We start from the raw sequence: 55,233 nt of genomic DNA on the forward strand, positions 1-55,233 counted from the left end.
CCGACCGATGCGCCGCAGACACCCTGGCAGGCCGGTCCCTTCACGATCGACGCCAGCCGCGATGCGCCAGTCGCGGCGCAGGGGCGGTTTCCCGTCGTGCTGTTTTCCCACGGCAGCGGCGGCACGCCACTGGGCCATCGCGGGCTCGCAAGCTCGCTCGCCCGCAAGGGTTTTGTCGTGGTTGCCCCCGCGCATCTCGGCGACACGGCTACGCGCGCCCGTTTCGAGAAACAGGCGCAGATCTTCACGGCGCGCCCCCGGCAAGCCCTGGAGGCGCTGCAGGCCGCATTGCAGGATGAACGTCTGGCCGGCCATGTCGATCCGGCCCGCATCGGCATGATCGGCTATTCCGCCGGTGGCTATACCGCTCTGGCACTCGCCGGCGCCCGCCTCGATGCGACCGCGGCGTCGACCTATTGCTCGGGAGCCGGCCAGGGCGATATCGGCTCCTGCGGCCCGGCACAGGACAGCGTGGTGGATGCGATCCGCCAGCTTCGTTCCGCCAGGCTGGCCACCGAACCCCGCCTGAAGGCGCTCGTGCTGATGGATCCGCTCAGCATCGTCTTCGACCGGGTGAGCCTCAAGGAAATCAGCCTGCCGATCTTCCTGCTCCGCCCTGAGGACGATGCCTATATGAACGCGTCGCACAACGCGCTGGCGCTGGCCAAAGGGCTTTCATTCCCGCCGCAGGAGACCGTGGTGCCAGGACGTCACTTCGTCTTCATCGACCCCTGCCCGCAGGAGCTGGCGGCGGAAGCACCGCTGATCTGCAACGACGAGCCCTCCGTCGACCGCGCCGCGGTTCACGAGAAGTTCGAGAGCGAGATCGCCGCTTTCCTCGAGAAGAAGCTGTGAGCCTCGGAAGGCGAGGCACGTCGTGACACGTTTTCCTGTCGCCCCCTAGACGTTTCCGTTTTGCGAAAAAACAAAGATTTAGGGTGTTTGCGCGTTTCCGTGAAAACCGGAAGCGCTCTAGGATCAGGCATGCGCGTGCTGGTGATCGAAGACGATGCGATGCTTGGCAGGGCTCTGGTCCAGGCCCTCGAAGATGCCGACATGTCGGTCGACTGGGTGCGGGATGGGCGGCTCGGGGAAGAGGCCATCGCCATCGGCGGGCACGGTTTCGTGCTGCTCGACATCGGCCTGCCCGGCCGATCCGGACTTGAGATCCTGCGTTCATTGCGAATTGCCGGCGACAAGCGGCCGATCCTGATGATCACGGCGCGCGACGACCTCGACGACCGCGTCGCCGGCCTCGATCTCGGCGCCGACGACTATCTGGTCAAGCCCTTCGAGGTGAAGGAATTGCTGGCGCGCATGCGGGCGGTGCTGCGCCGGCATGGCGGGCAGGCAGTTTCGATCCTCGGCACGAGCGAGGTGGAACTCGACCTGTCGAGCCACGAAGTGACCTATCGCGGGCACAGCGAAGTCTTGCCGGCACGCGAATTCGCATTGATGCAGGCCTTGCTCGACCGACCGGGAACCATCCTGTCGCGCACCCAGCTCGAAGAGAAACTCTACGGATGGGGCGAAGAGGTGGAGAGCAATGCCGTCGACGTGCTCATCCACTATGTGCGGCGCAAGTTCGACAAGGACATCATCCGCAACATCCGCGGCGCGGGCTGGATGGTGCCGAAATGAGTGACGCGATCTCGATCCGCCGCACCGCCTTCATCTGGCTCGCCGGGCTGATGGCGGCCATCGGCATCTGCGCGGCGGCCGGGTCCTATCTGCTTGCCCGGCGGGAAGCGGCCGACTTCCTGGACAACCAGCTGCGGCAGGTCGCGCTCTATGTCGGCGATACGCCTTCCGCACCGGGGACCGACCCGGACGGTCCCGGCACGCACGATCCGGAGGACGACTTCATCGTCCAGGTCTGGGACGCGTCCGGCAAGCCGCTGCGGCAATCACACCCCGCCATAACCATCCCCCGGCAGGCGGCGAGCGGTTTCCGGGATCTGCCGGGCGTCGGCTACGACTGGCGCGTCTACACACTGGCCACCGCGAAACGGACGGTCCAGATCTCGCTGAGGATGGACGTGCGCCAGGAGCTGGCGACCAGTGCCGCGCTTCAGGCGGCGCTGCCGATCGTCGTGCTCATCCCGCTGTCGCTGCTGATGCTGGGCTGGATCATCGACCGGATCATGGCCCGGCTCGACCGCCTGGCGGTCACGGTCGCTTCCCGCAACCCTACCGCGGACGATCCCGTGCCTATCGACGATGTGCCCAGGGAAGTCATTCCGTTCGTCAGCGCCATCAACCAGTCGCTGGCCCGGTTGCGGGCCTTGCTGGAACAGCAGCAGCGCTTCATCTCGGATGCCGCTCATGAACTGCGGACGCCGCTGTCGGCGCTGCAGATCCAGATCGACAACCTTCGGCACAACGACCGCGACGGCCGCTTCGCCCAACGTCTCACTGAAATCGAAGCCGGCATCGGCAGGGCAACAGGCCTGGTTGCAAAGCTGCTGCGCCTCGCGCGTTACGATGCCCCCTCCTCTTCCCCACCCCCGCAACCGGTCGACCTGGCGCAGCTTGCGGTCGACGTGGTCGCGCAGCTGACGCCGCTTGCCGAAAGCCGGTCGATCGATCTCGGCATCACGCGCCGGGACGAGGCCGTCGCACACGGCGTGCCTGCGGACCTGGATATCATCCTCGGCAACCTGATCGAGAATGCCCTGCACTACACGCCCCCGGGCGGCAGCGTCGATGTCGCCGTCGAGGTCGCGGGGCAAGAGGCGCGGATCGAGGTTCGCGACACCGGCCCCGGCATCCCTCAGGACGATCTCGCGCGGGTCTTCGAGAGGTTCTTCCGCGCCAGGCCGCAGGACGCCGAAGGCAGCGGGCTCGGACTGGCGATCGCCAGGGCAGCAGCCCAGAGGAACAATGCGCGGCTGTCACTCGCCAACCGCGAAGACGGAAGCGGCCTCGTCGCCAGCCTCGTCATGCAGCGGAGCGCGCGGCCCTGAACGGCTCGGCGGCGATCTTTTTCACGGCTCTAATTCTCAGCTAATCCAACCCGCTTATTGCTCGCAGCCAGGGTCAAGGCCGCGCCCTGCGGCCGCTGCCCGGTCAAACCCGAAGGGTGAAGCGATGCCCGCTCCGATTGCCTGTAACAGCGAGGTTCCCGATGAAACAGATCCTTCTCGCCATAGCACTCATCGCCGCCCCCGCGGCGGCGTTCACCGGCTTTGAGCTCTACGCAGGCGCGACGACGGCCAAGACCGCGGATCTCGGCGACCTGTCTTCGTTCAAGGCCATCATCGCCGACGTCCGGGCACTTGCCGCCAAGGGCGATCTCGCCGCCGCCGCAAAACGCATCACCGACTATGAAACGGCCTGGGATCAGGCCCAGTCGGCGATCCGCCCGCTGAATCCGAACGACTGGAACACGATCGACGCCGCCTCCGACGACGCGCTGAAGGCCCTGCGCAAATCCACGCCTTCGGCTGCCGAGGTCGACAAAACCCTCGCGGTGCTTGCTGCCGCGCTCGACAATCCAGCCCACCCCGCCCAGTGACCGCGGCGAGCGGTCCGACGTTCGGCCCACCTGCCTGATCCATTCATTCAAGGATGCCCACGATGTCCGCGACAAGCGATTCAACCAAGGTCTACAACCGCGTCCCCAGCGTGACGGCCGACTTCTGGCTCATCAAGCTCATGGCCGTCACCATGGGCGAGACTGCAGCAGACTATCTCAACGTGCAGATGGGCCTCGGGCTGACGGCAACGTCGCTGATCATGTCCGCCATCCTGCTCGGTGCCCTTGCCTGGCAGTTCGCGCAGAAGCGCTATGTCCCGGCCGCCTATTGGCTTTCCGTGGTGCTGATCAGCATCGTCGGCACCCTCATCACCGACAATCTCGTCGACAACTTCCATGTGCCGCTGCTCACCACCACCATCGCCTTCTCGATCGCGCTGGCGCTGACCTTCCTGCTGTGGTTCCGGGCCGAGCGCACCCTTTCGATCCATTCGATCTTCACCAATCGCCGCGAGGCCTTCTACTGGCTCGCCATCCTGTTCACCTTCGCGCTCGGCACGGCGGCGGGCGATCTGGTGGCCGAGCAGTTCGCGCTCGGGTACATGGCGACCGGTGTGCTGTTCGGCATGATCATCCTGTCGCTGAGCATCGGCTACTTCTTCCTCGGGCTCGATCCGATCCTCGGCTTCTGGCTGGTGTACATCCTGACCCGGCCGCTCGGCGCCTCGTTCGGCGACCTGATGTCCCAGCCGGCGCAGTATGGCGGCCTTGGCCTCGGCACCGTTGTCACCAGCAGCATCTTCCTGGTGGCGATCATCGCCATCGTCGTCTTCATGAGCCTGCGCAACGAGGGCGAGCTGTCCGAAGACCATGATGCGCAGGCTGGTGCAGGCGACAAGCTCGCCAGGCAGAAAGCATGAAAATTCGGCGGGCCGATCGGTGCCTGGCCGAGCAATACTCCAGGTCCCCGGACGGCCCCTCGATGAGCAATCCTTCGGCAGGCGGCGGACATATCCATGGATGAACGGGTCACGCGCTGGATCAATGCACCGGCAGGTGCGCATGCCCGGCTGGACGCGGCCATGCTCACCATCACCCATTACGGTGTGCCGCTGCTGATCCTGGCGGTTGTCATGCAGTGGTGGAGCCGCGGCGAGCGCCTGCATGTACGTCACGCCTGCGTCGCCGCCGGTCTGTCCTTCGCGATCGGCCTCGGGCTGAACCAGATCATCCTGCTTTTCGTGCATCGTATGCGGCCCTATGATGCCGGCGTCAGCCACCTGATCATCGAGCGCAGCGCGGACTGGTCGTTTCCATCCGACCATGCCACAGCCGCTTTCGCGATCGTGCTTGCCTTCCTTTTCCAGGGGCTGCGAGGCCGTGCGACGGCGTTTGCGGTTGCGGCGGTGGCGGTCTGCGTTTCCCGCATTTATGTCGGCACGCATTATGTGACGGACATCCTTGGCGGCGTCGCCACTGCCGCCGTGGCGGCACTTGCCGTGCGAGCGTTTTACCGGAAGGACACGCGGCTCGACCGGATGGTCACCAATATCCTCTAGCGACGGGCAGCAATGCTCGCATTCCGCAGGGGTATGGATTCCCATGCCAAGAACATCCCAAGCAGAGGATGTTTTTTCCAGCTTCGCATCATCTCGTCCGGCGCCTTTGCTTCCCGGCCGCATGCAGGTGAGCTAACCTAGACGCTTCCAATGAGGACGTTTGCTCAATGTCGCGGGTGCAGCTGAAAGCAGCGGACGGCACCGTCGTCGAATTGGATCCGGCCAATGTCGTCGAAATCCGTCAGTTCGACGGCAAGGCGCAGGTCGAACAGGTGACCAGCGATCCATCCGTCCCGAGACGCATCACGCTTGCAGAAAAACCGTGGCGCGTGGCCATGCTGCTGAACGCGGCGATCGGCGAGACACGGTTCAGCAACTGAGCCAACGGCCAGAGCCGCTAGGCCCATCCCTCGGGACAGGACGAGCCTTGCCCAGCTGCTGATAGCGCCGTCGAAAAGGCCGCCAACTGACGTCGGCATGAATTGTCCTGCATGACAGGTTACCGCTTCGCCCTGCGCTGCGTGCCGGGGCATCGGCGAAGATGGTCGGGATTCCGCTCAATCCCTTCGTTTTCCTGCACAAGCTTCATCCGAAAAGGCGGCAACCTTGCTCTGCCGCTCAAGGAGGAAACGCAATGCTCGACGACGTCGCCAGGGAAAGCCGCCGCGAGCGGCGCCGCGCCAGGGGTGGCGAAGCGGCGAGCCAGCGCAAGCCCGACTACCGCAGCCTGCGCAACCCGTTCCTGCCGCAACCGGTCTTCTCCGACGACCAGGTCGCGGCGATCCACGACACAGCGCTGCGCGTGCTGGAAGAACTCGGCATCAAGGTGCTTCTGGCGGAGGCGCGCGAACTCTACCGGCGTGCCGGCGCTATCGTCGACGACGACACGCAGATGGTGCGTATCGGCCGCGACATCGTCACGGCGGCGCTTGCCTCCGCGCCGCGGTCGATCCGCGCCCTGGGCGGAGACCGTTCCAGGGACCTCGTGCTGGAACTCGGCGCGCTCTCCCTGCTTGCCGGTTCCGGCGCTCCCAACGTGACCGACATCGAACGCGGCCGACGCCCCGGCAACCTCGCCGATTTCGAGGCCCTGGTCCGCATCGTGCAGGGCTTCGACGTGCTGCACATGCTGGGGCCTTTCATCGAAGCGCAGGACATCGACACACGCTTCCGCCACTATGCGGTCAACCGGGTGCAGCTGACCCTTTCGGACAAGCTGCCCTTCGTCTATGCGCGCGGCACGCCGCAGGTCGAGGACAGTTTCGCGATGCTTCGGCTGGCGCGAGGCCTTTCCGACGACGCCTTCCTGTCTGACGTGCATTGCTACACCGTCATCAACAGCAACTCGCCGCGCCAGCTCGACATCCCGATGGCGCAAGGCATCATCGACTTCGCGCGTGCCGGCCAGGTGTCGATCATCACGCCCTTCTGCCTCGCCGGCGCGATGGCGCCGATCACGGTCGCCGGTGCGCTGACGCTGCAGCATGCCGAGGCGCTGGCCGGGCTGGCGCTGGCCCAGATCAGCCGGGCTGGCGCGCCTGTGGTCTATGGCAGCTTCTCATCCAATGTCGACATGAAATCGGGCGCACCGGCCTTCGGCACGCCGGAGCATGTCAAGGCGACGCTCGGCGCCGGCCAGCTGGCGCGGTTCCTCGGCCTGCCCTGGCGCTCCGGCGGCGGCAGCGCCGCCAACATCTCCGATGTGCAGGCCGCGCACGAGACGCAGTTCTCGCTGTGGGGCACCGTGCTTTCGGGCGCGACCGTGTGCATCCACGCCGCCGGCTGGCTGGAGGGCGGCCTGACCGTTTCCTTCGAGAAGCTGATCACCGACATCGAGGCGCTGCAGACCATTGCCGAACTGTGCACGGCCGTGCCCGGCGATGCGGATGCGATCGGCTTCGACGCCATCGCCGAAGTGCAGCCGGGCGGGCATTTCTTCGCCGCGCAGCACACCATGGCGCGCTACCGCACCGCCTTCTACGAGCCGCTGGTCGCCGACCTTTCCAACTTCGGTTCGTGGAGCGAGGCCGGCGCGCGCACCGCGACCGAACGCGCCAACGACGTCTGGAAACGCAGGCTCGCCGAATTCGAGGCGCCCCGGTCGGCGGCCGCCTGCGGCGAGATCCTCGACGCGTTCATCGCGCGGCGGACGGAGCAAGGCGGCGCCGAACCCGTCTCATGACGGGCCCGCGAGGATTGGGCGGCCAATCCGTGCCAGCAATATCCTTTGGTATATCGGCCGTATGCCATTGCCTTTTCGCGGCGCCGCTTTTCGGCTGGATATGCTCCGATCCGCTTGCTATCCGATTGACGTTCGGAAGCCTCCGACAACCAGACAGGAAACTCGAAATGCCCAGCGACAGTAGTCGAACGCCGCAAAGGCCGTCAGGTCGGGTCTGAGCAATCGGTCTCGCCCTGACGTCCCGCGCGGCACGTCAAGGAGTGAGACATGAACATCGCAACCTTCCCCCGCAGCACGCTGGCCCGGCACCGCGATTATTTCGTGGCCGAGAGAATTGAAACCGGCCTCCAGCACGAAACCCGTCGGGAGAGATCCCGCACGCGCCCGGAGATCATCGCGATCTGGAGCCCCAATCCGGATACCGGCCGCATCGAATGCCGCTGGACAGCCGACCGGGACGAGATCGCCAGGTGGCTTTCCCGGCCCTGGATCGAGCGGGCGGGGATAATCCTCGCCGCCGCCCAGCAAGCGCGCTTCGACAAGGCAGGGCGGCTGCGCTGACCACGTCGTGGAGGGCATTGCCGTCTCGGCAGCGCTGATACCCGCGTCGCCAATCCGGTCCCGGGCGCCAATCGCCACCGCGACGGCCCCGGGGTCAATCCGGCAGATCCAGATTGACCAGCAGAACCATATAGAGAAGCCAGACGGCTGCCATGGCGCAGCCGATTGCAGCGTAGACGCGCCGCGCACGGCCGTTGCTCAGATAGGCCGCCGCAAAGAAGAACAACGCGCCGAGCGGCAACAGAAACATGATCGGCATCAGGCCTGCTCCGCACTGGTGGCGGGCATGATGGTCAAGAGCCTGAAGGCGTGAACGCTCACCGGATCAGCCTCGCTTCATGCGCGGCGATGCGGTCGATGGCATCGACAAAGCGCCGGCGCTCCTTGTCGATCCAGCGGCCGTCCTCGTAGTTCCGCAGGAACGTCTCGGCGAACTCGACCGGGTCTTCGCCGACGATCGCCCGGATCGGCGTTCTGTTGGCCGCGCTCTCCTCGAAGAGGTTGATCAGGTCCTCAATCATGGCCACCAGGGTCTCACCCTTGGTGATGCCGCCGAAATACATGAAGTAGCGGTCCAGCGCTTCCAGCGCCGCGCGGTAATTCTCGGGAAGCTGCTCCTTGCGCGCCTTGTATTCGCGGTAGCGCTTCTTGTGTTCGAGCGACCCGGTGATCTTCTCGATCCATTCCATGGCCATGATCATTTCCTTTCGGTGTGGAGCTGTTCGAGCCGGTCTGCGAGGAAGCTCCATGTCCTCCAGAACTCGTCGAGGTAGTCGCGGCCCTGCGCGTTGAGGGAATAGACCTTGCGCGGCGGCCCCTTCTCGGACGGAACCTTCTCGACGTCGACTAGACCACGCTGCTCGATCCTGACGAGCAGCGCATAGACGGTGCCCTCGGCGATGTCGGAAAAGCCGCGGTCGCGCAGCCACGCGGTGATTTCGTAGCCATAGGCCGACTGGCCGGCGAGGATCGCGAGCACGATCCCCTCCAGCGTCCCCTTGAGCATCTCCGTCATCTGCTTGCCCATGGCGCTTCCTTCCACTACTCAGCATTGCTTAGTACTAGTACTTAGTAATGCTATATAGAAAGCCTGTCAAGCGGCGCCCATATCGCGTGCAACCGAACCACTCCCCTCGCGTTCCCGAACCAATGCTACGAAACGAGGAGTGCTGGCATGACGTCCCCGAAGCGACAGAAGCTGCGGCTTTCCGGCGGAACCGAGCTTTCCTTCGTCACGGCAGGGGATGCGGCAAAACCGGCGCTGCTGCTGCTGCACGGCTTTCCAAGTTCTGCCCGCACATTCGACGGCATCATTCCCGGGCTGGCGCGCATCGTCCATGTGATCGCGCCCGACCTGCCTGGCTACGGCCAGTCGGAGCCCTTGGCCAAACCAACGTTCGAGGCGCTCGGCGACGTTGTCCAGCAACTGCTGGACCATCTCGAAATCGGACAGCGCTTCATCTACCTTCACGATTGGGGGGCGCCTGTCGGCGTGCACATCGCCATGCAGGCGCCCGAACGTGTCGCCGGCCTCATCATCCAGAACGCGAACGAGCATCGAACCGGCTTCGGGCCGCTTTGGCACGACACTTTCGAATTCTGGAAAAACCCGACGCCGGAGACCGAAAAGAAGGCGACATCGCACCTGACCTTCGAATTCACGCGCGAGCAGTACACGGGCGGCTTGCCCGACGAGGTCGCAGCCAGGATCAAAGGCGAACCCTGGGTGGAGGACTGGCGCGTGATGAACCTGCCCGGCCGCATGGAAACGCAGCGCGCGCTGATTGCGGACTATGGCAACCACGTCGCTCGCTTCGACGCCGTTGCCGACTATCTCAGGCAGAACCAGCCGCCGGCGCTGATGCTGTGGGGACGGCATGACCCGTATTTCGACATCGCCGAGACACTGTCATGGATGCAGGACCTGCCGCGCATGGAAGCCCATGTCTTCGATGGCAGCCATTTCCTGCTCGAAACACATGCCGAGGCCGCGCTGGCGCTGATGCTGGACTTCATCGGCAAGCAAACGACGCGCTGAACGCGATGCTTCTGCGCGGTCCCGGAAAATTGGAACCACGCTGGATCGGAATTCTTGTTTTTGCAGGCATCCACTTTCAAAGAAGGAGACCATGATGACCACTGCAACAGGCCATACCGAAGCCATTCCCGCCAGCCGCGTGATCGGAACAAATGTCTACAACACAGCCGGTGAACATATCGGCGACATCGAGGATGTGATGCTGGAGAAGACCTCGAACGGCATCATGTTCGCCGTCATCGGCTTCGGCGGCTTTCTCGGCATCGGCGAGAAGTATCATGCCATTCCCTGGGCCGCGCTCGACTATGACAAGGGCAGGAAAGGCTATGTCGTTCCCTACGACAAGGAGCAGTTGCGAGCGGCGCCAGCCTACTCGATCAACGAACTGACCGAGGATGACGGCCTGAAGGCACGTGATGCATCCTACAGCTACTACAAGGCCGATCCCTACTGGCAATAACAAGGGATCAGCCCGGCGGGCCGCGCCAGGCGGCCCGCCCATTTCCCGAGACATACAGGCCCCGCATCCCGTCCTGCCATCACGCCCCTGAGTGCCGCGAAGTCCGGCACAGATTTTTGGAACCTGCTCATGCGGAGCGTGTTTCCTCTTGGATGCATTGGGAGCGCGATCGGAGGGAAATCATGCAATCCAAGGCAAACCAGCGGATCGAACTGCAGTCTGCCGGGAAGACATTGGCCGATGAAAAGGCGGAGGCACAGGCGCGGCTGGCGGCCATCGTCGATTCCTCCTCCGATGCCATCATCAGCAAGGACCTCGACAGCGTCATCACCACCTGGAATGCCGCTGCCGAACAGATGTTCGGCTACACGGCGGATGAAGCGATCGGCCAATCGGTGCTGATGCTGATCCCACAGCATCTGCATGACGAGGAACACGAGATCATCGAGCGCATCCGCGACGGCGAGCGCATCGGCAGCTTCGAGACGGTGCGGCTGCGCAAGGACGGCACGACGATCCACGTCTCGCTGACCATCTCGCCGATCAAGACTGCTGACGGCAGGATCATCGGCGCCTCCAAGATCGCCCGCGACATCACGGCGACACGTGAGAACGAGCGCCGTATCCGGCTGCTGCTGCGCGAGGTCAACCACCGGGTGAAGAACCAGTATGCCGTCATCCTCGCCATGGTGAAGGAAACCAGCCGGCGCGCGCAGTCGCCCGAGGAATTCGAACGTCATGTTCGCGACCGCATCGCGGCACTTTCCCGCTCCCACGATCTGCTGGTGCTGTCTGACTGGTCGGGTGCGAGCATCGCCGAACTGGTACAGGAACATCTGAAGCCGTTCGGACACGAAGAACGCATCAAGGTGTCGGGCTCGCTGCTGACGCTGAACGCGCGCTCGGTGCAATATCTCGGCATGGCCCTGCATGAACTCGGCACCAATTCCGCCAAATACGGCGCGCTCGCCTGTTCCAGGGGTTCGATCGAGGTGACATGGAAGGTCGCCACCGACGCGTCGGGCATATCCGTTCTGCAGCTTCGCTGGGAGGAACGTTTTGCCGGCGAGCCGGCCACCTGCCACCAAAGCAACCCGCGCGGCTTCGGCAGCATCGTGCTGCTGCGCGCCGCGCCGCAGGCGCTGGACGGCAGCGCCGAGATCGACCGCGGCACCGGTCACGTGCGCTGGCAGCTGACGGCTCCGGTCGACAGCGTCACGGCGGTGCGCGACAACGAGGAAGAGCCCGCGCTCAGCCAGCAGGTGTTCGACCCTGTCCGGCTCGTGCGCTCGCCAGCGCTGCGCGACAACATGATCCGCAGACCCCGTTCCGGCGGCGCCGTGGCGCCGGTCGGCAGCCTGATGGCCAATCGGGCAAAATAAGCACAGCCGGAAAACTCTCCCGGGCGGCTCAACGAGCATCGGCCTCTGCCGGAGTTCTTCCTGTTGTGACCTGATCATGGCGTCTCAGAGTTTCCTGATGCCTGGCTTTACGAGGAGCGCCTAGCGGCAGGTCAGGAGGGAAGCGACGGCTTCCGCGACGGCTCCACAAGACAGACGCATCCATTCGGCCGCCGGCACGTTCCCCCTCCTGTGCAACAAGCAAGGAGCAGAGAATGTTGATCGCCAATGGAACCGTGGTTGCCGTTTGCGACGGTGAGAAGTTCAGCCTCTATCGCAACCAGGGTGACGAATGGGCGCCCGATCTGGCGCCGCTGGACGTGGGCGATGTCGAAACGGAGAACAAGTCGAGCGGCGTGAGGCACCGCAACACCGCCGTCAACCCGGCGGCACAACAGCTGGAGGAAGACAGTTTCGCCGTCGGCGTCGCCGGCACTCTTTCCAGCATGTTCCTGGCCAAAGAGTTCGAGCACCTGGTGGTGATTGCAGCGCCGCGCACGCTGGGAGAACTGAGGAAACGCTATCACCGCCAGATGCTGCCGGCGATCCAGGCGGAAATCGCCAAGGACCTGACCGGCCATGCCTTGCCGGCGCTACTGGCCATGCTGAAGACTGCAAAACCCAACTGACCGCTGTCGGGCGCACAAGATGGAACCTCTGTCCCGGATGACCGTTCGTCTCCGTGAGGTCACCGCAAAAGGAGGTCCAGATGTTGCAGAACGAGATTTGGCTGCTTCTGCTCACCGTCGCTCCCATCCTTGCCGCCGGACTGGTCGGCTTCGCCATGCTCACCCGGAATGAGGACGGCGCGGCGGAACGACGGCACCACGACGCCGCGATGAGAAGGCTCTACCGGCTGTAGCGGCCGGGAAACCGCGAGTCACGGCCGCTCGGACGGCCGTGCCACTGCCGCGGCTATGCCAAGCTCATCACAGAAGAAACGCGTACCGGCCGAAGTCACCAGCAGGGAACGCCGTTTCGGCCCGGCCAGAAGATAGCCCTGCGTCAGCATCATCTCCGTCAATCGCGCGCCGAGATAACCGCCAAGGTGATGGCGGCGCTCTGTCCAGTCCAGGCAGAGCCGCGCGAACGGGCGGCGGGCAGGTGGCGGCAAAAGCGTGTGATCGGCCTGGCGCTCGTACCAGCGCCGGCCTTCTTCGCTGAGCTCGACGCCGTCCTGTTTCAACGCGAGCATGCCGCGTGCCGACAGGCTGTCAAGAACAGCGACGCCGAGATGACCAGCGAGATGGTCGTAGCACAGGCGGGCGTGGCAGAGCGCCGCGTCGTGGCGCAGACGCTGCGTCGGCGGGTGCGTCCAGTTGGTCAGGCCTTCCAGCATCTCGGCGACATCGCTCGACGCCAGGCGATAGAAGCGATGGCGGCCCTGCTTCTCGACAGCCAGCAGGCCACCGTCGACCAGTTGCCCAAGATGCAGGCTTGCCGCCTGTGGCGAAGCGCCCGCCAGCAGGGCCAGTTCACCGGCTGGCCGACGCGTGCCTTCGCTGAGGCTCTGCAGAATGGCCGCCCGTACGGGGTCGCCGAGAAGGGCGCCGAGTTCCGCGAGCGATCCGGGGACTTTTTCCATCGTCAGCTTCAACCCGCTTTCGTCGGTCCCGATCATGAACGACGGCGGCTTATAATGCTAAAGGAAATCCTGAAACATCGCGGCCATCCCTGCGCGCAGAGTGAGAGCCGCCTGCATGCAGGCTCATGGAACGGGTCGTGCGATGCAACAAGAAAAGCAGCTCGGTATCCTGCTGATCCTGGGTTCAGCGATTGCTTACAGCCTGTCCGGATATTTCACCCGGCTGATCGAACTCGATGTCTGGATGATGCTGTTCTGGCGCGGGATTTTCGGCGGCACCTTCATCGGCGCCTATGTGTGCTGGCGCCATCGCTTCAACATCCCGGGCGCTTTCAGGGCAATGGGCATGGCCGGTCTCTGGGTGACCGCCCTGTCGACAGTCGCCACCATCAGCTTCATCACCGCGCTTCGCCTGTCGCCGGTTGCCGATGTCATGACCATCCACGCCGCGATCCCGTTCCTGACTGCCGTCCTTGCCTTCGCCTTCACCGGCACACGCGAAGGCTGGGCCACCTGGGGCGCCAGCCTGCTGGCCTTTCTCGGCGTCGCCATCATGGTGAACCCGCAGGGTACGGCGGAACATCTTATGGGCAACGCGCTGGCCGGCATCATGGCGCTGTCCTATGCCGCCATGATGGTCATCATCCGCCGAAACGGGCACGTCTCGATGCTGCCGGCGGCATGCCTGTCAGCCTTCGCCTGCTCGCTTGTCGTACTGCCATGGGCCGACCCCGCCAATGTCGGCACGCCTGATCTGGTCGCGCTTCTGCTGTTCGGCACGGTGCAATTCGGACTGGGGCTTTTGCTAATGACACTCGGGACAAGGCTGATCTCGGCCACCCGTTCCGCCCTCGTCGGCAGCCTCGAAAATCCACTGGCGCCTTTCTGGGTCTGGCTTGCCTTCGGTGAGGCTCCGGCCCAGGCGACCTGGATCGGCGGCATCATCGTGATGACGGCGGTGCTTGGCGAGGTGCTTGTCAAATCCTGGCGCGCACCGGCAGGCAGCGGAAATTCGTCCCTGTCGGCGGAGAGCCTCAGTCCGGCAGGTCCAGGTTCAGAAGCATCACCAGGTAGAGGAGCCAGATCGCGGCCATCACACAGCCGATAGCGCCATAGACATACCGGGCGCGGCCATGGCTTAGAAAGGCCGCGACGAAGGAGAACAACGCGCCCAACGGCAACAAGAATATGATCGGCATTCCATGCATCTCCGCAGACCGTGACGCCGTGTCCGACGCCAACGGTCAGGATGTCAACGATGCCGCAAGGCGATTGCCGGGGATTTCGCACTCAAGGGGCGCGATCACGGCAGCGGGATCGCTCCGGTGACATGCGGCACCGCGTAGCCGCGGATCACCGCCGGCCGGGCGGCGAGTTCGAGATACCAGCGGCAGATGTTGGGGAAGTCGGCGAGGTCGACCTTGTGGCGCACGAAGCGCGACACCCAGGGCCAGATGGCGATGTCGGCGATCGAATAGTCGCCGGCAATGTATTGGCGGCCTTCGAGCCGCGCTTCCAGCGTGTCGTAGAGCCGGCGCGTCTCGGTGCGGAAGATGTCCTCGGCATAGGGCGCCCTGCCGGGATTGTAGGTGAGGAAGTTGTGGGCATGGCCGAGCGTCGGGCCGAAATTGCCGACCTGCCACAACAGCCATTCCAGCACGTTGAGCCGGGCAGCCGGCTCTTGCGGCAGCAGGCGCCCGGCGCGCTCGGCGAGATGGATCATGATCGCGCCCGACTCCATCAGCGTGCCGCCGTCCTCAAGCACGATGGCGGGGATCTTGGCCGAAGGGCTGACCGCGCGGAAGGCAGGCGTATCCTGCTCGCCGCGCGTGATGTCGACGGCATGCGCGCGGTAAGGCAGCCCAAGCTCCTCGAGCAGAATCGAGATCTTCAGCCCATTGGGCGTGATCCAGGTGTAGAGGTCGATCATCAGTCGAACATCATCTCGTCGACCGAAAGGCCGGAATTCATGGCGCGCCGGCTGGTGACGTCGTCGAGCCCGGCAAACTGCTCGCGCAACATGCCGATCAGACGCGCGACGCGGATGTCGGTCACCTGGTAGAGGATCGACTTGCCCTCGCGCCGCCCCTCGATCAGGCCCGCCTCCCTCAGCTCGCCGAGCTGCTGCGACAGCGTCGGCTGGCGAATGCCGAGCTCGTCTTCCAGCGTGCTGACCGAGCTTTCCTGCTCCATCAGGAAGCACAGGATCGCCAGCCGGTTCGGGTTGGCGAGATGCTTCAACAGCTCGCTCGCCTCACCGACGCTGGGACAGAGTTTCGGGGATATCGGCTTCGTCATGCATCCCGACCTTGATGATCTACAAAAAAATAGAATGACGCCGCCTGCCCGACAAGCACGGCACCATCTCCTTTGCGCGCCCGCAAAGGAAATGCCGTTGCGGGCGCGATCGGCGCGATAAAAATCCTTTCCACCCGATGCAATTGGCATGAGCACGCTCGGATTCATTTCATAAAAAAGTAAATTGATATGGCAATCCACAAATACGATAGAAATTATGAAGATAGGCGTTCACCCTTCCAACCTGCACCTGATGCTGGCCCGCTCCTGGCCCGGCGCCTTCGCATCGCTCGACCCGCAATTCGTGCTCTATCCCGAAGGCCGCGACACCGGCCGGCTGCTGCATGAGGGACGCATCGACTTCGGCGGCACCGGCTCGACGCCGCCGATCGTCTCGGAAGCCAATTCGCTTCGCGTCTCCTATCTCGCGGCGTCGGCTCCGCGCCCGGCCAATGGCGGCATCTTCGTGCGCAAGGACAGCGGCGTGCGCAGCATCGGCGACCTCAAGGGCAAACGCGTCACCCTGATCGACGGATCGTTCCACACCTATCTGCTGGCCCGCGCCATCGAAGGCGAAGGGCTGCGGCTGCCGGACATCGAGACGGTCGAGCTGAAGCCGGAAGACTCGCTCGACGCTCTGCTTTCCGACCGGGTCGACGCCTGGATCGCCATGGCGCCACGGCTCGAAAAGGCGCTGGAGCGCGATGACATCAGGCTGATCGCTCGCTGCGGCGACACCATCCCCAACCGCTCGGTGTTCTGGACGCTGGCGGGGCGCAGGAACGCCAACGACGCCGGGGCCGAGATCGCCGCCGAACTCGCCCGCGTCGGACGCGAGGTGGAGGCCGACCCGGCACGCGCCGCGGCACTGCTGGCTGCCGCGCGCATCGGCGATGGCGACGCCGGCGCCTGGGAGCGGGTGATCCGTTCACGCGACTTCTCGATCGTGGCGGCCAACGCCGCGATCCTCCAGGAACAACAGGACGAGGCCGATACGCTCTACCGCCACGGCTATCTCGACCAGCCGGTGCAGCTCGGCTCCAGCAATGAAAGGGTCCCGGCATGAACGTGCTCTGGTACATGTGCGCGCCGGATGGCGCCTATCCCTGGCAGCCGGAGGGCTCGCGCCAGGTCGACTATGGCTATTATCGCCAGCTCGCCCAGGCCTATGACCATCTCGGCTATACCGGTGCGCTGTTCGCCACCGGCGCGCATGACGTCTGGGTGCTGGCGGGCGCGCTGCTGCCCTATACGGAGCGGCTGAAATTCCTCGTCGCCATCCATCCGGGGCTGATCGCGCCAACGCTGCTGGCCAAGATGGCGGCGACCTTCCAGGAATTCTCCAAGGGCCGCCTGCTGGTCAACATCGTGTCGGGCGACGCCAAGATGCTCGGCGCCTACGGCATGACCATGCCGCATGACGAACGCTACGACATGGCGGACGAATATCTCACCATCTGGCACAGACTGTTCAGGGGCGAGACGGTCGACTTCCAGGGCAGATATTTCAACACGGTCGGCGCAAAGCTGGCGCTGCCGGTCGGCGAAAGCATCGCGCCGCCGCCGCTGTGGTTCGGCGGCTCGTCCGACAAGGCGCTCGACGTCTCGGCCAAGCATGTCGACACCTATCTGTCCTGGGGCGAGACGCCGGAGCAGATCAAGGCCAAGGTCGATGCGGTCAAGGCCAAGGCGGCGAGCCATGGACGCACGCTGGACTACGGCATCCGCCTCTATGTCATCGTGCGCGAGACCGACAGCAAGGCCTGGGAGGCGGCCAGCGACCTCTATACCCGCATGGATGAAAGGGCGATCGCCGCCAACCAGCGCTTCGTCTCGAACTCCGACTCGGTCGGGCAGCGGCGCATGAGCGCCATGCATGGCGGCGTCAAGCCGGAAGACCTGCGCGAACTCGAAGTCGCGCCCAACCTGTGGGCCGGCATCGGCCTGGTGCGGCCGGGACCGGGCACGGCGATCGTCGGTTCGCCCGACACGGTGATCCGCACGCTGGAGGCGTACAAGGCAGCCGGCGTCGACACCTTCATCCTGTCGGGCATGCCGCTGCTGGAGGAAGCCTATCGTTTCGGCGAAAGCGTACTGCCGCGCCTCGACGTCAAACGCGAGGTCTCCACCGCCAAGAACTTCACCTGGTCGACGCTGTTCGATCGTGACCTTTCCAAAGCGTCTGCGGGCTGACCCCATGAGCACGTTGGATCTTACGGCACCGGCCCCCGCCTCCGGCGCCGCACGACAGGCGGCGCGCCTGTTGCGCTGGCTGGAACAAGGACTGGGTGCGATCTGCGCGCTGCTGCTCGCCGTGCTACTGGTTGTGGTGCTTGCCACCGTGCTGCTGCGCTATGTCTTCTCCACCGGCCTGCTCGGCGCGGAAGATGCCGGCATCTGGCTGCATGTCGCGCTGATCGCGGCCGGCGCGCCGCTGGCCATCAACAGCGCGCTGGCGATGCGGCTCGACATCTTCGTGCGGCGAATGCCGGCAGCGGGCCAGCAGGCGGCCGACATCGCCGCCGACGTCTTTTCGGTGCTGACCGGGCTGGTGCTGCTGTTCGGCGGCGCCACCATCGCCGCCAGGCTGGGCGGCATCTCGCCATCGCTCGGCCTGCCGGAATGGATCCGTTTCGGTTTCCTTGGAGCGGGCGGCGGACTGGTTCTGTTGGCGCTGCTGCTCAACCGGGTGGCTGAAGGGCGAAGCGGCCAGTTCATCCTCTCCACCGTGATCGGCATCGCGGTTTATCTCGCCGCGACACGGCTTTCCTTCGATGTCGCCTGGCCGCCGAGCCTCGTGCTCGGCGTCATCGCCGGCATCGGCCTTGTCGTGGCGGCGCCGTTGCCGCATGCCTTCCTGGCTGCTTCCTACATCGCGATCCTGTTCGGCTCGACCCTGCCGGAAGCGGCGATCGTCTCCTCCACCGTCACCGGCCTGTCGAAGTTCCTGCTGCTGGCGATCCCGTTCTTCCTGCTGGCCGGCGGTTTCCTGACCATCTCCGGCGTTGCCGGGCAGATCGTGCGCTTCGCCGCCGCCCTTGTCGGCCACCGCCGCGCCGGCCTCGGCCAGACCGCGCTGCTGACAAGCGTGCTGTTTTCCGGCGCCTCTGGCTCGTCGGTGGCCAATGCCGCCTTCGGCGCCGCCACCTTCCAGCCCGAACTGGTCAAGCGCGGCTATCCGCCGGCACAGGCAGGCGCGATCATTGCCGCGACCTCGGTGCTGGACAACGTCATCCCGCCCTCGATCGCCTTCCTGATCCTGGCCGCCGCCACCAACCTTTCGGTCGGCGCGCTTCTGGTCGGCGGCTTCTTCGCCGGCGGCGTCATGGCCGTCTGTCTGGCTGTCGCCATCCACCTGACCGTGCGCGAGAACACCACACAACCGCGCGCCGATGCAACCGAGCGCTGGCGTTCCGCCATCGGCGCCATCCCGGCCTTCGGCCTCGGCGTGCTGGTGGTGGTCGGCATCCGTTTCGGCGTCGTCACCACCACGGAGGCGGCGGCATTGGCCGCCCTCTACGCGCTGCTGCTCGGCGTCTTTGCCCGCCTGCGCGCCGCTTCTCTTTACGAGGCGATGCGGCAGGCAGCGGTCGAGGCGTCGGCGATCGGCCTCTTGATCGGCAGCGCCGCGCCCTTCGCCTTCCTGCTCGCCGTCGACGACATTTCCGGGCTGGTCTCCAGCGTTGCCACCAGCCTTGGCGCCGGCGCGCTCGGCGTGCTGGTCGCCATCAACCTGATCCTGCTGGTGGTCGGGCTGGTGCTCGACATCGGCGCGGCGATCCTCTTGTTTTCGCCGATCTTCCTGCCGATCGCCGTTGCCGCCGGCATCGACCCGATCCATTTCGGCGTCATCCTGGTCGTCAACCTGATGATCGGCGGGCTGACGCCGCCGGTCGGCATGCTGGTCTATGTCGTCTCCGGCGTCACCCGCATCCCGGCGCCGACGCTGTTCCGCGCCATCCTGCCTTACCTGGCAGCCCTTCTCGTTTCCCTGGCGATCCTGAGCGCCTGGGCCCTCTTCTTCTGACCCATTCTCGAGCAACGGATGATCCCTCATGAGCAAGTTCATTAGCCGACGCAATTTCCTGCAGGCCACCGCCGCCATTGCCGGCGGCGCGCTGTTCGCACCGGCGATCATCGGCCGGGCGCAGGCCGCGACGAAGCTGACGGTCGCCTCGCTGTTCGGCGACGACAAGCCGGAAACCAGGATCTGGTTCAAGATCCGCGACCTCGTCGAGGCGAAGCTGCCGGGGCAGTTCCATTTCAACATCGTCAAGGACGGCGCGCTGGGCGGCGAAAAGGAAGTCGCAGAGGGCATAAGGCTGGGTTCCATCCAGGCCAGCCAGTCGACGGTGTCGTGGCTGACCAGCTGGGTGCCGGAACTGCAGATCCTCGACCTGCCGTTCCTGTTCCGCGACGCCGCCCATGTGCGCAAGGTCGTCGACGGCGATGTCGGCAAGGACCTCAAGCAGAAGCTGCTGGCGCAGGACTTCGTCGCGCTCGACTACATCAACTACGGCGCGCGCCACCTGCTGACCAAGGAAGAGACCGTGCGGCCGGAGCAGCTGCAGGGCAAGCGCATCCGCGTCATCCAGAGCCCGCTGCACACCAAACTGTGGAGCGCCTTCGGCGCGACGCCGATCGGCATTCCGATCACCGAGACCTACAATGCGCTGGCGACCGGCGTCGCCGACGCCATGGACCTGACCAAATCCGCCTATGCCAGCTTCAAGCTCTACGAAGTGGTGCCGTACCTGACCGAGACCGGCCATATCTGGGCATCGGGCGTCGTCTATTTCTCGACCGGCTTCTGGAACGGCCTCAACGACGAGCAGAAGGCCGTGTTCCAGGCCGCCGCCAGCGAAGGGGCGGCCCATTTCAACCAGCTCATCGTCGAGGACGAGGGGGTGTCGGTGGCGAAAGCCGCCGAGAAAGGCGGCCATGTCGCGCAGCCGCAGGACCGCGCCGCATGGGAAAAGGGCGCCAGGGGCGTCTGGGAAAGCTTCGCCGGAACGGTGGGCGGGCTGGACAGGATCGAGGCGATCCGGGCGGTGGCTTGATGGAGCGCCTTTATCCCCCTGGTGGGGGATAAAGGCGGGAGATAGAGGCGCCAAGCTTGCTTCGCCTCCCTACTCCAGAGCGGTCCGACATGGATACGCGAAGTGGACCTGTAAAAACCGCGAAACCTGGCAAATGCTAGGACCGCTTTTTCAAGAGGTTCCGGCCATCATGCGGTCTTCCCACGCCTATCTGCTGTTCATCGCGACGCTTCTCACTTCGGTCGGCTATGGCGCGACATTCCTGCTGACGATGCATTTCCGCGCTCTTGGCGGCAGCGAGATCGAGACAGGCATAACGCTGAGCGGGGCGATGGTCGGCACGCTGGTCGGCGTGCCGCTCGTCGGCTGGTTCGCGAACCGGCTCGGCGCGGCGCGCATGGCGGCCGTGGGTGCGGCGCTGGTCGCCGCCGGCTATGTCGGCCTCGCATGGATCTCGGCCGTCGCTCCCACGATCGTTGTGGCCGGGTTCTTCATCGGCCTCGGCTGGGGAACGTTTTTCCTGGCCGGGCCGATGTCGCTTTCCGTCCGCGTCACCGACAGCGACCGCGGCTTCTGGTTCACGCGCTATGGTGCGTTCCAGATGGGCGGCATCGGACTGAGCCCCATCGTCGCGACGGGGCTGATCGACCATCTCGGCCTGACGACGGCGCAGGCGTTCGAGGTCGTCGCCGCATCGACGGCGCTGGCCGCGCTGATGCTGGTGATCTTCGAGATCATCGCGTCCTACGACCGGCAGGCCGCCGCCGTGGCCAGCCGTGGAAACTGGGTGGCGGCGCTGCCGTCGATCGCACGCACAAAAGCGCTCTACCCGATCGTCATGGTGGGGCTGGGTGCCTGCGTGTTCAGCGGCGTGCTGACCTTCCAGACATCGCTGGTCGAGGGCACGGGGCTGGCGGCCAGCACCTATTTCGCCGCCTACGCCCTGACCGTCGTGGCCACCCGCTTCACCCTGGCGCCGATCGTCAACCGAGCCAACGGCGACAGAGCCTCCATCATCCTGCTCATAACGATGTGCGTGGGCATCGCGGTCGTCTTCGGGCTCGGCTACGGCGTTGCCGTCCAGATCGCCAGCGCGATCCTGCTGGGGGTCGGATATGGCCTGGTCTATTCGCTGATCCAGACGCAAGCCGTCAACGACGCGCCGGTGGAACACAGGAACGCCGCGCTGACCTGGTTCGTCATCGCCTATTTCGTCGGCATCTTCGGCTTCCCGACACTCGGCGCCTGGCTGATCGTCCACGCCGGCCTGCCATGGTTCGTTGCCGCCATCCTCGCATTTGGCCTGGCGGAACTGGCACTGGCATTCGCCCGCCAGGGCGGCGGCCTGATCTTTCGCCGGCCCAGGGCGGAGGTCTCCGGCTAAGTTGCCCTACAAACCGCGGTTCGGCACATAAAGGCAGAGCGAGCGTGGCGAGGCGGTCTGGCCGCCCGGCTTGCATTCGTGGAAGAACTCGTCGCGGGAAGGCCGGACGCGACGATCGCTGTAGGGGATGAGTTCTCCTGTCGAGAGCAGGTAGCCGTCCCGGGTTTCCTTCACGTCGGAGGCCGGGGCCTGGTAGCAGTCGAGCCCGGAACAGCACTCTATGTCGTAGCTCCAGCCGGCAGGCGCGTCATGCGCACCGGTGGTAGCGGGGAGTAAAGTCGCCCCGACCAACACAAGTATCCCCGCCGCGACATTGCAGCCGGGATAACGATCCACGGTTCCGGAATGATGCCCTTGCCGGGCCTGGCGTGGCTTCCACATCGCTGACCACCCTGGCAGCCCTGCTGCCTGTCATCTGCGAAACTGAAATACGCAACAACGCCAAAAAGATCATCGCTAACGCGCAACTCCGAAAAAGGTTCCACGAAGTCGAACGGCGCTCGACAGAATAAAACCGTATCGATGGGACCGGGTTATATTCTGCCGCGAAAGCTCGGTGCGGACGACCGGACAAGCTGGCCGCATCTTGTCTGACGCGATCCTTGCCGATGCCGCAGTGCTCCCGAATATTGCCTTCGGGGCCGGCCAGCCCGTTCTCCTTGACTGCGCCGACCGGGCGCAGTGAAATCTGCCAGCCCAACGAACGAGACGGCGCTCCGAATACCGATGAACATTTCCCCGCCTTTCGCGTTGGCTATGGAATGAGCCAGGCAGAGAGGACGCGATTGCCATGCACGGATCGCTCGACACGGTGGACAACAACCTGCTGCGCGCCTTGCGGCCGGATGACTGGGCCCTGCTGCAGCCGCACCTGGAGGACTGGTCGGCACAATCGGGAACGCTGATCCAGGAGCCGGGCGACACGGTTCGCCATGCCTACTTCCCGCGCGGCCCGAGCCTGATCTCCTATCTCGTCGTGCTCCGCGACGGCCGCGGCATCGAAACGGTGCTGGTCGGGCGCGAAGGTGCCGTCGGCGGCATCGTCAGCCAGGGGAAACTGCCTGCCTACGCCCGCGCCGTGGTTCAGGTCGGCGCGTCCTTCTGGCGGATCGACGTGCAGGATCTCGAACAGGCGAAAAGCCGGTCGCCGAACCTGCGCCACCTGCTGACGCGTTATGCCGACTGCCTGCTGGCGCAGATCTTCCAGTCGGTGGCCTGCAATGCCGCCCACTCGATCGAACAACGCACCGCCAAATGGCTGCTCGCCGCCATGGACCGGACCGGCAGGCATGACCTGACGCTGACGCAGGAGCACCTTGCAGCCATGCTGGGGGTGGGGCGCAGCTACCTTGCCCGCGTCTTCCACGACCTGCGCGGCGAGGGCATCATCGAAACGAAACGTGGCCACGTCGTCGTGCACAAGAAGGGCAAGCTCCGCTCGATCGCCTGCGAGTGCAATGCCGCCGTCACCCGCCACTTCGACAATGTGCTGAAAGGGGTCTACCCGAACGGACAGGACGAGGCGGAGAAACACTGAACGTCCTGGTCGGCGGGTCACTGCCGACGGCCCGGCGAAATGGACCCTGGCATGAACCGATCGACACTGGAGGCGGGTTGCCGAAGACTTCATCGGAGTGCTCCCAGCTTGCGCTGCCCTGCTCCCTTGCGGGCAGCGCTTCTTTTTGGAACGGCAGCCGGGCTGGCCAGTTTCAACAAGACTGGTGGTCAGTCCCTCCGACCACCAGAGCGCGAGCGCCGGCCCGGTATGTCCACACTCCTTACCGGGTCGGTACGTGCGGCCGGCGAGCGCTTACGGGTGCGTTGGCGGCAGGCCCTCCAGGGGATTGAAATTCTCCGGCTCGATGGCGGAGAGTTCCCGGGCAACGCGCTCCCGCAATTGCCGGCACTCGACGATGCAGCCCTGCGCCCGCGCCGCAATGACGAAGGCATCAAAAGCCGCCCGCGGCGTACACCAGCCCTGCCTGGCTTTCTCCGCCAGATGAGCGGCATTGCGGTAGAGTTCGCACTCCTTGTCCGGCCAGGCCATCGAGATGGCTTTGACCACGTCGTTCAGCCTTGCAATGTTGAGCTCATAGCCGCGTGCGGTGCGGAATGTCAGCGGCGTGAACGGGCTCATGATTGCGCCTCGGTTCGCAGCAATTCGCCGGCCGTCGATTTGCGCCCGAGATAGGCGTCGAGACATTCCCGGATCTCGGCTTCCTCGATCACCCCTTGCGCGAACAGGTCCATCGTCGCCCGCGCAAGGTCGGTGGCGGCAGGACTGCCGCAGTGGAAACCACGCTCGAAGCAGACGGCGTCGTAGATTTCCTTGAGGAATTTCAGGTCGTCGGGATAGGCGATACCACTGGGATGATGAGGAACCGGCATGGCTTCCTCCCTTCATTTGGGGCGGAAGCGCATGAGGCGCTTACAGTCGGCGATGCCCTGGTCAACTACCGCCGATGACGGAACCATGCGCCCGTTTCCGGCGGCCGTCTGTCCACAAGTGGACACAAGCGGTCACGTATGAAGACAGGACTATTCCTGTGTTATCAACGAGTTAGAAAATGCTGTGTCGACTGGCGCGCATTTATTTCGCGTTGTTGCCCGCGGATCTGCCCCGGCCACCTCCGAAGGCCCGCCCGGCGAAGCGGGCGGGCCTTGTCGGGAGACCCGCCTACGGCAACGTATAGGCGATGACGTAGTCGCCGGGCTTGGTGCCGACCGAGCCGTGGCCGCCGGCAACCATGACCACATACTGCTTGCCGCTGGCGGTGGCAAAGGTCATCGGCGTGGCCTGGCCGCCGGCCGGCAGCCTTGCCTGCCAGAGCTGCCGGCCGGTGGTGACGTCATAGGCGCGCAGATAGTCGTCCACCGCGGCGCCCAGGAACGCCACGCCGCCGCGCGTCAGCATCGGCCCGCCGATACCGGGAACGCCCAGCTTGAACGGCAGAGGCAGCGGCGTCATGTCGGTGACCGTGCCGTTCTTGTGCCTGTAGGCGATCTTGCCCGACTTCAGGTCGACGCCGGCGACATAACCCCAGGGCGGCGCCTGACAGGGAATGCCGAGCGGGCCGAGGAACGGACCCATATAGACGCCGTATGGGGCGCCTTCGTTGCGGTTCAGACCCTGCTCGCTGCCCTTCTCGTTGCTGCCCTTCGGCGGGACATCGGCGCGGGGCACCAGACGCGAGGTGAAGGCGAGATAGGTCGGCATGCCGAACATGATCTGCCGTTCGGGATCGACGGCGACGCTGCCCCAGTTGAAGACGCCGAAATTGCCGGGATAGACGATGGTGCCCTTGAGCGAGGGCGGCGTGTAGCGGCCCTCATAGTTCAGGCGGTGGAAGTTGATGCGGCACATCATCTGGTCGAACAGCGAGACGCCCCACATGTCCTTCTCCTGCAGCGGCGGCGGCGAGAAGGTCAGGTCGGAGATCGGCTGCGTCGGCGCGGAGAAGTCCTCCGGGATGGCGCCGCCGGGCGCCGGAATCTCGCGCACCGGGATGATCGGCTCGCCGGTGCGCCGGTCGAGCACGTAGATGTCGCCCTGCTTGGTCGGCCCGACCAGCGCCGGCACGATGGTGCCATCCGCCTTGGTCAGGTCGAACAGCACCGGCTGCGCCGGAACGTCCATGTCCCAGAGGTCGTGATGCACGGTCTGGCGCACCCAGCGCAGCTTGCCGGTGAGGATATCCAGCGCCACGATCGAGGACGAGAAACGCTCGACATGCTCGCTGCGGCCCATGCCGAGCTGATCCGGCACCTGATTGCCGAGCGGGATGTAGACCAGCCCCAGCCGCTCGTCGACGCTGAACACCGACCAGCTGTTCGGCGAATTGGTGGTGTAGGTGGCGCCTTCGGCGATCGGCCGGGTGTCGTCGGGATTGCCGGAATCCCAGTTCCACAGCAGCGTGCCGGTGCGGATGTCGAAAGCGCGGATGACGCCGGACTGTTCCTGCGTGGAATAGTTGTCGTTGACCGCGCCGCCGATGATCAGCTTGTCGTCGACGGCGACCGGCGGCGAGGTCGAATAATAATAGCCGGCCGGATTGTATTTCATGCCGGCTTCCAGATGCAGCGCGCCCTTGTCGGCAAAGCTCTCGCAGACCTTGCCGCTGGCAGCATCGAGCGCGATCAGCCTGGCGTCCGAGGTCGGCAGGTAGACGCGCGCGGCACAGGGCTCGCCGGCGGCGACGCGTGTGTCCACCCAATAGGTGACGCCCCGGCAGGTCTGGTGCTGGCGGTCGGGATTGAGGCCCGGCTTGGCATCGAACCGCCATTTCTCCTTGCCGCTTTCGGCATCGAGCGCGATGGCCAGATTGTGCGGCGTGCAGAGATAAAGCGTATCGCCGACCTTCAGCGGCGTGACCTGGTAGGTGGTTTCGCCGATGTCCTCGGGCAGCTTCACGTCGCCGGTCTGATAGCGCCAGGCTTCCTTCAGGCTGGCGACATTGGCGACGTTGATCTGGTCGAGCGGCGAATAGCGCTGGCCGAACTGCGTGCGGCCATATTGATGCCAGTCGCCGGGCGGCACGAGATTGCCGAGCGAAGCGACGGCAGCGCCCTCCTTCGGAAGCTCGCCCGCGACATCGTGCGGGTCGGTGGTCATCGAATAGCCCGCAACCACGATGGCCGCCAGCACCGGAATGGCCAGGGGCCAGGCGCCTGGCTCGGTGCCATCGGCCGAACGCAGCGAGCGGCGCACCCATGGGGTCAGCAGCCAGAGCCCGATCAGGATGATCAACCCGCCGCGCGGACCGAGCTGCCACCAGTCGAAGCCGACTTCCCAGATCGCCCAGCCGAGCGCGGCGATCACCAGCAGCGCATAGACCCAGAGCGCCAGGGCGCTGCGCCTGTAAAGCAGCAGCGCCACCACCAGGAAGATGACGCCAATGGCGAGATAGGCGGGACTACCGCCGAGGGTGACAAGCCAGATGCCGCCGGCACCGAGCAGGAGGCCTAACAGAGCCAGCAGGAGAGAGGTGAACATGATCATGGTGCCGCCCAGACTGTTGAATGACAGCTCGTAGAACCCCGCGACCCGAAGTGACCTTAACCGGTTATTGCGATTGGTCAAAGATGTGCTGTGGCCGCGACGCCATGCCCGATCCTGATGATCACGGACAGCTGCTGACAGGTCCGAAGCCGTCAACGGGCATTCGCAGCTTCCACTGTGCCTGCGGCGGACGGATCTGCCGCGTCGGCCCTTGAGCCAGACCTACGCTTTGTCGGCTTTCCTGGCGCGTGGCTTTGGTTTTGCGGGCTTGCTCTCAACGGCAGCCACGGCTTCCTGGGCAAGCCGTGCCTGCCGCAGCCGTTCGGTCTTGGCCCGGCGCTGGGCCAATTCGTCGTTGATGATCGCCTTTGCCGCTTTCGACGTGGTGTCGTCCTTCGACTCCGTCCGGGTCGGCTTCGGCTTGAACACATCGTTGGGAATGGATTTGTCCATTTCAGTCTCCGCGAATGAAAAAATGAAAAAAGGCCGGGCGAACCCGACCTTCTCCAAAAGTCATCTCCATGGCCGATGCCAGTACATCCGTGGTCAGCAGCCAGAAACGACCTGTCTCAGATCGCCTGCAGGTTATCAGCAGCGCTTTTGCCGGTCTTGCGATCGGCAACGACGTCGAAATTCACCTTCTGTCCTTCGGCGAGACCGCGCATACCGGCGCGTTCCACTGCCGACACGTGGACGAAGACATCATTGGAACCGTCGTCCGGCGCGATAAACCCGAAGCCCTTGGTGGCATTGAAGAACTTTACTGTTCCGGAGGCCATCAGAATTTCCTTTCAATTGACACAGAAATTCGCCGCCCGACATCATGCCAGGCGCCGTAGTTTTCGAAATTGAGAGGAAGATCGGTCAGGCGTCAGAACGCCAAAACAAGCTCAACAGGCAAGATCGATTTGAAATACTTAGAACGATTTTGCAGCAAATACAAGGCTCGAGGAAAATACTCAAATTAGACATGGACAGCGGAGCACCGGGAGCGCATGTTTTTTCCGGGGCGGAACCTCCGGATGACGGGAGCCAATGATGCCTTCGTTCTACGCTACAAGCAGAGACGCCCTGTTCCGGTTTGGCCGCGACCTTCGGGGCTTGCCGAAGGAAGAGCCGGCCGCCGAGAGCCCGTCAATCGTGATCCCGCCAACAACGGCAACACGGCGCTGCTGCGACAACGATGCCTCGGGCGCGGCCCGGCGCGCCAGGGAAATGATGGAACGCAACCATCTCATCTGAGGGCATCCGATCCGAGCGCATCCGATGCGAAGGCTTGCCGGAAGTGCCGCTCAGAACCGGAAATACTCTCCAAGCAGGATCGAGTTCGAATATTCGACAGGCCTGCCGTCGGCCAGCACGAGCCGGAGCACGCGCACGACTGGATGGCCCGGCTCGATGCCGGTAAAGCCCGCCTCCTCAACCGTCGCGGACGACTGGACGAATTGCTCGCGGCCGATGACGAGCCCATCGATGCCATGCAGTCGCTGCAGTTCGCGGTAGAGCGAGCTGCGCTCCAGGTCGATCGGCCGTATCCCGGCGAGAAGGTTTTCCGGAATGACGGAACGCTGCTGCACGACCGGCCGACCGTCGAGCAGCCTGAGCCGGCAGATCTCGCCGACGGTCTCGCCGAGCTTGACGGAAAGCGCCCGGGCCTCGGCGAGGCCGGCATGCGCCTCGCCCAGACGCAACAGCTTCGTCGTCAATCGGAAACCGGCCTCGCGAGCCGCTGTCGGCAGGTCGACGATGGTGTCGTGCGACAGTGCGATGGAGCGGCCCCGATAGAGGGAATTGCGGCCCTGGTTCTTGGTGATCAGCCCCTCGGCCTCGACGATCGACAGCGCCTTGCGCAAGGTGCGGCGCGTCACCTTGAAATAGCGGGCGAGTTCTGTCTCCGAGGGCAGCGGTTCATTGGCCTGCCAAAGGCTGTTGCCGAATTCCGCAGCAAGCGCGCGGGCGATGCGCACATGGGCCGGCTCCTGAGCGGTCATCCCCCCCGGCTCCCGACATTGCGCACCAGCACCGACGCGATGATGATAAGGCCGGTCAGCACATCCTGCATGTAGTTGGGAATGCCGAGGATGGTCAGCCCGTTGGCGACGACGGCGATGATCGCGGTGCCGAGCAGCGTGCCGGCGGCACTTGGCTGGCCGTCGCGAAACGCGGTGATGCCTAGATAGACGGCGGCATAGGCCTGCAGCAGGAAGCCGTTGCCGCCGGTGGGGTGCGCGCTGCCGAGTTTCGCCGTCAGCAGAAGCCCGGCCGCTGCCGCCATGGCGGAGCACAGGCCAAAGGCCTTGATGGTGGTCGGCACGACGGGAACGCCGGTGAGGCGCGCGGCTTCGCGGTTGCCGCCGAGCGCCAGCATGCGCCGCCCGAGCTCGGTCCAGTCCAGCATCAGCGTCACGAACAGCACCGCAGCCAGCGCCCACAGCGTCGGCACCGGAATGCCGGCGAGATAGCCGCGGCCAAGATCGCGGAACGCGGGCGGGATGTTGCCGAACAGCGTGGCACCGGCGCTGAGCCAGAAGGTGAAGCCGCCGATGATGGTGCCCATGGCCAGGGTCATGATGAAGCTCGGCACCCGCCAGGCTGAAACGACAAGGCCGTTGACACAGCCGACCGCGAAGCCGGCGGCAAGCGTGACCGCGATCGTGGGCGCGATGCCCCAGCCCAGCCCGAACAGGTAGACGCTGGTGATGCCGGCCATCGAGACGACGGCGCCGATCGACAGATCGAATTCGGACACCGCCATGACGAAGACGACCCCGAGTGCGACGATGGCGAGCAGCGCCATCTGCTGCGTGATGTTGATCAGGTTGGAAGGTTGCGCGAAGCCCGTCGGGGACAGGATCGAGAACAGGGCGATGATGGCCACCAGGCCAAGCAGCGTGCCGAAGCGCGAGATCAAGGTCATGGCTGGCTCCCCTCGATTGCCCGCGACGACTGCACCGCGGCCTCGACGATGGCACGACGGCTGAGGTCGCGGTTCGGGCTGTCGAGCGTAATCGTGCCGCCGGCCATCACCAGCACCCGCCCGGCCAGGGTGACCAGCTCCTCGATGTCGGAGGTGGCGAAGACGACCGCAGCACCTTGCCCGGCGAGGCTGTGGCACAGCGCATGGATTTCGGCTTTCGAGCGCACGTCGACGCCGCGCGTCGGCTCGTCGAGCAGATAGAGGCGACAGGTCGGACGGACCCAGCGCCCGATCAGCGCCTTCTGCTGGTTGCCGCCCGACAGCGTCGACATGCGGTCGTTGATGGTGCCGTATTTGACGCCGCGCTGCGCCAGAAGCCGGCCGACATCGCGGCGCGCCGAACGCCAGGACAGGAAGGGCAAGGCCTGCACCAGCCGGTTGAACTTCAGGCGCGGCAGCAGCGTGTTGTCGAGGATGGAATGATCCATCACCAGGCCCGCCGAGCGCCGGTCTTCCGGCGCGAAGGCGACCCCGGCCCGGATGCGCGAGGCGATGCCCGTTGCCGGCAGCGCGCGTCCGTCGATGGAAATATTGCCCCGGCTCTGCGCATTGGCACCCCAGATCGACTTGAGCAGGCTCGAGCGGCCGCTGCCGACGATGCCGTAGATGCCGACGATCTCGCCCGCGGCGACGTCGAGATCGACAGGCCGGCGTCCGGGAGCCGCAGCAAACTGCGACAGCGCCAGCACCGTCGGGCCTGCGGTTGTCGCTGGCGCGGCGGGCCGGGCGTCAAACGCGCCGCCCGCCATCAGCGCGACCAGCCGGTCGCGATCGGTGTCGGCGATCCGTCCCGAACCGGCCGTCGCGCCGTTGACCAGCACTGTGTAGTCGTCGGCGATCGCCATCACCTCCTCGAGCCGGTGCGATACGAAAATCACCGCGCAGCCATGCAGGGCGAGCTGGCGAACGATGCGGTGAAGCACCGCCGCCTCCTTTTCGCTCAGTGCCGCGGTCGGCTCGTCGAGCACCAGGATGCGCGCCTCGTCCATCAACGCCCGCAGGATCTCGACGATCTGCTGCCTGCCGATCGACATGCGCCCGACCGGCTGGTCGATGTCGATGTCGAGGCCGTAGCGCTCGCAGGTCTGCGAGAACCGGGCCCGCATGACGCGCCAGTCGACCAGTCCGCCGCGCCGCGGATAACGGCGGCCGACCCAGGCATTCTCATAGGCGGTGAAATGCGGCACCAGGTTCAGTTCCTGATGCACGAAGCGCAGGCCGGCCTTTTCGGAATGCGCCGGTGTCGATGGCGCGAATTCGCGGCCGTCCAGCAGCATGCTGCCGCCATCCGGCTGGTGCACGCCCGAGAGGCATTTGAGCAGGGTCGACTTGCCGGCCCCGTTTTCGCCAAGCAGCGCATGCACCCGCCCGGCGGCGACGCTGAGCGCGACGCCGTCAAGGGCGCGAACGCCGCCGAAGCGCTTTGCCAGCCCGGCAACCTCCAGCATCGCCCTATCTCCCGTCACGGCATCTCACTGATGGCAACTCGCCCCTCCAACCGTCTCTTTCCGTCAGTTGCAGGTGACACCGAGGCTTGCGCGGTCCACCACCTTGGCCTCGACGAAGATCTCCGGCTTTTCCGGTTTCCTGCCCTCGAGTGCCGCAGCCGTTTCGGACACCGCGGTTTTCGCGATGGCGGGGAAATCCTGGCGAACGGTCGCCACCAGGTTCGTACACTGCTTGATCAGGTCGAGCGCTTGCGGGTTACCGTCGATGCCGGCGATCAGCACCTTGGAATCGGCTGCATCGGTCTGGATCGCCAGCAGCGCGCCGATGGCCGGCTCGTCCCATGCCGCCCAGACGCCGTTGATCTGGCTGCCATGCTGGCGCAGGAATGTTTCCATAGCCTGGCGCGCATTGTCGATCGGGCCTGGAACCTGAACGTAGTGCTCGGCAATCACCTTGATGCCGGGATGCGCGGCAAGCGCCTTGTCGAGTGCCAGTTCGCGCTGCCGGACACCCGGATGGGCGGAATGGAAGAACTTGACGATGTTGCCCTTGTCGCCCATCGCCTTGAACAGATAGTCCGACAGGATGGTGCCCAGCGCGAAATTGTCCGTGGTGATGTTGACGGTCACGCCCTTGGCCACGGCGCCGTCGAGTACGATCACCGGGATGCCCTTGGCCGACGCGGCCTCGACCTGATCGACGATCTGGTTGGGATCGACGCTGACCAGCACGATGGCTTTCACGCCGGCATTGGTGACGTCTTCCACCCGGCTCGCCAGCTGCTGGAAGTCGCCGCGCGTATCGACGACGTTGATGCTCCAGCCCTTCGGCGCGGCTTCGCTCTTGTAGGTCTCGATCATCTCATTGGTGGTCACCGAGCTCAGATAAGGCGTCAGCACCGCAATGTCTTCCGCGAGTGCCGCCGTGCTGCTCAGGGCCAATGCCAAGAGTGCCGCGAATGTTCTTTTCATGTCCTTCCTCCCCTGGGTTGCGCCGATCGCGCATTCCTTGTTCCAGCGTGATCTTTTCCGAAAACCGGTTCCCACTTTTCGGGATCATGCTCAAGCCTGTCACTCCAGTCCGGCCGCCAGCGTCCGTGCCATGGACGAGGCGGAAAGATAGGCATCGTAGCGCCTGGCGTGACGTTGAACGCGTTGCGGCCGCGGTTTCACGATGGTGTCCCGCGCAACGGCGTCCATCGTGATCCCTGCCTTGCCCGCCACCATCCGCATGATGCCGGCGGCGGTCGTCGCCTCGCTGTCGGCCGGAATGCGGATGTCGCGGTCAAGCACGTCGGCGAGGATCTGCTGCTGCAACGGATGCCGGACGCCGCCGCCGATGGCTGTCAGCAGCGAGCGCGGAAGCTCCGCCGCATCCAGATTGTGCCGGACGGCGAAGGCAATACCTTCCATGACGGCCAGCGCCAGCGCGCCGGCGTCGCTGGTCTGTTCGAGGCCGAGGAACGCACCGCGCACGTCGCGATCCTGGAACGGCGCGCGCTCGCCGCCGAGATAGGGCAGGAACAGCGGCCTGCCCGGCGCTTCGTCGTGGCTCGCCGCGCGCTTGCAGAGCCGTTCGATGGTCTGGCCGGTGGTGGCTGAGAGCCAGTCCATGGCGGCACCCGCGGTCAGGAAAGGCGAGATGATGATGGCGCAATCGGCTCGCACGGGATCGGCCAGCGTGTAGATGTCGCGCGGCAGGACGTGGTCGGCGCTGCGGACGGTCGCCGCCACCCAGCCGGTGGTGCCGAGATAGCAGTAGGCAGTGCCCGGTTCGTCGGCCATCGCGCCCCAGGTCGCGGCAGCGGCGTCGCCCGCCCCATTGAACACGGGGATGCCGGCGGGGAGGCCAGTCTCGGCGGCCGCACCGGCAGTGACCAGGCCGACAATGCCGTTTGCCGGTTCGATCGCCGGCAGGGACGCCTCCCCGACGCCAGCGAGGCCAAGGAGCTCGCGGTCCCATTGCCGGCTCGAAAAATCCATCAGCCCGGTGGTGGAGGCGACGGTCGGGTCGATGACGTGCCTGCCGGTCAGCCTGAAGGTCAGCGCATCCTTGGCGCCAAATGTCCAGAACACATCGTTGCCGGGCAAATCGTAGCGCTGCCGCGCCATCAGCCTGAGGATTGTGTGTGCGCCGTCCGGCCTGTTGCCCGTCCGGCGGCCATAGTCCGCCGGCAGTTTCGCCGCCAGGCCAGACACCTCGCCGGCGTCCAGGCGCTGATCGGAATAGAGCACCGCCGGTGCCGCGGGGTGACCATCGGCATGCAGCGCGATCAGGTTCTGCATCGAGCCGGAAAACGCCACCGATGCCACGGCGCCCGCGCCCGGAAGCATCCGGGCCACCTTGCCCAGTGCCCGCCACCAGTTTTCCGCATCCTGCTCATGCTCGCCATTCATTCCGTGCCGAGTGGCGATCGGCTCGACAGCCGAGGCAAGGATCGACCCGTCCGGCCCGAACAGGACGGCCTTCAACGCCGACGTGCCGACATCGATGACCAGCATGGCGCTCACTCTGCCCCTCCCGACATCGCGTCAGGAGCAGGCTTCCGGCCGGCTTTTGTCAAACTGTTTGCGCGGGAAACGAAAACGGACTTCCGAAAACGGACAGGCCTTTCCGAAAATGTCCTGTCAACGGGCGCGGCGCCCCAAGAACACAGTCAACCGGCGCGCGCACCAACGGTCATTCAAAATGGCCGCTGGCATCGGCCCTGGCATCCATGAGGCGCGATGGGTTCATGCCGCTGTGGGCGCGAAAGCAGGCGGCAAACCGGCCCGCATTGGCATAACCGACCGTCCTGGCGGCCTCGGTGATCGACATGTCGCCCTGGCTCAGCAGGACGCGGGCATGTTTCATGCGCTGGCCGGTCAGATATTCGTGCGGCGACAGGCCGGTGAACCGGCGCATGCCGGCGGTCAGTGTCCTTGGCGTGACGCGCAGCAGGGCGGCGAGGTCGGCTATGGCCAGCTGCAGATTGGCCGGATTGTCCAGCAGCTTGCGAAAACCGCTGACATAATGCGGCACGGCTCCCGCCAGCGTGCTCTCGACCCGCGGGGCAGACAGCGCAGGCGCGTGCTCGAAAACCGTCTGGAGAACCGCATTGACAAGCGGCATGCACGATGAGACCGACGGGCCTTGATCCAGCCGTTCCGTCACGATCAACCCGATCAGGCTCATGATGCGCCTGCCGGCCATCGAGCCGAGATCGATCTCGGCGCGAAACACCGGCGTGCGGCGCTCGGCATCGCCGGTGTAGTTCTGCCAGGCGCGCTCGACAAAAGTCCGTTTGAGACGCAACATCACCTGCGAAGTGTCGGCACGCCAGGTCGAGCGGATATAGGCACCCGGCGACAAAAGCAGTCCGGTGCCCACCTGCGAACCCAGCCGCTTGTCGCCATAGGCGAGGTCGACGCCACCGCTCACCGGGAATTCCAGCATGTAGAACGTGTCGAAGGAACCGGCGTCGACCGTCAGTTCCGGCCCATAGCGCAGGAAATTGACGGAGGCCTCCTCGCAGTCGATGGCGTGGTGGCGGAAGTCGAGCGCCGATGCTTCGTTCGACAGATGCAGCCGGTGCGGCCGGTAACTGGTCGACAGGGCCGCAACGGCACCATCCGCGGAACCGGATCGGATGCCGGGAGCGCATGCAAGGCGGCTGGAGATATCGGTCAGGTCCGGTGTCATCCGGCACGAGAATAGGTGCGGCGGCGATGCTTGTCTATCCGCGGAAGGGCACAAGCAGGGAGCGGCTGCTTTGGCTGCTCTTTTGCAAGCCATTGTAATCAAGGTCTATTTTTTGACCGCCTGCCTATCGGAGCCGCTTGACTTGTTCCCTCCCCGGCAAACGACAATCGAGCGACAACAAACGGACCTTCCGATGAGCGCGCAGTTTCAACCCAATTCCTTCCGTACGGGCCCTGACGAACAGGGAATGTTCGGCATCTACGGCGGGCGTTTTGTCGCCGAGACGCTGATGCCGCTGATCCTCGACCTGGAGCGGGAATGGGAGAAGGCCAAGAACGATCCCGCGTTCAAGGCCGAGCTCTCGGCGCTGTCGACCTTCTATGCCGGCCGCCCGTCCAAGCTCTATTTCGCCGAAGGCCTGACCCGCCATCTTCGTGACATTTCCTCGGCAAAGGGCCTCGGGGGTGGTGCGAAAATCTACTTCAAGCGCGAGGACCTCAACCACACCGGCTCGCACAAGATCAACAACTGCCTCGGCCAGATCCTGCTGGCCAAGCGCATGGGCAAGAAGCGCATCATCGCCGAAACCGGCGCCGGCCAGCATGGCGTCGCCTCCGCAACCGTCTCGGCCCGCTTCGGCTATCCTTGCGTGGTCTACATGGGCGCCACCGACGTCGCCCGCCAAAGCCCGAACGTCTTCCGCATGAAGCTGCTCGGCGCCGAAGTGCGGCCGGTCACCGCCGGCCACGGCACGCTGAAGGATGCCATGAACGAGGCGCTGCGGGACTGGGTCACCAATGTCGAGGACACCTACTACCTGATCGGCACCGCCGCCGGCCCGCACCCCTATCCGGAACTGGTGCGCGACTTCCAGTCGGTCATCGGCACGGAAGCGCGCCAGCAGATGCTGGAGCAGGAAGGCCGCCTGCCCGACACCATCATCGCCGCCGTCGGCGGCGGCTCCAATGCGATCGGCCTGTTCCATCCCTTCCTCGACGACAAGGATGTCGAGATCATCGGCATCGAGGCGGGCGGACGCGGGCTGGACGGCGTCGAGCACTGCGCCTCGATGAATGCCGGCAGGCCGGGCGTGCTGCATGGCAACCGCACCTACCTTTTGCAGGACGATGACGGGCAGATCCTGGAGGGCCATTCGATCTCGGCCGGCCTCGACTATCCCGGCGTCGGTCCCGAGCACAGCTTCCTGCGCGACACGGGCCGTGTCGACTACCAGCCGATCCTCGACGACGAGGCGCTGGAAGCGTTCCAGCTGTGCACCCGCACCGAAGGCATCATCCCGGCGCTGGAATCGGCGCATGCGATCGCCCATGCCGTCAAGATCGCCCCCACCATGGCCAGGGACAAGATCATCATCGTCAACCTGTCAGGCCGCGGCGACAAGGATGTCCACACCGTCGCAAAGATGATGGACATGGAGATATGAGCATGACCACCCGCATCGACCGCCGCATGGCGAAGCTGAAGCAAGAGGGCCGTCCGGCGCTCGTCACCTATTTCATGGGCGGCGATCCAGACTACCAGACCTCGCTGTCGATCATGAAGGCACTGCCGAAAGCCGGCAGCGACATCATCGAGCTCGGCATGCCGTTCTCCGACCCGATGGCCGACGGCCCGGCGATCCAGGCCGCCGGCCTGCGCGCGCTGAAGGGCGGCCAGACGCTGAAGAAGACGCTTGCCATGGCGGCCGACTTCCGCACGGGCGACGACGAGACGCCGATCGTGCTGATGGGCTACTACAACCCGATCTATGTCTATGGCGTCGACCGCTTCCTGACCGAGGCCAGGACCAGTGGCATAGACGGGCTGATCATCGTCGATCTGTCGGCGGAGATGGATGAGGAACTGTGCATTCCGGCGCTGAAGGCCGGCATCAACTTCATCCGCCTGGCCACGCCGACCACCGACGACAGGCGCCTGCCCAAGGTGCTCGAGAACACGTCCGGTTTCGTCTACTACGTGTCGATGACGGGCATCACCGGTTCGGCACTGGCTGACACAACCAAGGTGGCGACCGCAGTGCAGCGCATCAAGCAGCACACCGAACTGCCGGTCTGTGTCGGCTTCGGCGTCAAGACCGCCGAGCAGGCGCGCACCATCGGTGCCTCCGCCGATGGCGTGGTGGTGGGCACGGCGATTGTCAGCACCATCGAACGCGGCACGCAAAGTGGCACGCCGGTGGAAGATGTCAGCGCGTTTGTCGCACAACTGCGCAGCGCCACGGCCGCCGCTTAGGCGATCTCGCCCTCAGGACGAGGTTGCCTCAGCGCTAATCCGACAGGCTCCTAATCAATCCTCCAGCAATATCCGCTCGTCGTCGGAAAGGGCGGCGAAAGCCTCCCGCGCCTCGGCCGGCGTGGTCTGGCCGTCGATGGCACCCTCGACGATGTCGCGCGTCGCATGATAGGCGGCACCGCGCCGCGACTGCGGCCAGTCGATAAGCACATCGGCCGCGCCCTGCACGGACGTCACAAGCCGAGAGGAGTCGCCCGAGATTCCCGTCCTGATCCGCACCGGAACGTCGAAGGGCAAGCCGCCATCCATGGCGTCGCTGATGTCCACGGTCACCTTGGCGAGGACTTCGGCTTCCCGTGCCGCCTCGGCGAAAGCCTCGCGGGCGGCATTCGGCTGCAGTTCGCCATGCAGCACGGCCAGGCATACCGTTCTGGCGTGGACATGGGTCGCAGTCCCCTGCCGGGGCCAGCGATTGATGAGCAGATGCGCGGCGTCGCGGGCATTGGAAACCCGGTGAACCGTCCTCACCGTACCGACGATGACGGGGATCGGTCTGTCGAACCATCCTTTCTGCATGAAAGTTCCTCCCAATGCTGTGGCGACAAGAGGTCAACGCAGCCGGCGCGGCGAGGTTGCATGATTGCCTGGCCGGAGCCGGGCCTAGCCATTCAACGCATCCAGCGACGTCTTCAGCTTCTCCTGCAGCACCGAGCGTGCCATCCACCAGTCGCTGCTTCTCACGGGCACCCTGGCCGTCATCGAGATACTGGTATCGCCGAGCGTTTCGACCAGGATTTCGGCCTGGCGCCGGGCGGCGAGAATTCGGTTTCGAGCGCAGGCGACACCTTTGATCGGACGATGTCGAGATCGGCGTTGCGCGGCACGTTGAAGGTGATCTCCACCATTCGCGAAGGCTCGCGCGTGTAGTTGAGGATCCTGGCGTTCGACAGCTTGGAGTTCGGCACGAAGATGTAGACGCCGTCGCGCGTCCTCAGCTGCGCGGAGAACAGGCCGACCTCGACGATCGTGCCGACAATGCCGTCGGCATCGATGAAGTCGCCGGTGTTGAAGGGGCGCAGGAACACCAGCATGATGCCGGCGGCGATATTCGACAAGGTGCCCTGCAGCGCCAGGGCGACGGCCAGACCGGCAGCACCCAGCACCGCCAGGATCGACGCCGTCTGCACACCAAACTGGCCAAGCACGACGATGATCGTCACCGCCATGATGGCGTAGTGGATCGACTGGCCGACGATCGGCACGATGGTCTGGTCCTGCTGGACGCTGCGCGACAGCAGGACCGTGGCATAGCGGGAAACGATCCTGGCGATGAACCAGCCGGCGGCCAGCACCAGGATGGCGACGAGCACGGACCAGAGATTGGAAATGAGCCAGGCCGTCGAGACCCCAGGAATCACGTCATCGTTCACAAGGCACTCCCTAGGCTGAGTGGTGCCCCCTTCCGACAAGGGCAGAATGCCGGGAAGGTTGCATCGGATCAGAGCAATTCGAGGAAAAGTGTGTGGCTGTTTTCCGTCCGGAATTCGTAAAGTCAGCGTTTTCATGTTGCCGCGAAAAACCGAAAAGCTCCAGGCGCCGCGTGGCGATGTCGCTTCAACCGAAGAGGCCCTTCGACCTCAGGCACTGGTACTCCGAACGTGCCGCTCGGGCCAGTTTCCATAATAAGAAATCCCGCCCGGACCGGAACCGGCCAGAACCAGGAAGCCACCGGCAAGCGCCAGGTTCTTCATCAGGACGGAAGGTTCGTGGATGTGGACGACGACGGCGGTGACCACGCACCAGGTGGCGAACAGGATGCTGATCGCGCGGATCTGGAAACCGATCACCAAAGCCAGACCGCCGATGATTTCGCACAGCGCCATCAGCCAGGTCAGTGTGGTCGGCGCTGGCAGGCCGAGACCGTCGAGATAGGCGGCCAGATCGGGGATGTTCCAGAATTTCTGCAGGCCGGAAACCAGGAACAGGAAGGCGAGCAGGCAGCGCCCGATCAGCAGCGTGAAGTCGTCCATCTCGTCCATGTGGCTTCCATCCATCGACCGGCCCTGGTCTCCACGCCCTGTGTATGAGGAGACACCGAAAGCCGCACGATTATTCCCCTCGCCGGCCAGACAATTTGTCTTGAACGGGGAGTGAGGCGATATCCTGCCTCCAGTGGAGCGCAGCTGTTCCTGAGGCGATGCGGATGGAGGCGCGCCTGGCCCCTACCCATGCACGCGCCCCAGGAAATCGCGCGTCAAATCGATGACCTGGTCGAGATGTGTCTCCAGCAGCCAACGCATCATTCACCGCCACCGTTCCGGAAATTGCCCCGGCACGGCCGGTGCGGCGATTGCGACCCAGTCCGTTTGCCAGCCCGCATGCCGACATTTTTGGAACGGCTGTGTCGGCAGACGGTTTCCTGAATACCGATGGTCTTCTCCATCGGCGTTCAGGGTTTACGGGAGACAATCATGGGTCGCGGAATTCTACTCTGGCTGCTGGGCGTGCCGATTCCGATCATCATCCTTCTGGCCCTCTTCGTGCGATAGGAGGACATCATGACCATTCTGACCACAGACGTTCCGGCCACCGACGTCGCCGTCGCAACCGAGTCGTCGTCTTCCGCCGTCAGCTGGGGCGCGATCATTGCCGGCGCGCTCGCCGCTTCGACGCTCACCTTGATCCTGATGCTGCTCGGTTCGGGTCTCGGCCTGACCATGGTTTCGCCATGGTCGAACGAGAGCACCAGTGTGACGACTTTCGCCGTGTCCACCGCGGTCTGGCTCGTCGTCGTGCAGTGGCTGTCATCCGGGCTCGGCGGCTACCTGACCGGACGCCTGCGCGCGAAGTGGGTCGGCATCCACACCGACGAGACCTTCTTCCGCGACACCGCGCACGGCTTCATGACCTGGGCGCTGGCGACGCTGCTGGTGGTGTTCGTGCTTGGCGCGGCGGTTTCCTCGGCCATCGGCACAGGGGTCCAGGCCGTATCGACCGTGGCCTCGGGCGCGGCGGTCGGCGCTTCCGCCGGAGCTGCATCGAGCACGTCCGCCGACAGCGGCGCCACATCCTATTTCGTAGACGCGTTGTTCCGTCCGGCGGATGCCTCGCGGCCTGCAGCGCCTGGAGCAGAAGGCGATGCGGCCGCGGCCGCGCAGGCCTCCCGTATCCTCGTTGCCAGCGCGGCCGCCGGCGAAATCTCCGCTGACGACAAGGCCTATCTCGGCAAGCTCGTCGCTGCCCGCACCGGCCTTTCCGAAGCTGATGCGACCGCACGCGTCGATGCCGTGCTTGCCAAGGTGGACCAGGCCAAGGCCAGCGCGCAGCAGGCGGCCGACACGGCACGCAAGGCCGGCGCGACTTTTGCGCTGATCAGCGCGTTGTCTCTGGTACTCGGCGCTTTCATCGCCAGTGCGGCGGCAGCACTCGGCGGCAGACAGCGCGACGATGAGGAGGCCGCCTATCTGGTGACATCCCGATAGGTCGTCGCGCGGGCCTCGGCTTGAACGCCGGGGCCCCCATTTTCCTGTGATGTTCCTCATGACGTTGGGTTTCTGAATGCAGCGCAAGCTGGATCTGCGCACAGGCATTCCCGTGTGGAACGCCTATCGCGCGCCGCGCGTGCCGACGCAAAGGCTGGCACGGGACGTCAAATGCGACGTGCTGGTGGTAGGGCTCGGCATCAGCGGCGCGATGATCGCCGAAGCGCTCACCGCGCAAGGTCTGTCCGTCATTGGCGTCGACCGACGTGGCATCATGCTGGGCTCGACGCCAGCGACCACCGCGCTGGTGCAGTTCGAGATCGATCAACCGCTTTCCGAGCTCGGCCGGCAGATCGGACAAGCCGACGCTGCGCAGGCATGGCGCCGTTCGCGGCTCGCCGTGACCAATCTTCGGGGTCGCATCCGCGAACTCGGCATCCGCTGCGACATGATGACGGCGGCATCCCTGTATCTGGCGGGAGATGTACTTGATCCGACGGAGTTGCGCGAGGAAGCCGAGGTCAGAGCCGGCATCGGTATCCGCGCCACTTATCTCACGCCGACGGTCCTCAAGGAAACATTCGGCATCGCGCGTAAAGGCGCGATCCTGAGCCAGGACAATCTCGCCCTTGATCCGCGCAAGCTCACCGCCGGCCTGCTGAAAAAAACGCTCGAAAGAAAGGCGCGCTTCTACGCACCGGTGGAGGTCATCGCGCTTGCACCCGAATCCGACGGGGTCGGTGTGGAAACCCGCGACGGCCCTTCGATTGCGGCAAGGCATGTCGTGCTGGCCACCGGTTACGAGTTGCTGGATATGGTGCCTTCAGACACACATTCCATCATCTCCACCTATGCCATCGCGACGAAACCACAGAAGGGAAAGCTCTGGCCGGGCGGGGCCATGATCTGGGAGGCATCCGATCCGTATCTTTACATGCGCGCGACCGCCGACGGACGCGTGATATGCGGCGGCGAAGACGAGGATTTCGCCGACGAGCAGAGCCGGGACAGCCTGCTGGCGGACAAGGCGCGTATGCTGTCGGGCAAACTGAAAGCCCTGTTCCCGCAACTGGATACGAGGGCGGAATTCGCCTGGACCGGCTCGTTCGGGACCACGACCACCGGCTTGCCCTATATCGGCGAACTGCCCGGTTATCCGGGCATCTTCGCGGCGCAAGGCTATGGCGGCAACGGCATCACCTATTCGCAAATCGCGTCGGAGCTGATCGCCACGGCGATCGCAGGCGGCGAGGATGGCGACACAAGGCTGTTCGCGTTTGACCGGACCAGCATGATGCGCCGGCTGACGGACATGGCAGGCAAGCTCGTCGGCTGAGCCGGACGGATACCTTTCATTCAAGGATGCTGATGTACAGAGGGCGGATCGGCGTTCCGCGGTCGGAACGCGCGACAAGCGAATGCCAGCACCTTTAGAGGAGCCGCATTGGGCCGGTCCCGCATCATCACCATTGCCAGCTGCCTCGCCATCCTGGCGGGCGTGCTTCCGATCCTGGCGACGTTCTACATGTCGTGGAGGATCGTCGAGACCCGCCGGCTGACGCAGCTTTCCGATCTCGCCGGCTACGCGCTGGCGCGCACCCAGGCGACGTTCGCGGACGCCACCGATGCGCTGGAGCAGGCAAAACAGCTGACGGAACCCGCCTGCTCGCCGGCACATGTCGAGGCATTGCGCCGGATCGTCGTCAACACGCGTTCCGTCGAGGACGTCGGCTATTTCGACAACGGCACCCTTCAGTGCAGCTCATGGGGGAAGCCGGCAATTTCTGTGGCCCGCTCACCCGTCGACATCACCATGAGCAACGGCATCGGCGTGACGGCCAGTCTTCACCCCGCCATCAGCGGCGGTACCCCTCAGATGGGCTTCCACGCCGGCGCCTATGTCGCGCTGACCAACCCCGCGCGCTTCGTCGACATCCCGGCAGGCAAGGATACGAAACTCGCCGTCCTGGCCGGCACGACAGAGGTGGTCGGCACCCTGCACGACCCGGACCAGCAACTGGTCCTCAAGCTGGCTGCCGGCATGACGCCAACCGGCCCTTTCCTGCATGACACCGCGCAGGATCGGGACTGGACAGTTGTCGCTACCGCGCCGAAGGTCGACGTCTTTCGCGACCTCGGCAACGATCTGAAGCGGCTCCTGCCAGCGGGTGCCGCCACGTCGCTGCTGATGGTCGGCCTCGTCGTGTGGCTGTCACGGCGACGCCTGTCCCTGCTCGGCGAGCTGACGACGGCGATCCGACGCCGCGAGTTCATCGTCCACTACCAGCCGATCATCGAACTGAAGAGCGGCATATGCGTCGGCGCCGAGACATTGGTGCGCTGGCGGCGCAGCAATGGCGAAACCGTACGGCCGGATATATTCATTCCCCTGGCCGAAGAGAACGGGCTGATCGAGGCCATCACGCAGCAGGTCATCGAGATGGCGGTGACCGAACTGAAAGACATCCTCGCCGCCGATCGCTCATTGCACATCGCCATCAACCTTGCCGCCGACGACATCCGCTCCGGCCGTGTGCTGCCCTTCATGGCCAGGCTGCTGGACGCCAATGACGTTCATCCGCAGCAACTCTGGCTGGAAGCGACGGAACGCGGCTTCATGAACGCGGTACAGGCCCGCGCCACGCTGGAAAAGGCGAGACAGTCGGGCCACTCGGTCGCCATCGACGACTTCGGCACCGGCTATTCGAGCCTGCAATATCTGCAGGATCTGCCGCTCGATGCCTTGAAGATCGACAAGTCCTTCGTCGACATCATCGGCACGGACGCCGCCACCAGCGCGATCACGCCCACATCATCGACATCGCGAAAACGCTGGACCTGTTCATCGTTGCGGAGGGTGTCGAGCGGCAGGAGCAGGCCGACTACCTGGCGCAGCGCGGCGTGCACTACGCGCAGGGCTGGCTGTTCTCAAGGCCTCTGCCCAAGGCCGAATTCATCGAATTCTACCAGAACCGTCAGCGGGCGAAGGGGTCGGCGCCGGAAGTCATCCAGCGTCCCGAGGGCCGGCATCCTGCCGGCGGAGTCGGCGGAGCGACGCCTTTGCCGCGAAGTGCCTAACGACCAAGGGGGCGGCGCGAGAGCTCGATCAGTTCCTTCTCGTCGCGAATGCCGAGCTGATAGTTCGCGATGATGCGCGAAGCCCGTTTCTCCTTGTCATCGTCGGTTTCGCCGTCAACCGCAGTCGCCGCAAAGACCTTCATCAGCAGGTCGACCTCATCGGGCAAAAGGACCGCGGCGTCTTCAAGCTTTTGTCGGATAGGCAAGTGTCAGCCCTCGCAAACAGATGAATGCCCCGATGAACCGCGGCGGGCATGTCATCTAAATATGTGATTTGTGAGACATCGCCACGGCTTTTCCAACTTTCGCATACGCCGGATGGCCCAATGCGCCATCGGCGGCCGGTTGAAATTTTCCGGTTCGACAGCTGCAAGTTCCCGGGAAACATGGCGCGCAGCTTGCCAGCCAACCTTTACCAGCGTGAGCCGATCCGGACCGCGACGGTGTGATCCTCCCCGCTGCCGCTGCCAGCGAGTGCCGTGCTGTAGTCCAAACCGAGCAGCCAACCATTGTCGAGGCCGGCATCGAAGCCTAGCCCGATGCCGAGACGATCCTTGACCGAGCCCTCGACATCGAAACCGTAAGGCAGCCCATTGCCGAGGTCGGCGTAACCCACGCTGGCGCGGCTCGAACCACTGAAGTCATGCGTGTATTCCAGGCGCGCCTTCGGAGTGAACACGCCCCATGTCGTCGCCACGGCATATTGCGCACGCAGGCCAAGCACCCCGGCGAGCGTCGTCAGCGACTGTTCGCCATAGACGAGACTGAATGACCCCGCGCTGATTTCAGTGTAACTATCGAGCCGGGACCACGACGCTTCGAGCCGGCCGTAAGGCGACAGCAGCCAGCCGTCCCGCTGGTGTTCGTAGGCGGTCGTGAGCGAGCCGAACAGCTGCTGGCCGTCGCGGCCACCGGTGGCAAAGTCGCCTGTGGGCGTCACGAACCGGCGGCTTTCGAAATCGAGCCGGCTGTAGCCCAGCAAACCATCAATGAAGACATTGGCGAGCGGGCTATAGCTGCCATAGGCGGCGACGCTGAGCGCACTGGCTTCGCTGCGGGTACCTTTGTCGCCGATATCGGCGCTGTCGCGGCCATAGCCAAAACCGACGCCGCCGACAAAGCGGGGCGAGAAGCGGTAGTCGACACCACCGCTGATGCCGGCCAGCGTCTGCCTGATGTCGATGGCACCGTCGCGCTGGCCGAAATTGATGAAACCGCCAGCCCAGAACGCCATGGCGTTCTGCATATCGCCTTGCTTGCCGTCGAGCCTGTCCATCGGGAATCCTTGCATGAATACGGATTGCTGCCGGTCGCGCTCATCTCCGGTATAGCCCAGCGGTTTCTTCGCGCCGTTGGCGAGGCCAAGCTGGATGCCGACCGAATTGGCGTGCCGCTGGCCCTCGTCGTGCAACTGTTCCAGACGTCCGTTGAAATTGCGGGTCTGCGACGCGGCGAGACGGCTGGCCGCTTCCATCTGCGCCGCGATGAGGCCAGTCACTTCCGGGTCCTGCGCCGGATCGGGCCGGGCGGCGATGTTAAAGGTGACGGTGGCGGGCACTGAAACGCCCCATCTGTTCGACAGCGTGTAGGAGACCGCCACTGCGCCGGAGGCGGTCGCGGCCGATTCGAACACCAGATCGTAGCCGTCGCTGTTGGCATCGACGCGGGCCATACCGCTGGCCGCGGCGGGTGCCGCAACGATGGCCGCTGCCGTGAATGGTCCGCCGACGGCACCGGAGGTCAGGTTTGCCCTGGCCGAGGTCCCGGCCAGCAGGTCCACGCTGATGTCCTTCGCGACAGGAAGCGGCGCGGAGACGGTGAGCGTATAAGCCTGGGTAGCCGCGTAGCTGTTGGCATCGGTCACTTTCACTGTGAAGGCGAAGCTGCCCGCTACGCCCGGCGTGCCCGACAGCCTGCCATCCGCCTTCAAGGAGAGCCCGACCGGCAAGGCGCCGTCGCTGACGGCGAAGCTGTAGGGGGCGCCACCGCCGGTGGCGCTCAGCGGCTGGTCATAGGCGCTGCCGCCCGTGGCGTTCGGTAGCGTGTCCGGCGTGATCGCAATCGTCGGCATCTTCACGACCAGCGTGAGCCGCTGAATCCACGACGACGTGCCCGAATCCCTGGCAACGATCGAGAAGGCATAATGGCCGGCCTTGGTCGGCGTGCCCGACAGTATGCCGTCGGCACTGACTTTCAGCCCCGGCGGTGGCGAGCTGCCGAGGGCACGGGAGAAGGTGTAGGGCGCGAGCCCGCCAGACGCGGTGAAAGCCTGATTGTAGGGGGTGCCCGCCATGGCTTCAGTCAGGGTGTTCGGCAGAACGCCCGTAATCGGAGAGCTGCCAACCGTGAGTGTGTAGTTCCGCGTCGCAGGGGAGCCGTACCTGTCCTTCACCACGACATCGAAACTGAACATACCCGTTTCAGTGGCTGTCCCCCCGAGCGTTCCGTCCGGCGCCAGGAACAGGCCCTTGGGCAAGACCTGCCCGCTACCGATATCGTAGCCATACGGCGCGGTTCCGCCCGAAGCGGTCAAGGTCTGGTTGTAGGATGTGCCGGCCGTTGCCCTCGACAGCGCGGATGGCGCAATGGTTATCGTCGGTGCAGTGATTTTCAGCGAATAGCTTTGGCTGCCGGCAAATGGAGCGCCGGCACCTGTCGAATTGTCCGTCGCGACGATGGTGAAGGAAAAATCGCCGGCTTCCGTAGGCGTTCCCTCGATTTTGCCTTCCGTGGAAAGTTGCAGGCCAGCCGGCAGGGCACCACTCGATATCGAATAGATATACGGCCCAACCCCGCCGGCCGCGGTCAAGAACTGGCTGTAGGCCGTGCCCAAGACAGGCGTGGGCAAGGTTGACTGGTGGATCGAAATGGTCGGGGCGCCGATCCGCACGATAAAGCTTCGGCTGTCGGAATCTCCGGAAGCGTTGTCCTTCGCCGTGACGGCAATGCTGAAGCTGCCGGTTTGAACTGGCGTTCCGGACAGGACACCAGCCGCAGAAAGGTTCAGGCCTGCAGGTCCGCCCGTCATCGAGAATGTGTAATTCCCGGAGCCGCCGCCGACGGCGATGCCCTGGTTGTATGGTTCCCCGGCGACACCGTCGCGCAAAGTGGGAGTCGTGATCAGGAACGCTTTGACGGCAAGAGTGTGAGACGCATTGCTGCTGGCATAGATGCCATCGCCCGAATATTCCGCCTTCAGGGAAACCAGACCTGGTGGCGGAGCTGTAAAATACGGTGATATGGCGACCATGCTGCCGGCGAGATCCACCTCTCCGAGCAGCGCTCCGTCGGCGAGGAACCTTACCTTGCCCGTCGGCCATGGACCGCCGCTAAAGATCACCGGCATAACGGTTGCCATCAGCGTGACAGTTTGTCCGGGCATCGCCCGCTCGGGCGAGACGATCAGGCTCGTCGTCGTCGAAGCTGCTAACGCCGCCGACATAAGAGCCATCAACACAAAGCTGACGATGCTTGCCAGACCGAAAAGCGCGATCCCCCGATCGATGCCCCACTGCCTCATCGAATCCCTCGCCACCGTTCGGACGCCCCATGGAAAGGCCTGTCGAACTCCTCTGCATCGCGAGACGAGCGCGATAAATACGGCAGATGCCGTATTTCGACGTCGGCGCGGGTTCGATGGCTGGCGGCGATCCAGGTTTTTGCAACGAAGGATCCAGCGATCGATTGGTTGACGGAGGCGGTTTCGCTACGGCGCCAGCCTCGTCAAAACCGCTGCGTCGACCGACCGAGGGGCGAACCGATCCTATGTCAGAGCGACTTCGAAACACGCGCTCACGTGCTGAAGCACGGCAAATCGCTGCGTTCGGACGTCCTGGCTGACCACGAGGCCGCGATGTCCTATCGTCGGGATCGCATATATCGAACAGATGGAACCGCGGAGGAAGCCATGCTCAGGATCGGGTCGATCGTCTGGGGCGTGCGCGATGTGCCGCGCGCCATCGCATTCTGGTGCGCCGCACTGAACTACAAGCCGTTGCGGGAGCCGTCGCCGGACTGGGCCATCCTCGTGCCGGCCGAAGGGCAAGGCCAGCAGATGGCGATCACCGTCGTCTCCTCGGATGCTACCACGCACCAGCGCCATCATCTCGATCTCTACGCATCCGACCAGGAAGCCGAGGTCGAGCGGCTGCTGTCGCTTGGCGCGCAGCGGGTGGGCTGGCGCTATCCGGAAGGCGCGGACTATACGGTGCTTGCCGATCCGGACGGAAATACGTTCTGCGTCGTGCAGAAGCAGGGATAGGTCGGCGCCGCGCAACCCAGCTGCAGCCCATTGGGTGCTTGTTAGAATCGGGGAAGCTGTTCTGGTCCGGCCGCGGAAATATCAAGCAATCGAGGGCCGGCATGCAACTCCATCAGAAAGGCGTCGAGCTGCTTGTCACCTTGATGGATGCCATCGACCACCAGGACAAGCTGAAGCCGACCGATGTCGACTGGCTGCTGCGGGAATCGGCGCATGTGCTGGGTGAACTGCTGAAGCGCGATGTCCCTATCGATCGGCGGGAGGAAATCGCCAACGAGCCGTGAAGCCTCGGGTTTCACCGGCGGCCGCTGCCGCCGGCCGTTCATTCCTTTCGTTCGTTTGGCCTTCGTTCAATCGGCTTCTTGCCGACCCCGGGGGCCTCCACAGCCCCTGCAGCTTCAACGGGTCGGTATCGGTCCCGGCGCAGGGTCCGGCAGCGGCCCGGGTGGCGTTGGCGGACCCGGATCGGGCGATGGCGGTACCGGATGTGTCGGGCCGGGCCGTGTCTGAGCAAGCGGCGGGATTTCCTTCACCTCATCGGGATCGGGCATCGGGATTTCCTGTGGCAGCGGCTCAGGCTGCTCTACCGGCCCGCGTTGCGGCTCCTCATCCGGTCGGGGCTGCGGCTCGGGCGCAGGGGGCGGCAGATCGGGATCGGGCACGTCCGGTATATCGGGAGGCGGTTTTTTCGGGTCGGCCATGGCGTATCTCCTCGGGTCTCCCAGAGAGAACTGCCGGCAGGGATCCGATGTTCCGAAAAACCGATCAGCGGGTCTGAATGGCAGGCGGGCAGGTGATTGTGGCGTATCGGCCGCGATCGATCTCCAGAATCTTTGAACCCGCCGCGGCAAGAGCCCGTTGAGACAGACACTTCATTGAAGTGCTCCCAACTGCGCCGTCCAGTTCTTCTGGGCGGCTTTTTTATCGCGAACACTTTTGGGAACGCCGGGCGGCATCATCTGTTTGAAGGATACCGATGATCTTCCCACATCGGTATCACCCAGCCGGCCCGGTGCGTTCCCTCATTCCGCATCGGGTCGGTTTGACCCTTGCGTGGCGGTTCGGCAGTTCAGGCGAAAGGAACAAACGCCAGGGCCAGCAAATGCGACGACGTCGATATCCTCACCTCGATATGCCTGCCATTTGAAAGCGTGGCCAAACCCGCCGCAAGATCAAGCGCTATATCCTCGAAGCCGAGTACCCTGCCATCAAGCGGGAAACTCGCCTTGTAGGCTGCTTCCTTGGCCGCGAAAGCGATCTTGCCGGCGATGGCCGCATCGCAGCCGTCCAGCCGGTCGCGCGGGTTCAGGACAACAGGCTCGAGCTCCGGCGGCAAGGGCAGCGTTGGCTCGATGTCGACGCCAACACCGCGCATGGTTTGGCTGCGCGCGACAACGGCTATCGCGAAGTCGGCATCATGGGCGATAGACCCCACCACGCCGGCCGGCCAGACCGGCTCGCCTGTCTTGCCGCGCGCAATCGCAACGCCGGGATGTCCCAGTTGCCGCAGCAGCCGGCGGGCCAGCAATCGGCCGGCACCGCTGGCGTCGCGAGCGGCCGTCGTCCTGGACAGGATCGTTGCGCTTTCAGCAGGCAGGATATGGCTTGCGTCGCCCGTCTCTATGCGGCGGCAGCCGACAAGCAGGCCGGGTGGCGCGAGCATTGCCAGCGCCTGTTCCAATGTGCTGGCCTGGTGCTGAGAAACCGGTCCGGCAATCATGATGCCGCGCTCACGGCCTAGCGGCGAAGGTCGAGCTCGGCGATCATTTCGCCATCCTCGTCCAGTCCCTGCTCGACGAAGCCGAACGACGCGTAGAGCCGCCGCGCCCCTGTGTTGGCGGGCTCGTAGCAGATCGAGACCTTGCGCACATGCGCCAGGCCGGCGATTTCGCCGAGCGCCGCCGCGATGCCGGCGCGGCCGAGACCCCTTCCCTGCTCGCGGCGATCGATCATGAAGCGATAGATGTTTGCCTCGTCGTCGTTGGAAGCATCGTACATCAGGAAGCCGACGACACGGCCATCGGCCACGACCGCGCGCGGAACCGCATCGCTGTCCTCGCCGGCCTCCTCCAGCGAGTCGGCGTTTGAAGCGACGAAGTCCTGCTGGCCGGGCAGCAGTTCGAGGGCAAGGATCGCCCGGCGGTTCCGGTCGGTGACCGGCTCCAGCACCACCGAAGACGCCTTGCCGGTGCCCATCAGGCGCGGACCTTCTGCTCGACGATCGGCGTGACGATGCCGTGCAGCTTGGCCGGGTTTCCGCGCCAGACGGTGTTGGGCTCCAGCACCTCGCCCTTCATGACGAAGCAGTCGACGTCGGCGACCGAGCCTTCGCCCATCACCACGGCGTAGTGCACGAAGGCGGCCGGCGCCAGCGTGCAGCCGTTGCCGATGCGGATGTAGTCGGACTTGAAGGCGCCTTCCTCCAGCGAGTGCGCCTGGATCACGCAGCTTTCGTTGAGCGTGACGTCGTCGCCGATCTCGACCAGCGAGCGCTCGGTGATGATGGAGCCGCCGTCATAAAGCCGCTTGCCGACCTTGACGCCGACCGCACGCATGATGAGCGGCTTGAAAGGCGTACCGGCGAACAGGCGCATGATAGGCGAATCCGACAGCTTCCAATGGCGTTCATGGCGCCAGAAGATCGGATCGTAGATCGTCGCCATGCGCGGCTTCAGGCGCCGGAAGCCGAGGCTGATGCGCTCCAGGAAGATGTAGAACGGGATGGCGATCGCCGAGGTGAGGAACACCGCCACGAACAGCGCCGTCTGGCCCCATTCGGTGTAGTAGTTCAGCGCCCGGTCCCAGATCGCCAGCGTCAGGAACAGGATCAGCCATTGCGAGAACACGAACAGCAGTGCCGATATGCCATTGTGCAGGTTCTTGAGCGGCAGGCGGCGCTTGCGTTCCTCGTCGGAGATCAGCCCGAGCAGTTCCTTGTCGCGGTTGACGATGCGCGGGATCTCGAAGGGCGGCGAGCCGAGCAGGCCGACATTCTCGCGGACCGGCCCATCGACCGGCACATGCACCTTGGTGCCGAGCAGCACGTTGTAGCCGGTGCGCGAATCCGGCGAGTAGATGATGTTGTTGCCGAAGAAGTTGCGATCGCCGACCCTTGTATGTTCGAGGCGGAACGAGTTGGCCGACTTCTGCATGTTGATCATGAACAGGCCGTCGGACACCATGGTCTCCGAGCCGATCTCGCTCAACTGCGGGTTTTCATGGCGCTGGTTGGTGCCGAAGTTGGAGCCGGTCTGCTCGACCTTGTTCAGCTTCCAGCCGATGGCGCGCAGATAATAGACGATCGCCGATGAATCGCCGAACAGCGTGTTGAGCAGGCGCACGTTGCTGACCATCTCCAGCATCGACTGCAGCCAGTAATGGAAGCCGTAGAGCGAGTAGTTGCGCCCCGGCTTCAGGAACAGGTTGAACAGGCGTGGCAGGAGGGCCGCCAGCAGCACGCCGCCGACGATGAAACCGGCGACCGTGACCGTGGTGCCGATGGCAACGATGCCGATGGTCTCCTGATAGTCGTCGCTGACGTTTTCCCAGAAGGTGTGGAACAGCAGCGGGAACGGCGTGACGATGGTGAACAGGATGACGAGCTGGATCAGCTCGTAGATGACCCGGCGCGCGCTGGAGATCGGCACGTTGGAAATGGGCGAATAGTCGGCGGTCGTGGGAATGGCCGGCGAGCCGTGCCAGTGTTCACCGGCCGGGATCGCCTGGCCGCGATGCAGCGACGAGGCATGGCCGAGCTGGGAGCCGGACTCCATGCGGGTGTCGATGTCGAGCGTGGAGCCGACGCCGACAAAGGCGTTGTCGCCGATATGAACCGGCCCGGTATGGATGTAGCCGGCCTGGGCGCGGAAGCCGAGCACGCTGGATTCCTTGCGCAGGATGGTGTTGTCGCCGATGGTGATGAGATCGGTGCAGACCGGCACGGAACGGCACTCGATGACGGTGCGGTCGCCGAGGCGCGCGCCGAGCAGGCGCAGATAGAGGCTGTAGAGCGGGCTGCCGCGGAACAGCACCACCGGGGCGGTGCGGATCAGCGTCTTGACGACCCAGAAGCGATAGTAGCGCCAGCCCCAGATCGGGAAGGTTTCCGCCTTCCAGCGGCCGACCAGCACCCATTTCAGGACAACGGCCGCGCCGGTCAGGCCAAAGAACATGCCGGCCGACAGGATCACGCAGCGCATGTAAAGCGTGACCGGATCGTCGAGCGCGTCATAGACCCAGTCGAGGCCGTCGTTGAAGGCCCACAGCGACAGGTAGCTGTAGGCGGCATAGAAGACGAGCTGCAGGAAGCCGGTGCCCCAGTACTGCAGGTTGGTGGCCTTGTGGGTGAGCATCGGCTCGTTGGCCGCGACCGCCACTTCCGCCGGCGCGCGCAGGTGATCCGCCAGCTTGGCAACCGTGGGATGCAGGTAGATGTCGCGCATCGAGGCGGTCGACCAGTCCGGCCTGCCACGGACGCGGGCACAGAAACGGGCCATGAGCAGCGAGTTGGCGCCGAGATCGTCGAAGAAATGATCCTCGATCGAGACGCCTTCGAACTTCAGGACATCGGCCAGCGTCTCGGCGAGGAACTTCTCGTCGTCGTTACGGTAGTCGACCATCGCATTGCCGGCGGTGACGCGAACGCTGGTCGGCTTCGGCAGCTTGCGCAGATCGGCCTTGTTGGAGACCGTCATCGGGATCGCGTCAAGGCGCTCCAGATAGGCCGGCACCATATAGTCGGGCAGGCGCCGCTTCAGCTCCTGCGCGAGCAACGTGCGGTCGATCTCGACGACATCGCTCTTGGGCGCGAAATAGGCGACGAGCTCGGTGCGCTCCGGCTCGATCTCCCATGTGGTCACCGCCGCCTGGCCGATGCCGGGCTGGTCGAGCAGCACGGCCTCGATCTCGCCCAGTTCGATGCGGTAGCCGCGGATCTTGACCTGGGTGTCGATGCGGCCGCGATATTCGATCTCGCCCTTGTCGTTGATGCGGCCGAGGTCGCCGGTGCGGTAGATGCGCCCGCTCGGATTGTTGGGCAGGCCGATGAAGTCCTCGATGAACTTCTGCTCGGTCAGTTCCGGCCGGTTGAGATAGCCGACGGCGACGCCCATGCCGCCGATGCAGATCTCACCCAGTTCGTCGCCGGTGAGCAGACGCGGTTTTTCCGGGTCGAGGATGGCGATGGAATAGGTCGGCAGCGGCACGCCGATGGTCACCGGCTCATCCGGCTTGAGATAGGCCATGGTGGCGGTGACGGTCGCCTCGGTCGGGCCATAGGTGTTGAGGATCTGGCGGCCGGGTGCTGCCCAGCGGTTCACCAGCTTCTGCGAACAGGCCTCGCCGCCGACCAGGATGGCGCGCAGGCTCGGCACATCGCTTTCGACCGACGACAGCAGCGTCGGGCTGCAGGCCATGCAGGTGATGTGATGGAGGCGCAGGAAGTCGGCGAGTTCCTCGCCGACGAGCGGCTGCTGGCCTGGTGCCGGAACCACCGTGGCGCCGGCGGCAAACGCCACCCAGATCTCTTCCGACGAGAAGTCGAAAGCAATCGTCATGCCCTGGTAGATGCGGTCGCTGGGCTTGTAGCCATAGGAGGCCGCGGCGACGCGGATGAAGTTGCAGAAGCTCTGATGGGTGACGACCACGCCCTTCGGCTTGCCGGTGGTACCGGAGGTGTAGAGGATGTAGCAGGTGTGATCCTGAACGCCCTGCCGCGAAGGCGCCCGCGAGGGTAGCGTTTCCGGCTTCAGCGCGATCTCCGAGGCGGCGGAATCGATGGAGATGTGCGGAACCGGCAGTTTTTCGACGCGCGCCGCATAGGCCGAGACGCTGATGACCAGCGACACCGAGGCGTCCTCGATGATCATCGCCATGCGCTCCACCGGGAAGGCGGTGGCCAGCGGCACGAAGGCCGCACCGGCCTTCAGCACCGCCAGGATGGCGACATAGGTCTCGGCGGACCGGTCCAGCAGCAGCCCGACCCGGTCTCCCGGCCTGATGCCGCGTTCGATCAGCAGATGGGCGAACTGGTTGGCACGGTTGTCCATCTCGCGATAGGACCAGACCCGGCCGTCGGAGATCACCGCAGGCGCGCTGTCGAACCGGCCGGCGAGTTCGGCGAAAAACTGGTCGAGCCGCTCATCCGGCTTGCCCTTGCGGACGAAATCCGGACCGATCAGCAGCTGTCTGGCCGGCGGCGGCCCTTCCGGAGCCTCGGCCTTCCTGGCTGTGCGAGGTTTGCGAGGTGCCTTGACTGCTTCACTGGACATTTGGATATCGACGTTTCGGGCCTGAGGTTCACGCGGGATCGCGCTCGGAAAAATGCCTTAGCCGGTTGTTGCCATTACAACTATGACACCCGGAACCGAAGGCAATTCTGCCTGTGGATTGCGGCCGGCAGCGCCCTCTGGTGCCGAATAAAGGCAAATCTATGCCATAATCGGCCGAGGCGTGAAGACTCATGGGGCAAGAGCTGCGGAACGCATTCATGCCCTTGCCACAATTTGGTTTAAACGACTGCGGGCTTTGCCGCGCTGAGCAGATTCAGAGTGGCTTCGCACAGGCTTCGTCAACTTGGTCATTGTTCTGTCGCGGGTTCTGATCACAAAACCGTGTGTCACTTTGCGGCTCAGGGGTTGCAACAAACATCATGAATGATGCCGAAGCTCAGGTCGAAGAGCAGAATCTCGGCAGCCGTCTTTCACGGGTCATCGACCGCATCGTGGAACCGCGCGTGCTCGGGCCGATCGTCGGCGCGGTCGCCGTTGCCATCGCGTTCCTGTTCATCCGCGAGATCGGCGGCAAGATCCGTGTAAACCATACAATCGACGCCATCGCCGCCACATCCCTGTCGACGGTGGCGCCGGCGCTGGCCTTCACGCTTGTCAGCCTGATGGCAATGGCCTTGTACGACGTCATGGCCATAAGGCACGTGGCGCCGGAGAAAGTGCCGGTGCCACTCGCCCTGTTCGCCGGATTTGTCGGCTACAGCTTTTCCAATGCGATCGGCTTCCACGTTTTCGTGGGCGGTCCGGTCCGCTATCGCATCTACCAGTCGGTCGGCCTGGAT

Annotated in this window: 55 protein-coding genes and 1 pseudogene (2 of these 56 cut by a window edge); 29 read left to right on the plus strand and 27 right to left on the minus strand. The window is 64.7% G+C overall.

From position 1 onward, the window contains the following. The 9 genes from ACFJIU_RS22230 to ACFJIU_RS22270 all read left to right on the plus strand — a co-directional run. Positions 1–855 carry the 3' portion of an alpha/beta hydrolase family protein gene (locus tag ACFJIU_RS22230; protein ID WP_379063597.1) on the plus strand. 174 nt of this gene lie to the left of the window's left edge, so the window shows 855 of its 1,029 coding nt (coding positions 175–1,029); the start codon falls outside the window, past its left edge; its stop codon occupies positions 853–855. Between the two features lie 129 nt (positions 856–984). After that, positions 985–1,641 (plus strand): response regulator transcription factor, encoded by a 657-nt coding sequence (locus tag ACFJIU_RS22235; RefSeq protein ID WP_379063599.1) that lies wholly within the window; start codon positions 985–987, stop codon positions 1,639–1,641. Beyond that, on the plus strand, positions 1,638–2,966 hold the full coding sequence (locus ACFJIU_RS22240) for an ATP-binding protein (protein ID WP_379063601.1): 1,329 nt from the start codon (positions 1,638–1,640) through the stop codon (positions 2,964–2,966). The genes ACFJIU_RS22235 and ACFJIU_RS22240 overlap by 4 nt, the downstream gene beginning before the upstream one ends. A 161-nt stretch (positions 2,967–3,127) precedes the next feature. Next, a complete protein-coding gene (locus tag ACFJIU_RS22245) occupies positions 3,128–3,517 on the plus strand; it encodes a hypothetical protein (RefSeq protein WP_379063603.1) in 390 nt (129 codons plus the stop codon). A 62-nt stretch (positions 3,518–3,579) separates the two neighbouring features. Next, the gene (locus ACFJIU_RS22250) at positions 3,580–4,398 is read left to right on the plus strand and encodes a hypothetical protein (protein ID WP_379063605.1); all 819 of its coding nucleotides are present in this window, start codon (positions 3,580–3,582) and stop codon (positions 4,396–4,398) included. Between the two features lie 96 nt (positions 4,399–4,494). Beyond that, complete coding sequence (locus ACFJIU_RS22255; RefSeq protein ID WP_379063607.1) at positions 4,495–5,037, plus strand: phosphatase PAP2 family protein; 543 nt, start codon at positions 4,495–4,497, stop codon at positions 5,035–5,037. A 167-nt stretch (positions 5,038–5,204) separates the two neighbouring features. Then, on the plus strand, positions 5,205–5,417 hold the full coding sequence (locus ACFJIU_RS22260; protein WP_379063609.1) for a hypothetical protein: 213 nt from the start codon (positions 5,205–5,207) through the stop codon (positions 5,415–5,417). Positions 5,418–5,671: 254 nt separating this feature from the next. Further along, entirely contained in the window at positions 5,672–7,219 is a 1,548-nt protein-coding gene (locus ACFJIU_RS22265; protein WP_379063611.1) for a trimethylamine methyltransferase family protein, read from the plus strand. Between the two features lie 267 nt (positions 7,220–7,486). Beyond that, positions 7,487–7,780, plus strand: a complete 294-nt coding sequence (locus tag ACFJIU_RS22270) for a hypothetical protein (protein WP_129411638.1) — start codon at positions 7,487–7,489, stop codon at positions 7,778–7,780. A gap of 94 nt (positions 7,781–7,874) precedes the next feature. Here ACFJIU_RS22270 and ACFJIU_RS22275 read toward each other — a convergent pair whose 3' ends face one another. Genes ACFJIU_RS22275 through ACFJIU_RS22285 form a run of 3 tightly spaced genes read right to left on the minus strand, consistent with a single transcriptional unit; the run spans position 7,875 to position 8,807 of the window. Beyond that, on the minus strand, positions 7,875–8,039 hold the full coding sequence (locus ACFJIU_RS22275; RefSeq protein WP_165358079.1) for a hypothetical protein: 165 nt from the start codon (positions 8,037–8,039) through the stop codon (positions 7,875–7,877). A 58-nt stretch (positions 8,040–8,097) separates the two neighbouring features. Further along, on the minus strand, positions 8,098–8,475 hold the full coding sequence (locus ACFJIU_RS22280; protein WP_379063613.1) for a DUF1048 domain-containing protein: 378 nt from the start codon (positions 8,473–8,475) through the stop codon (positions 8,098–8,100). A 2-nt stretch (positions 8,476–8,477) separates the two neighbouring features. Continuing rightward, positions 8,478–8,807 carry a PadR family transcriptional regulator gene (locus tag ACFJIU_RS22285; RefSeq protein ID WP_379063615.1) on the minus strand — a complete coding sequence of 110 codons (330 nt, stop codon included), beginning with the start codon at positions 8,805–8,807 and terminating at the stop codon, positions 8,478–8,480. 147 nt (positions 8,808–8,954) lie between these two features. Here ACFJIU_RS22285 and ACFJIU_RS22290 point away from each other — a divergent pair, with 147 nt between their 5' ends. The 5 genes from ACFJIU_RS22290 (at position 8,955) to ACFJIU_RS22310 (ending at position 12,540) form a co-directional block, all read left to right on the plus strand. Continuing rightward, entirely contained in the window at positions 8,955–9,818 is an 864-nt protein-coding gene (locus tag ACFJIU_RS22290; protein ID WP_379063617.1) for an alpha/beta fold hydrolase, read from the plus strand. A 94-nt stretch (positions 9,819–9,912) separates the two neighbouring features. Further along, entirely contained in the window at positions 9,913–10,278 is a 366-nt protein-coding gene (locus ACFJIU_RS22295) for a PRC-barrel domain-containing protein (protein WP_379073194.1), read from the plus strand. Between the two features lie 182 nt (positions 10,279–10,460). After that, positions 10,461–11,660, plus strand: coding sequence for a sensor histidine kinase (locus ACFJIU_RS22300; protein ID WP_379063619.1), 1,200 nt, complete (start codon positions 10,461–10,463; stop codon positions 11,658–11,660). 233 nt (positions 11,661–11,893) lie between these two features. Beyond that, a complete protein-coding gene (locus ACFJIU_RS22305) occupies positions 11,894–12,307 on the plus strand; it encodes a host attachment family protein (RefSeq protein ID WP_379063621.1) in 414 nt (137 codons plus the stop codon). An 80-nt stretch (positions 12,308–12,387) separates the two neighbouring features. Beyond that, positions 12,388–12,540 (plus strand): hypothetical protein, encoded by a 153-nt coding sequence (locus tag ACFJIU_RS22310; RefSeq protein WP_379063623.1) that lies wholly within the window; start codon positions 12,388–12,390, stop codon positions 12,538–12,540. 18 nt (positions 12,541–12,558) lie between these two features. Here ACFJIU_RS22310 and ACFJIU_RS22315 read toward each other — a convergent pair whose 3' ends face one another. Continuing rightward, on the minus strand, positions 12,559–13,299 hold the full coding sequence (locus ACFJIU_RS22315) for an ArsR/SmtB family transcription factor (RefSeq protein ID WP_379063625.1): 741 nt from the start codon (positions 13,297–13,299) through the stop codon (positions 12,559–12,561). Between the two features lie 106 nt (positions 13,300–13,405). Between ACFJIU_RS22315 and ACFJIU_RS22320 the strand changes: the two genes are divergently transcribed. Then, positions 13,406–14,371, plus strand: coding sequence for a DMT family transporter (locus ACFJIU_RS22320; RefSeq protein WP_379063627.1), 966 nt, complete (start codon positions 13,406–13,408; stop codon positions 14,369–14,371). Between the two features lie 195 nt (positions 14,372–14,566). Here ACFJIU_RS22320 and ACFJIU_RS22325 read toward each other — a convergent pair whose 3' ends face one another. Continuing rightward, complete coding sequence (locus ACFJIU_RS22325; protein ID WP_379063629.1) at positions 14,567–15,193, minus strand: glutathione S-transferase family protein; 627 nt, start codon at positions 15,191–15,193, stop codon at positions 14,567–14,569. Further along, positions 15,193–15,561 (minus strand): metalloregulator ArsR/SmtB family transcription factor, encoded by a 369-nt coding sequence (locus tag ACFJIU_RS22330; RefSeq protein ID WP_379063631.1) that lies wholly within the window; start codon positions 15,559–15,561, stop codon positions 15,193–15,195. The genes ACFJIU_RS22325 and ACFJIU_RS22330 overlap by 1 nt, the downstream gene beginning before the upstream one ends. Positions 15,562–15,778: 217 nt before the next feature. Here ACFJIU_RS22330 and ACFJIU_RS22335 point away from each other — a divergent pair, with 217 nt between their 5' ends. The 5 genes from ACFJIU_RS22335 (at position 15,779) to ACFJIU_RS22355 (ending at position 21,984) form a co-directional block, all read left to right on the plus strand. Continuing rightward, a complete protein-coding gene (locus ACFJIU_RS22335) occupies positions 15,779–16,627 on the plus strand; it encodes an ABC transporter substrate-binding protein (RefSeq protein WP_379063633.1) in 849 nt (282 codons plus the stop codon). Continuing rightward, complete coding sequence (locus tag ACFJIU_RS22340) at positions 16,624–17,754, plus strand: LLM class flavin-dependent oxidoreductase (RefSeq protein WP_379063635.1); 1,131 nt, start codon at positions 16,624–16,626, stop codon at positions 17,752–17,754. The genes ACFJIU_RS22335 and ACFJIU_RS22340 overlap by 4 nt, the downstream gene beginning before the upstream one ends. A 4-nt stretch (positions 17,755–17,758) precedes the next feature. Beyond that, entirely contained in the window at positions 17,759–19,588 is a 1,830-nt protein-coding gene (locus ACFJIU_RS22345) for a TRAP transporter large permease subunit (RefSeq protein ID WP_379063637.1), read from the plus strand. Between the two features lie 28 nt (positions 19,589–19,616). Further along, complete coding sequence (locus ACFJIU_RS22350) at positions 19,617–20,621, plus strand: TRAP transporter substrate-binding protein (protein WP_379063639.1); 1,005 nt, start codon at positions 19,617–19,619, stop codon at positions 20,619–20,621. 169 nt (positions 20,622–20,790) lie between these two features. Then, positions 20,791–21,984 (plus strand): MFS transporter, encoded by a 1,194-nt coding sequence (locus ACFJIU_RS22355; RefSeq protein WP_379063641.1) that lies wholly within the window; start codon positions 20,791–20,793, stop codon positions 21,982–21,984. Between the two features lie 6 nt (positions 21,985–21,990). On the opposite strand, the gene ACFJIU_RS22360 is transcribed toward ACFJIU_RS22355, so the two are convergent. Further along, positions 21,991–22,365: a hypothetical protein gene (locus ACFJIU_RS22360; protein WP_379063643.1), complete on the minus strand. Its 375-nt coding sequence runs from the start codon at positions 22,363–22,365 to the stop codon at positions 21,991–21,993. Positions 22,366–22,774: 409 nt separating this feature from the next. On the opposite strand from ACFJIU_RS22360, the gene ACFJIU_RS22365 reads away from it, so the two are divergent. Beyond that, positions 22,775–23,521 carry a Crp/Fnr family transcriptional regulator gene (locus tag ACFJIU_RS22365; RefSeq protein ID WP_379063645.1) on the plus strand — a complete coding sequence of 249 codons (747 nt, stop codon included), beginning with the start codon at positions 22,775–22,777 and terminating at the stop codon, positions 23,519–23,521. A gap of 273 nt (positions 23,522–23,794) precedes the next feature. Here the strand turns inward: ACFJIU_RS22365 and ACFJIU_RS22370 are convergent, their stop codons facing one another. The 11 genes from ACFJIU_RS22370 to ACFJIU_RS22420 all read right to left on the minus strand — a co-directional run bounded on the left by ACFJIU_RS22370 (position 23,795) and on the right by ACFJIU_RS22420 (position 35,090). Beyond that, the gene (locus ACFJIU_RS22370; RefSeq protein ID WP_379063647.1) at positions 23,795–24,121 is read right to left on the minus strand and encodes a DUF982 domain-containing protein; all 327 of its coding nucleotides are present in this window, start codon (positions 24,119–24,121) and stop codon (positions 23,795–23,797) included. Continuing rightward, the gene (locus ACFJIU_RS22375) at positions 24,118–24,372 is read right to left on the minus strand and encodes a hypothetical protein (RefSeq protein ID WP_379063648.1); all 255 of its coding nucleotides are present in this window, start codon (positions 24,370–24,372) and stop codon (positions 24,118–24,120) included. The genes ACFJIU_RS22370 and ACFJIU_RS22375 overlap by 4 nt, the downstream gene beginning before the upstream one ends. Before the next feature lie 289 nt (positions 24,373–24,661). Beyond that, positions 24,662–26,983 (minus strand): glucose/quinate/shikimate family membrane-bound PQQ-dependent dehydrogenase, encoded by a 2,322-nt coding sequence (locus ACFJIU_RS22380; protein ID WP_379063650.1) that lies wholly within the window; start codon positions 26,981–26,983, stop codon positions 24,662–24,664. 222 nt (positions 26,984–27,205) lie between these two features. Next, positions 27,206–27,436 (minus strand): hypothetical protein, encoded by a 231-nt coding sequence (locus ACFJIU_RS22385; RefSeq protein ID WP_379063652.1) that lies wholly within the window; start codon positions 27,434–27,436, stop codon positions 27,206–27,208. Between the two features lie 116 nt (positions 27,437–27,552). Continuing rightward, positions 27,553–27,762, minus strand: coding sequence for a cold-shock protein (locus tag ACFJIU_RS22390; RefSeq protein WP_379063654.1), 210 nt, complete (start codon positions 27,760–27,762; stop codon positions 27,553–27,555). Positions 27,763–28,275: 513 nt separating this feature from the next. Continuing rightward, on the minus strand, positions 28,276–28,974 hold the full coding sequence (locus ACFJIU_RS22395) for a GntR family transcriptional regulator (protein ID WP_379063656.1): 699 nt from the start codon (positions 28,972–28,974) through the stop codon (positions 28,276–28,278). Beyond that, positions 28,971–29,900, minus strand: a complete 930-nt coding sequence (locus ACFJIU_RS22400) for an ABC transporter permease (RefSeq protein WP_379063658.1) — start codon at positions 29,898–29,900, stop codon at positions 28,971–28,973. Before ACFJIU_RS22400 ends, ACFJIU_RS22395 begins: the two co-directional genes overlap by 4 nt. After that, positions 29,897–31,408, minus strand: a complete 1,512-nt coding sequence (locus tag ACFJIU_RS22405) for a sugar ABC transporter ATP-binding protein (RefSeq protein ID WP_379063660.1) — start codon at positions 31,406–31,408, stop codon at positions 29,897–29,899. Before ACFJIU_RS22405 ends, ACFJIU_RS22400 begins: the two co-directional genes overlap by 4 nt. A 63-nt stretch (positions 31,409–31,471) precedes the next feature. Next, the gene (locus ACFJIU_RS22410) at positions 31,472–32,380 is read right to left on the minus strand and encodes a sugar ABC transporter substrate-binding protein (protein WP_379063662.1); all 909 of its coding nucleotides are present in this window, start codon (positions 32,378–32,380) and stop codon (positions 31,472–31,474) included. A gap of 99 nt (positions 32,381–32,479) precedes the next feature. Continuing rightward, a complete protein-coding gene (locus ACFJIU_RS22415; RefSeq protein ID WP_379073195.1) occupies positions 32,480–33,910 on the minus strand; it encodes an FGGY-family carbohydrate kinase in 1,431 nt (476 codons plus the stop codon). A gap of 178 nt (positions 33,911–34,088) precedes the next feature. Next, positions 34,089–35,090, minus strand: coding sequence for an AraC family transcriptional regulator (locus ACFJIU_RS22420; RefSeq protein WP_379063664.1), 1,002 nt, complete (start codon positions 35,088–35,090; stop codon positions 34,089–34,091). Between the two features lie 193 nt (positions 35,091–35,283). Here ACFJIU_RS22420 and trpB point away from each other — a divergent pair, with 193 nt between their 5' ends. Continuing rightward, positions 35,284–36,534: a tryptophan synthase subunit beta gene (gene trpB / locus ACFJIU_RS22425; RefSeq protein WP_379063666.1), complete on the plus strand. Its 1,251-nt coding sequence runs from the start codon at positions 35,284–35,286 to the stop codon at positions 36,532–36,534. 2 nt (positions 36,535–36,536) lie between these two features. Further along, positions 36,537–37,343 (plus strand): tryptophan synthase subunit alpha, encoded by an 807-nt coding sequence (trpA, locus tag ACFJIU_RS22430; protein ID WP_379063669.1) that lies wholly within the window; start codon positions 36,537–36,539, stop codon positions 37,341–37,343. Positions 37,344–37,397: 54 nt separating this feature from the next. Here the strand turns inward: trpA and ACFJIU_RS22435 are convergent, their stop codons facing one another. The 3 genes from ACFJIU_RS22435 to ACFJIU_RS22445 all read right to left on the minus strand — a co-directional run bounded on the left by ACFJIU_RS22435 (position 37,398) and on the right by ACFJIU_RS22445 (position 39,397). Then, positions 37,398–37,919, minus strand: coding sequence for a DUF982 domain-containing protein (locus tag ACFJIU_RS22435; RefSeq protein ID WP_379063671.1), 522 nt, complete (start codon positions 37,917–37,919; stop codon positions 37,398–37,400). A gap of 179 nt (positions 37,920–38,098) precedes the next feature. Then, complete coding sequence (locus tag ACFJIU_RS22440; RefSeq protein WP_379063673.1) at positions 38,099–38,773, minus strand: mechanosensitive ion channel family protein; 675 nt, start codon at positions 38,771–38,773, stop codon at positions 38,099–38,101. A 207-nt stretch (positions 38,774–38,980) separates the two neighbouring features. Continuing rightward, on the minus strand, positions 38,981–39,397 hold the full coding sequence (locus tag ACFJIU_RS22445) for a DoxX family protein (RefSeq protein WP_379063675.1): 417 nt from the start codon (positions 39,395–39,397) through the stop codon (positions 38,981–38,983). 504 nt (positions 39,398–39,901) lie between these two features. On the opposite strand from ACFJIU_RS22445, the gene ACFJIU_RS22450 reads away from it, so the two are divergent. From ACFJIU_RS22450 to ACFJIU_RS22460, 3 genes and pseudogenes are all read left to right on the plus strand, one after another. Continuing rightward, on the plus strand, positions 39,902–40,825 hold the full coding sequence (locus ACFJIU_RS22450) for a hypothetical protein (protein ID WP_379063677.1): 924 nt from the start codon (positions 39,902–39,904) through the stop codon (positions 40,823–40,825). A 76-nt stretch (positions 40,826–40,901) separates the two neighbouring features. Continuing rightward, positions 40,902–42,161, plus strand: coding sequence for an NAD(P)/FAD-dependent oxidoreductase (locus ACFJIU_RS22455; protein ID WP_379063679.1), 1,260 nt, complete (start codon positions 40,902–40,904; stop codon positions 42,159–42,161). Between the two features lie 189 nt (positions 42,162–42,350). After that, a pseudogene (locus ACFJIU_RS22460) lies at positions 42,351–43,903 on the plus strand (EAL domain-containing protein). Here the strand turns inward: ACFJIU_RS22460 and ACFJIU_RS22465 are convergent. Continuing rightward, positions 43,900–44,109, minus strand: coding sequence for a hypothetical protein (locus ACFJIU_RS22465; RefSeq protein ID WP_379063681.1), 210 nt, complete (start codon positions 44,107–44,109; stop codon positions 43,900–43,902). The pseudogene ACFJIU_RS22460 and the gene ACFJIU_RS22465 sit on opposite strands and share 4 nt — an antisense overlap. 206 nt (positions 44,110–44,315) lie before the next feature. Then, positions 44,316–47,423, minus strand: a complete 3,108-nt coding sequence (locus tag ACFJIU_RS22470; protein WP_379063683.1) for a putative Ig domain-containing protein — start codon at positions 47,421–47,423, stop codon at positions 44,316–44,318. Between the two features lie 387 nt (positions 47,424–47,810). On the opposite strand from ACFJIU_RS22470, the gene ACFJIU_RS22475 reads away from it, so the two are divergent. Then, positions 47,811–48,164, plus strand: a complete 354-nt coding sequence (locus tag ACFJIU_RS22475) for a VOC family protein (protein WP_379063685.1) — start codon at positions 47,811–47,813, stop codon at positions 48,162–48,164. 101 nt (positions 48,165–48,265) lie between these two features. Further along, positions 48,266–48,448 (plus strand): hypothetical protein, encoded by a 183-nt coding sequence (locus tag ACFJIU_RS22480; RefSeq protein WP_379063687.1) that lies wholly within the window; start codon positions 48,266–48,268, stop codon positions 48,446–48,448. A 114-nt stretch (positions 48,449–48,562) separates the two neighbouring features. On the opposite strand, the gene ACFJIU_RS22485 is transcribed toward ACFJIU_RS22480, so the two are convergent. The 4 genes from ACFJIU_RS22485 to ACFJIU_RS22500 form a co-directional block, all read right to left on the minus strand. Next, complete coding sequence (locus ACFJIU_RS22485; RefSeq protein WP_379063689.1) at positions 48,563–48,865, minus strand: hypothetical protein; 303 nt, start codon at positions 48,863–48,865, stop codon at positions 48,563–48,565. Between the two features lie 368 nt (positions 48,866–49,233). Next, a complete protein-coding gene (locus ACFJIU_RS22490) occupies positions 49,234–49,884 on the minus strand; it encodes a 4'-phosphopantetheinyl transferase (protein ID WP_379063691.1) in 651 nt (216 codons plus the stop codon). A gap of 17 nt (positions 49,885–49,901) precedes the next feature. Then, on the minus strand, positions 49,902–50,360 hold the full coding sequence (locus ACFJIU_RS22495; protein WP_379063693.1) for a GNAT family N-acetyltransferase: 459 nt from the start codon (positions 50,358–50,360) through the stop codon (positions 49,902–49,904). Further along, the gene (locus ACFJIU_RS22500) at positions 50,360–54,433 is read right to left on the minus strand and encodes a Pls/PosA family non-ribosomal peptide synthetase (protein WP_379063694.1); all 4,074 of its coding nucleotides are present in this window, start codon (positions 54,431–54,433) and stop codon (positions 50,360–50,362) included. Before ACFJIU_RS22500 ends, ACFJIU_RS22495 begins: the two co-directional genes overlap by 1 nt. Positions 54,434–54,813: 380 nt before the next feature. On the opposite strand from ACFJIU_RS22500, the gene mprF reads away from it, so the two are divergent. Next, on the plus strand, positions 54,814–55,233 hold the 5' portion of the coding sequence (gene mprF / locus ACFJIU_RS22505) for a bifunctional lysylphosphatidylglycerol flippase/synthetase MprF (protein WP_379063696.1). 2,199 nt of this gene lie beyond the right edge of the window; only the first 420 of its 2,619 coding nucleotides appear in the window; the start codon lies at positions 54,814–54,816; the stop codon falls past the right edge of the window.

The organism is Mesorhizobium sp. UC74_2 (assembly GCF_042701485.1).
In the GTDB taxonomy this organism is placed as follows: Bacteria; Pseudomonadota; Alphaproteobacteria; order Rhizobiales; family Rhizobiaceae; genus Mesorhizobium.

What these genes read in the sequence shown, in the direction of transcription:
- ACFJIU_RS22235 (WP_379063599.1), top strand. Translation starts at nt 985, where the DNA reads ATGCGCGTGCTGGTGATCGAAGACGATGCGATGCTTGGCAGGGCTCTG.
- ACFJIU_RS22240 (WP_379063601.1), top strand. Translation starts at nt 1,638, where the DNA reads ATGAGTGACGCGATCTCGATCCGCCGCACCGCCTTCATCTGGCTCGCC.
- ACFJIU_RS22245 (WP_379063603.1), top strand. Translation starts at nt 3,128, where the DNA reads ATGAAACAGATCCTTCTCGCCATAGCACTCATCGCCGCCCCCGCGGCG.
- ACFJIU_RS22250 (WP_379063605.1), top strand. Translation starts at nt 3,580, where the DNA reads ATGTCCGCGACAAGCGATTCAACCAAGGTCTACAACCGCGTCCCCAGC.
- ACFJIU_RS22255 (WP_379063607.1), top strand. Translation starts at nt 4,495, where the DNA reads ATGGATGAACGGGTCACGCGCTGGATCAATGCACCGGCAGGTGCGCAT.
- ACFJIU_RS22260 (WP_379063609.1), top strand. Translation starts at nt 5,205, where the DNA reads ATGTCGCGGGTGCAGCTGAAAGCAGCGGACGGCACCGTCGTCGAATTG.
- ACFJIU_RS22265 (WP_379063611.1), top strand. Translation starts at nt 5,672, where the DNA reads ATGCTCGACGACGTCGCCAGGGAAAGCCGCCGCGAGCGGCGCCGCGCC.
- ACFJIU_RS22270 (WP_129411638.1), top strand. Translation starts at nt 7,487, where the DNA reads ATGAACATCGCAACCTTCCCCCGCAGCACGCTGGCCCGGCACCGCGAT.
- ACFJIU_RS22275 (WP_165358079.1), bottom strand. Translation starts at nt 8,039, where the DNA reads ATGCCGATCATGTTTCTGTTGCCGCTCGGCGCGTTGTTCTTCTTTGCG.
- ACFJIU_RS22280 (WP_379063613.1), bottom strand. Translation starts at nt 8,475, where the DNA reads ATGGCCATGGAATGGATCGAGAAGATCACCGGGTCGCTCGAACACAAG.
- ACFJIU_RS22285 (WP_379063615.1), bottom strand. Translation starts at nt 8,807, where the DNA reads ATGGGCAAGCAGATGACGGAGATGCTCAAGGGGACGCTGGAGGGGATC.
- ACFJIU_RS22290 (WP_379063617.1), top strand. Translation starts at nt 8,955, where the DNA reads ATGACGTCCCCGAAGCGACAGAAGCTGCGGCTTTCCGGCGGAACCGAG.
- ACFJIU_RS22295 (WP_379073194.1), top strand. Translation starts at nt 9,913, where the DNA reads ATGACCACTGCAACAGGCCATACCGAAGCCATTCCCGCCAGCCGCGTG.
- ACFJIU_RS22300 (WP_379063619.1), top strand. Translation starts at nt 10,461, where the DNA reads ATGCAATCCAAGGCAAACCAGCGGATCGAACTGCAGTCTGCCGGGAAG.
- ACFJIU_RS22305 (WP_379063621.1), top strand. Translation starts at nt 11,894, where the DNA reads ATGTTGATCGCCAATGGAACCGTGGTTGCCGTTTGCGACGGTGAGAAG.
- ACFJIU_RS22310 (WP_379063623.1), top strand. Translation starts at nt 12,388, where the DNA reads ATGTTGCAGAACGAGATTTGGCTGCTTCTGCTCACCGTCGCTCCCATC.
- ACFJIU_RS22315 (WP_379063625.1), bottom strand. Translation starts at nt 13,299, where the DNA reads ATGATCGGGACCGACGAAAGCGGGTTGAAGCTGACGATGGAAAAAGTC.
- ACFJIU_RS22320 (WP_379063627.1), top strand. Translation starts at nt 13,406, where the DNA reads ATGCAACAAGAAAAGCAGCTCGGTATCCTGCTGATCCTGGGTTCAGCG.
- ACFJIU_RS22325 (WP_379063629.1), bottom strand. Translation starts at nt 15,193, where the DNA reads ATGATCGACCTCTACACCTGGATCACGCCCAATGGGCTGAAGATCTCG.
- ACFJIU_RS22330 (WP_379063631.1), bottom strand. Translation starts at nt 15,561, where the DNA reads ATGACGAAGCCGATATCCCCGAAACTCTGTCCCAGCGTCGGTGAGGCG.
- ACFJIU_RS22335 (WP_379063633.1), top strand. Translation starts at nt 15,779, where the DNA reads ATGAAGATAGGCGTTCACCCTTCCAACCTGCACCTGATGCTGGCCCGC.
- ACFJIU_RS22340 (WP_379063635.1), top strand. Translation starts at nt 16,624, where the DNA reads ATGAACGTGCTCTGGTACATGTGCGCGCCGGATGGCGCCTATCCCTGG.
- ACFJIU_RS22345 (WP_379063637.1), top strand. Translation starts at nt 17,759, where the DNA reads ATGAGCACGTTGGATCTTACGGCACCGGCCCCCGCCTCCGGCGCCGCA.
- ACFJIU_RS22350 (WP_379063639.1), top strand. Translation starts at nt 19,617, where the DNA reads ATGAGCAAGTTCATTAGCCGACGCAATTTCCTGCAGGCCACCGCCGCC.
- ACFJIU_RS22355 (WP_379063641.1), top strand. Translation starts at nt 20,791, where the DNA reads ATGCGGTCTTCCCACGCCTATCTGCTGTTCATCGCGACGCTTCTCACT.
- ACFJIU_RS22360 (WP_379063643.1), bottom strand. Translation starts at nt 22,365, where the DNA reads ATGTGGAAGCCACGCCAGGCCCGGCAAGGGCATCATTCCGGAACCGTG.
- ACFJIU_RS22365 (WP_379063645.1), top strand. Translation starts at nt 22,775, where the DNA reads ATGCACGGATCGCTCGACACGGTGGACAACAACCTGCTGCGCGCCTTG.
- ACFJIU_RS22370 (WP_379063647.1), bottom strand. Translation starts at nt 24,121, where the DNA reads ATGAGCCCGTTCACGCCGCTGACATTCCGCACCGCACGCGGCTATGAG.
- ACFJIU_RS22375 (WP_379063648.1), bottom strand. Translation starts at nt 24,372, where the DNA reads ATGCCGGTTCCTCATCATCCCAGTGGTATCGCCTATCCCGACGACCTG.
- ACFJIU_RS22380 (WP_379063650.1), bottom strand. Translation starts at nt 26,983, where the DNA reads ATGATCATGTTCACCTCTCTCCTGCTGGCTCTGTTAGGCCTCCTGCTC.
- ACFJIU_RS22385 (WP_379063652.1), bottom strand. Translation starts at nt 27,436, where the DNA reads ATGGACAAATCCATTCCCAACGATGTGTTCAAGCCGAAGCCGACCCGG.
- ACFJIU_RS22390 (WP_379063654.1), bottom strand. Translation starts at nt 27,762, where the DNA reads ATGGCCTCCGGAACAGTAAAGTTCTTCAATGCCACCAAGGGCTTCGGG.
- ACFJIU_RS22395 (WP_379063656.1), bottom strand. Translation starts at nt 28,974, where the DNA reads ATGACCGCTCAGGAGCCGGCCCATGTGCGCATCGCCCGCGCGCTTGCT.
- ACFJIU_RS22400 (WP_379063658.1), bottom strand. Translation starts at nt 29,900, where the DNA reads ATGACCTTGATCTCGCGCTTCGGCACGCTGCTTGGCCTGGTGGCCATC.
- ACFJIU_RS22405 (WP_379063660.1), bottom strand. Translation starts at nt 31,408, where the DNA reads ATGCTGGAGGTTGCCGGGCTGGCAAAGCGCTTCGGCGGCGTTCGCGCC.
- ACFJIU_RS22410 (WP_379063662.1), bottom strand. Translation starts at nt 32,380, where the DNA reads ATGAAAAGAACATTCGCGGCACTCTTGGCATTGGCCCTGAGCAGCACG.
- ACFJIU_RS22415 (WP_379073195.1), bottom strand. Translation starts at nt 33,910, where the DNA reads ATGCTGGTCATCGATGTCGGCACGTCGGCGTTGAAGGCCGTCCTGTTC.
- ACFJIU_RS22420 (WP_379063664.1), bottom strand. Translation starts at nt 35,090, where the DNA reads ATGACACCGGACCTGACCGATATCTCCAGCCGCCTTGCATGCGCTCCC.
- trpB (WP_379063666.1), top strand. Translation starts at nt 35,284, where the DNA reads ATGAGCGCGCAGTTTCAACCCAATTCCTTCCGTACGGGCCCTGACGAA.
- trpA (WP_379063669.1), top strand. Translation starts at nt 36,537, where the DNA reads ATGACCACCCGCATCGACCGCCGCATGGCGAAGCTGAAGCAAGAGGGC.
- ACFJIU_RS22435 (WP_379063671.1), bottom strand. Translation starts at nt 37,919, where the DNA reads ATGCAGAAAGGATGGTTCGACAGACCGATCCCCGTCATCGTCGGTACG.
- ACFJIU_RS22445 (WP_379063675.1), bottom strand. Translation starts at nt 39,397, where the DNA reads ATGGATGGAAGCCACATGGACGAGATGGACGACTTCACGCTGCTGATC.
- ACFJIU_RS22450 (WP_379063677.1), top strand. Translation starts at nt 39,902, where the DNA reads ATGACCATTCTGACCACAGACGTTCCGGCCACCGACGTCGCCGTCGCA.
- ACFJIU_RS22455 (WP_379063679.1), top strand. Translation starts at nt 40,902, where the DNA reads ATGCAGCGCAAGCTGGATCTGCGCACAGGCATTCCCGTGTGGAACGCC.
- ACFJIU_RS22470 (WP_379063683.1), bottom strand. Translation starts at nt 47,423, where the DNA reads ATGAGGCAGTGGGGCATCGATCGGGGGATCGCGCTTTTCGGTCTGGCA.
- ACFJIU_RS22475 (WP_379063685.1), top strand. Translation starts at nt 47,811, where the DNA reads ATGCTCAGGATCGGGTCGATCGTCTGGGGCGTGCGCGATGTGCCGCGC.
- ACFJIU_RS22480 (WP_379063687.1), top strand. Translation starts at nt 48,266, where the DNA reads ATGCAACTCCATCAGAAAGGCGTCGAGCTGCTTGTCACCTTGATGGAT.
- ACFJIU_RS22485 (WP_379063689.1), bottom strand. Translation starts at nt 48,865, where the DNA reads ATGGCCGACCCGAAAAAACCGCCTCCCGATATACCGGACGTGCCCGAT.
- ACFJIU_RS22490 (WP_379063691.1), bottom strand. Translation starts at nt 49,884, where the DNA reads ATGATTGCCGGACCGGTTTCTCAGCACCAGGCCAGCACATTGGAACAG.
- ACFJIU_RS22495 (WP_379063693.1), bottom strand. Translation starts at nt 50,360, where the DNA reads ATGGGCACCGGCAAGGCGTCTTCGGTGGTGCTGGAGCCGGTCACCGAC.
- ACFJIU_RS22500 (WP_379063694.1), bottom strand. Translation starts at nt 54,433, where the DNA reads ATGTCCAGTGAAGCAGTCAAGGCACCTCGCAAACCTCGCACAGCCAGG.